This window comes from Pseudomonas sp. CK-NBRI-02 (genome assembly GCF_008124495.1).
GTDB classification, from domain to species: domain Bacteria; phylum Pseudomonadota; class Gammaproteobacteria; order Pseudomonadales; family Pseudomonadaceae; genus Aquipseudomonas; species Aquipseudomonas guariconensis.
On record NZ_VSJH01000010.1, the window covers coordinates 57,672 to 114,836 of the forward strand.

At 63.6% G+C, this 57,165-nt stretch carries 48 protein-coding genes and 1 pseudogene (1 of these 49 cut by a window edge); 21 read left to right on the top strand and 28 right to left on the bottom strand.

The window, feature by feature from the left end; genetic code table 11:
- From DQ397_RS10070 to DQ397_RS10085, 4 genes are all read right to left on the bottom strand, one after another.
- Positions 1–901, bottom strand: the 5' portion of a protein-coding gene (locus DQ397_RS10070; protein WP_167358122.1) for a TerC family protein. 149 nt of this gene lie to the left of the window's left edge; 901 of the gene's 1,050 nt are visible here — the first part of the coding sequence; its start codon is at positions 899–901; its stop codon lies beyond the left edge, outside the window.
- A 163-nt stretch (positions 902–1,064) separates the two neighbouring features.
- Positions 1,065–2,372, bottom strand: a complete 1,308-nt coding sequence (locus DQ397_RS10075) for a phosphate ABC transporter substrate-binding/OmpA family protein (protein ID WP_043211634.1) — start codon at positions 2,370–2,372, stop codon at positions 1,065–1,067.
- Between the two features lie 92 nt (positions 2,373–2,464).
- A complete protein-coding gene (locus DQ397_RS10080) occupies positions 2,465–3,070 on the bottom strand; it encodes a cupin domain-containing protein (protein WP_043211635.1) in 606 nt (201 codons plus the stop codon).
- 40 nt (positions 3,071–3,110) lie between these two features.
- A complete protein-coding gene (locus DQ397_RS10085) occupies positions 3,111–5,063 on the bottom strand; it encodes an FAD-dependent oxidoreductase (protein WP_043211636.1) in 1,953 nt (650 codons plus the stop codon).
- Between the two features lie 189 nt (positions 5,064–5,252).
- On the opposite strand from DQ397_RS10085, the gene DQ397_RS10090 reads away from it, so the two are divergent.
- Together DQ397_RS10090 and DQ397_RS10095 are read left to right on the top strand one after the other, a co-directional pair.
- Positions 5,253–6,296, top strand: coding sequence for an ABC transporter substrate-binding protein (locus DQ397_RS10090; protein WP_043211637.1), 1,044 nt, complete (start codon positions 5,253–5,255; stop codon positions 6,294–6,296).
- 44 nt (positions 6,297–6,340) lie between these two features.
- Positions 6,341–7,150 (top strand): class II aldolase/adducin family protein, encoded by an 810-nt coding sequence (locus tag DQ397_RS10095; protein ID WP_256664375.1) that lies wholly within the window; start codon positions 6,341–6,343, stop codon positions 7,148–7,150.
- Between the two features lie 92 nt (positions 7,151–7,242).
- On the opposite strand, the gene DQ397_RS10100 is transcribed toward DQ397_RS10095, so the two are convergent.
- Entirely contained in the window at positions 7,243–8,640 is a 1,398-nt protein-coding gene (locus DQ397_RS10100) for a cytosine permease (protein WP_043211638.1), read from the bottom strand.
- Positions 8,641–8,898: 258 nt separating this feature from the next.
- Between DQ397_RS10100 and DQ397_RS10105 the strand changes: the two genes are divergently transcribed.
- The gene (locus DQ397_RS10105) at positions 8,899–9,786 is read left to right on the top strand and encodes an EamA family transporter (RefSeq protein WP_043211640.1); all 888 of its coding nucleotides are present in this window, start codon (positions 8,899–8,901) and stop codon (positions 9,784–9,786) included.
- Positions 9,787–9,956: 170 nt separating this feature from the next.
- Complete coding sequence (locus tag DQ397_RS10110; protein ID WP_043211643.1) at positions 9,957–10,841, top strand: pirin family protein; 885 nt, start codon at positions 9,957–9,959, stop codon at positions 10,839–10,841.
- A gap of 27 nt (positions 10,842–10,868) precedes the next feature.
- Here DQ397_RS10110 and DQ397_RS10115 read toward each other — a convergent pair whose 3' ends face one another.
- Entirely contained in the window at positions 10,869–11,096 is a 228-nt protein-coding gene (locus DQ397_RS10115) for a DUF6555 family protein (RefSeq protein ID WP_043211645.1), read from the bottom strand.
- Positions 11,097–11,430: 334 nt separating this feature from the next.
- Here DQ397_RS10115 and DQ397_RS10120 point away from each other — a divergent pair, with 334 nt between their 5' ends.
- Entirely contained in the window at positions 11,431–11,694 is a 264-nt protein-coding gene (locus DQ397_RS10120) for a DUF1652 domain-containing protein (RefSeq protein ID WP_043211647.1), read from the top strand.
- Positions 11,695–11,712: 18 nt separating this feature from the next.
- On the opposite strand, the gene DQ397_RS10125 is transcribed toward DQ397_RS10120, so the two are convergent.
- The 6 genes from DQ397_RS10125 to DQ397_RS10150 form a co-directional block, all read right to left on the bottom strand.
- On the bottom strand, positions 11,713–12,327 hold the full coding sequence (locus DQ397_RS10125; RefSeq protein WP_043211649.1) for a Yip1 family protein: 615 nt from the start codon (positions 12,325–12,327) through the stop codon (positions 11,713–11,715).
- A gap of 88 nt (positions 12,328–12,415) precedes the next feature.
- Positions 12,416–12,703 carry a hypothetical protein gene (locus DQ397_RS10130; protein ID WP_043211651.1) on the bottom strand — a complete coding sequence of 96 codons (288 nt, stop codon included), beginning with the start codon at positions 12,701–12,703 and terminating at the stop codon, positions 12,416–12,418.
- 209 nt (positions 12,704–12,912) lie between these two features.
- Positions 12,913–13,512: an START domain-containing protein gene (locus DQ397_RS10135; RefSeq protein ID WP_043211670.1), complete on the bottom strand. Its 600-nt coding sequence runs from the start codon at positions 13,510–13,512 to the stop codon at positions 12,913–12,915.
- Between the two features lie 101 nt (positions 13,513–13,613).
- The gene (locus DQ397_RS10140; RefSeq protein WP_043211653.1) at positions 13,614–14,450 is read right to left on the bottom strand and encodes a bifunctional allantoicase/(S)-ureidoglycine aminohydrolase; all 837 of its coding nucleotides are present in this window, start codon (positions 14,448–14,450) and stop codon (positions 13,614–13,616) included.
- A gap of 134 nt (positions 14,451–14,584) precedes the next feature.
- Positions 14,585–15,949, bottom strand: a complete 1,365-nt coding sequence (locus tag DQ397_RS10145; protein ID WP_043211655.1) for an LLM class flavin-dependent oxidoreductase — start codon at positions 15,947–15,949, stop codon at positions 14,585–14,587.
- Positions 15,950–15,965: 16 nt separating this feature from the next.
- Positions 15,966–16,946, bottom strand: coding sequence for an aliphatic sulfonate ABC transporter substrate-binding protein (locus tag DQ397_RS10150; RefSeq protein ID WP_043211657.1), 981 nt, complete (start codon positions 16,944–16,946; stop codon positions 15,966–15,968).
- Between the two features lie 206 nt (positions 16,947–17,152).
- On the opposite strand from DQ397_RS10150, the gene DQ397_RS10155 reads away from it, so the two are divergent.
- Positions 17,153–18,064 carry a hypothetical protein gene (locus tag DQ397_RS10155; RefSeq protein ID WP_043211658.1) on the top strand — a complete coding sequence of 304 codons (912 nt, stop codon included), beginning with the start codon at positions 17,153–17,155 and terminating at the stop codon, positions 18,062–18,064.
- Here DQ397_RS10155 and DQ397_RS10160 read toward each other — a convergent pair whose 3' ends face one another.
- The gene (locus tag DQ397_RS10160; protein ID WP_043211660.1) at positions 18,065–18,949 is read right to left on the bottom strand and encodes a DMT family transporter; all 885 of its coding nucleotides are present in this window, start codon (positions 18,947–18,949) and stop codon (positions 18,065–18,067) included. It lies immediately after the preceding gene.
- A 169-nt stretch (positions 18,950–19,118) separates the two neighbouring features.
- The gene (locus tag DQ397_RS10165) at positions 19,119–19,793 is read right to left on the bottom strand and encodes a bifunctional 2-polyprenyl-6-hydroxyphenol methylase/3-demethylubiquinol 3-O-methyltransferase UbiG (protein WP_043214216.1); all 675 of its coding nucleotides are present in this window, start codon (positions 19,791–19,793) and stop codon (positions 19,119–19,121) included.
- A 114-nt stretch (positions 19,794–19,907) separates the two neighbouring features.
- Here DQ397_RS10165 and DQ397_RS10170 point away from each other — a divergent pair, with 114 nt between their 5' ends.
- Positions 19,908–20,795, top strand: a complete 888-nt coding sequence (locus DQ397_RS10170; protein ID WP_043214218.1) for a LysR substrate-binding domain-containing protein — start codon at positions 19,908–19,910, stop codon at positions 20,793–20,795.
- An 18-nt stretch (positions 20,796–20,813) separates the two neighbouring features.
- Here DQ397_RS10170 and DQ397_RS10175 read toward each other — a convergent pair whose 3' ends face one another.
- The gene (locus DQ397_RS10175) at positions 20,814–22,031 is read right to left on the bottom strand and encodes an amidohydrolase family protein (protein WP_043214220.1); all 1,218 of its coding nucleotides are present in this window, start codon (positions 22,029–22,031) and stop codon (positions 20,814–20,816) included.
- A 389-nt stretch (positions 22,032–22,420) separates the two neighbouring features.
- Between DQ397_RS10175 and DQ397_RS10180 the strand changes: the two genes are divergently transcribed.
- Positions 22,421–23,581 carry an MFS transporter gene (locus DQ397_RS10180; RefSeq protein ID WP_043214221.1) on the top strand — a complete coding sequence of 387 codons (1,161 nt, stop codon included), beginning with the start codon at positions 22,421–22,423 and terminating at the stop codon, positions 23,579–23,581.
- 103 nt (positions 23,582–23,684) lie between these two features.
- Here DQ397_RS10180 and DQ397_RS10185 read toward each other — a convergent pair whose 3' ends face one another.
- Together DQ397_RS10185 and DQ397_RS10190 are read right to left on the bottom strand one after the other, a co-directional pair.
- Entirely contained in the window at positions 23,685–24,014 is a 330-nt protein-coding gene (locus DQ397_RS10185; RefSeq protein ID WP_043214223.1) for a hypothetical protein, read from the bottom strand.
- 74 nt (positions 24,015–24,088) lie between these two features.
- Positions 24,089–24,904 carry a sulfite exporter TauE/SafE family protein gene (locus tag DQ397_RS10190; protein WP_043214225.1) on the bottom strand — a complete coding sequence of 272 codons (816 nt, stop codon included), beginning with the start codon at positions 24,902–24,904 and terminating at the stop codon, positions 24,089–24,091.
- A gap of 106 nt (positions 24,905–25,010) precedes the next feature.
- Here DQ397_RS10190 and DQ397_RS10195 point away from each other — a divergent pair, with 106 nt between their 5' ends.
- On the top strand, positions 25,011–25,781 hold the full coding sequence (locus DQ397_RS10195) for a helix-turn-helix domain-containing protein (RefSeq protein WP_043214257.1): 771 nt from the start codon (positions 25,011–25,013) through the stop codon (positions 25,779–25,781).
- Between the two features lie 135 nt (positions 25,782–25,916).
- Here DQ397_RS10195 and DQ397_RS10200 read toward each other — a convergent pair whose 3' ends face one another.
- The 7 genes from DQ397_RS10200 to DQ397_RS10230 form a co-directional block, all read right to left on the bottom strand.
- Entirely contained in the window at positions 25,917–26,726 is an 810-nt protein-coding gene (locus DQ397_RS10200) for a gamma-glutamyl-gamma-aminobutyrate hydrolase family protein (protein WP_043214227.1), read from the bottom strand.
- A 505-nt stretch (positions 26,727–27,231) separates the two neighbouring features.
- Complete coding sequence (locus DQ397_RS10205; RefSeq protein ID WP_043214230.1) at positions 27,232–28,017, bottom strand: amino acid ABC transporter ATP-binding protein; 786 nt, start codon at positions 28,015–28,017, stop codon at positions 27,232–27,234.
- Between the two features lie 24 nt (positions 28,018–28,041).
- Positions 28,042–29,286, bottom strand: a complete 1,245-nt coding sequence (locus DQ397_RS10210) for an FAD-binding oxidoreductase (protein ID WP_043214232.1) — start codon at positions 29,284–29,286, stop codon at positions 28,042–28,044.
- 16 nt (positions 29,287–29,302) lie between these two features.
- A complete protein-coding gene (locus DQ397_RS10215) occupies positions 29,303–30,013 on the bottom strand; it encodes an ABC transporter permease (protein WP_043214233.1) in 711 nt (236 codons plus the stop codon).
- On the bottom strand, positions 30,010–30,729 hold the full coding sequence (locus DQ397_RS10220) for an ABC transporter permease (protein ID WP_043214234.1): 720 nt from the start codon (positions 30,727–30,729) through the stop codon (positions 30,010–30,012). The genes DQ397_RS10215 and DQ397_RS10220 overlap by 4 nt, the downstream gene beginning before the upstream one ends.
- 128 nt (positions 30,730–30,857) lie before the next feature.
- Positions 30,858–31,610 (bottom strand): transporter substrate-binding domain-containing protein, encoded by a 753-nt coding sequence (locus DQ397_RS10225; protein ID WP_043214235.1) that lies wholly within the window; start codon positions 31,608–31,610, stop codon positions 30,858–30,860.
- 26 nt (positions 31,611–31,636) lie between these two features.
- Positions 31,637–32,509 (bottom strand): MurR/RpiR family transcriptional regulator, encoded by an 873-nt coding sequence (locus tag DQ397_RS10230; RefSeq protein WP_043214236.1) that lies wholly within the window; start codon positions 32,507–32,509, stop codon positions 31,637–31,639.
- Positions 32,510–32,666: 157 nt separating this feature from the next.
- Between DQ397_RS10230 and DQ397_RS10235 the strand changes: the two genes are divergently transcribed.
- Together DQ397_RS10235 and DQ397_RS10240 are read left to right on the top strand one after the other, a co-directional pair.
- The gene (locus DQ397_RS10235) at positions 32,667–33,692 is read left to right on the top strand and encodes an Ldh family oxidoreductase (RefSeq protein ID WP_043214238.1); all 1,026 of its coding nucleotides are present in this window, start codon (positions 32,667–32,669) and stop codon (positions 33,690–33,692) included.
- Between the two features lie 240 nt (positions 33,693–33,932).
- A complete protein-coding gene (locus tag DQ397_RS10240; RefSeq protein ID WP_043214240.1) occupies positions 33,933–35,132 on the top strand; it encodes an amino acid aminotransferase in 1,200 nt (399 codons plus the stop codon).
- A gap of 167 nt (positions 35,133–35,299) precedes the next feature.
- Here the strand turns inward: DQ397_RS10240 and DQ397_RS25000 are convergent, their stop codons facing one another.
- Complete coding sequence (locus tag DQ397_RS25000) at positions 35,300–35,389, bottom strand: hypothetical protein (protein WP_372240754.1); 90 nt, start codon at positions 35,387–35,389, stop codon at positions 35,300–35,302.
- A 318-nt stretch (positions 35,390–35,707) separates the two neighbouring features.
- On the opposite strand from DQ397_RS25000, the gene DQ397_RS10250 reads away from it, so the two are divergent.
- Complete coding sequence (locus DQ397_RS10250; RefSeq protein ID WP_148921537.1) at positions 35,708–35,938, top strand: hypothetical protein; 231 nt, start codon at positions 35,708–35,710, stop codon at positions 35,936–35,938.
- 164 nt (positions 35,939–36,102) lie between these two features.
- Positions 36,103–37,539: an MFS transporter gene (locus DQ397_RS10255; protein WP_148921538.1), complete on the top strand. Its 1,437-nt coding sequence runs from the start codon at positions 36,103–36,105 to the stop codon at positions 37,537–37,539.
- Position 37,540: 1 nt separating this feature from the next.
- On the opposite strand, the pseudogene DQ397_RS24720 reads toward DQ397_RS10255, so the two are convergent.
- Positions 37,541–37,680: pseudogene (locus DQ397_RS24720) on the bottom strand (precorrin-4 C(11)-methyltransferase); the annotation flags it as partial.
- 235 nt (positions 37,681–37,915) lie between these two features.
- On the opposite strand from DQ397_RS24720, the gene DQ397_RS10265 reads away from it, so the two are divergent.
- From DQ397_RS10265 to DQ397_RS10300, 8 genes are all read left to right on the top strand, one after another.
- A complete protein-coding gene (locus tag DQ397_RS10265; protein WP_043214245.1) occupies positions 37,916–39,208 on the top strand; it encodes a serine/threonine transporter in 1,293 nt (430 codons plus the stop codon).
- A 172-nt stretch (positions 39,209–39,380) separates the two neighbouring features.
- On the top strand, positions 39,381–39,881 hold the full coding sequence (gene tpx, locus DQ397_RS10270; RefSeq protein WP_043214248.1) for a thiol peroxidase: 501 nt from the start codon (positions 39,381–39,383) through the stop codon (positions 39,879–39,881).
- A 201-nt stretch (positions 39,882–40,082) separates the two neighbouring features.
- Entirely contained in the window at positions 40,083–41,369 is a 1,287-nt protein-coding gene (locus DQ397_RS10275) for an MdtA/MuxA family multidrug efflux RND transporter periplasmic adaptor subunit (RefSeq protein WP_043214250.1), read from the top strand.
- Positions 41,366–44,461, top strand: coding sequence for an MdtB/MuxB family multidrug efflux RND transporter permease subunit (locus DQ397_RS10280; RefSeq protein WP_043214252.1), 3,096 nt, complete (start codon positions 41,366–41,368; stop codon positions 44,459–44,461). Before DQ397_RS10275 ends, DQ397_RS10280 begins: the two co-directional genes overlap by 4 nt.
- Before the next feature lie 52 nt (positions 44,462–44,513).
- Entirely contained in the window at positions 44,514–47,621 is a 3,108-nt protein-coding gene (locus tag DQ397_RS10285; RefSeq protein WP_148921539.1) for an efflux RND transporter permease subunit, read from the top strand.
- Positions 47,618–49,105, top strand: a complete 1,488-nt coding sequence (locus DQ397_RS10290; protein WP_043212349.1) for an efflux transporter outer membrane subunit — start codon at positions 47,618–47,620, stop codon at positions 49,103–49,105. Before DQ397_RS10285 ends, DQ397_RS10290 begins: the two co-directional genes overlap by 4 nt.
- 260 nt (positions 49,106–49,365) lie before the next feature.
- On the top strand, positions 49,366–53,712 hold the full coding sequence (locus DQ397_RS10295) for a SpvB/TcaC N-terminal domain-containing protein (RefSeq protein ID WP_178113785.1): 4,347 nt from the start codon (positions 49,366–49,368) through the stop codon (positions 53,710–53,712).
- Positions 53,713–53,861: 149 nt separating this feature from the next.
- Positions 53,862–55,943: a bifunctional diguanylate cyclase/phosphodiesterase gene (locus DQ397_RS10300; RefSeq protein ID WP_043212351.1), complete on the top strand. Its 2,082-nt coding sequence runs from the start codon at positions 53,862–53,864 to the stop codon at positions 55,941–55,943.
- Here DQ397_RS10300 and DQ397_RS10305 read toward each other — a convergent pair whose 3' ends face one another.
- Together DQ397_RS10305 and DQ397_RS10310 are read right to left on the bottom strand one after the other, a co-directional pair.
- Positions 55,944–56,204: a DUF1652 domain-containing protein gene (locus DQ397_RS10305; protein ID WP_043212353.1), complete on the bottom strand. Its 261-nt coding sequence runs from the start codon at positions 56,202–56,204 to the stop codon at positions 55,944–55,946.
- Between the two features lie 264 nt (positions 56,205–56,468).
- Entirely contained in the window at positions 56,469–57,116 is a 648-nt protein-coding gene (locus DQ397_RS10310) for a DUF1345 domain-containing protein (RefSeq protein ID WP_043212355.1), read from the bottom strand.
- Positions 57,117–57,165 lie beyond the last annotated feature (49 nt).

The window sequence follows — 57,165 nt, forward strand, 5'->3', positions numbered from 1 at the left end:
GCAAGGCGGGCACCTTGCCCACCAGGCCGTGGTAGAAGATCTTGCAGCCGATGAACACCAGTACCAGCGCCAGGGCGTACTTGAGGTAGACGAAGCGGTGCATCAGCGCCGCCAGGGCGAAGTACAGCGAGCGCAGACCGAGGATGGCGAAGATGTTCGAGGTGTAGACGATGAACGGGTCTTGGGTGATGGCGAAGATCGCCGGGACGCTGTCGACGGCGAACACCAGGTCGGCCAACTCGATCAGTACCAGTGCCAGGAACAGCGGCGTCGCATGGCGCACGGCGGTGTGCTGCCCGGGCGGGGTGAGGTGCACGAAGAAGTGTGCGCCGTGGACCTGGTCGGTGACCCGCATGTGCCGACGTACGAAGCGTAGCACCGGGTTGTTGGCAAGGTCCGGGTGGCTTTCCTGCCGAGCCAAAGCCATCTTTACACCCGTGAACAGCAGGAAGGCGCCGAACAGGTAGAGCACCCAGGCAAAGTGCTGCACCAGCGCCGCACCTACGCCGATCATGATCGCCCTCAGGACCACCACGCCGAGAATGCCCCAGAACAGTACCCGGTGCTGGTAACGGCGGGGAATGGCGAAGAAACCGAAGATCATGGCCATGACGAACACGTTGTCCATCGATAGCGATTGCTCGACCAGGAACCCCGTGTAGAACTCCAGCGCCGACTGCGCGCCCAGCTCGTACCAGACCCACGCGCCGAACAACACGCCGACACTGAAATAGCCGGCGTACAGCAGCAGGCTCTCGCGCATTTCGATCTCGCGGTTCTTGCGGTGGAGCACGCCAAGGTCCAGGACCAGCAGGCCGATGACGATAGCGATGAAGACCAGCCACAGCCAGGCGCTGGTGCCGAGGAACGGGGTGGTGAGGAATGTGTGCAGAGCCATCATGAGCCCCTCCTTTAATGTCGACGTTGCATGGCAACAGTGATCCGACATGGCGGCTGGGTAGCCGTCAGAGGGGCCCGGTATCACATAGGCTTGAGCGTAGTCCCGATCGGTGAGCCTGCCGAATGGCGCGCTGTTACATTTCTTTGCGAGGCTGCCCAGTCCTTCAGTACACCCACACTTCCACCCGTCGATTGCGCAGCCGCCCTTGTTCCTGGTCGTTGTCGGCCACTGGCAGTTCGTCGCCCATGCCGGTCACTTCCTTGATTTCCACGCCATCGCGGGCGAGCTCGCGGCGCACCGCCATGGCCCGCAGGCGCGAGAGCAGGGCGGCGCGGCCCTGGGTTTCCTTGGGGTCGCCAAACCCCACCAGTACCACCTGGTGCTGCAGCTTGCCGGCCTGGCGCAGGTAGTCTGCGACCCGGCGTACGTCGCGCAGCGCCTTGTTGTCCAGGTTGGCGCTGCCGGGCTGGAAGCGAAAGTTCACGGTCAGGCGCCGGGCCTCAGCGGCCAGGGTCCGATAGCGTGGCGGCATGTCGGCCTGGGCGGGTACGGGCAGGGCTTTGACCTGCTGGGCCACGAAGCCTTGGCGGGCGACGATGGCCTGCCCGGCGGGGGTTTGGGTGTACTCGGCCAGGGCGACCGCCAAAGGGGCGGCGCGAGCAGGCAGGTAGAAGAACAAGCGGCGCGACAGCGGATAATCCTCGCTGGCGACCAGCGTTGGGGTAGGCAGCATGGCTGGCGCGTCGCCTTCGGCGATGGCCAGCACCTTGGCGCCATGCACGGCGGCCAGGCTGCTGAAACCGATGGCCTGGCGGTCAGCCTTGACCCGCTCGGCCAGCGCTTCGCTGGATTCGAAACGTTGCGCCTGACCGGCCAGCGTCTGCTGGCGTGGCTCCAGCACCAGAGCCTTGAAGGTTTCGAACGTGCCGGAGCGATCGTCACGGGCATACAGACGGATCTCCCCGCCGGGCACGCCGAGCTGTTCCCAGCGTCGTACCTGGCCGCAGAACACTTGGGCCAATTGCGCGGTGGTCAGTTGGGCCAGCGGATTGTCCGGGTGAACGATTACCGCCACTGCGTCCAGTCCGATGACCTGTTCGGCGCCTTTGCCGCGAAGATCGCCTAGTGCCCGAAGACGCCGAGCTTCGTCGTCGGTGATGGGGCGGGACGCGGCCGCCAGGTCCGCTTGGCCATCGCCCAGGGCTGTGAAGCCGGTGCTCGAGCCGTGGGCGGCGATGGTGATGCGCAAAGGCTGGCCCTGGGCATCGAGTGCGTTGATTTCGGTTTCGTTGGCTTGGCGGCTCGGGGTTTGGGTGACCGCAGTGGCACCTTGGGCCGCCAGCAGGCCTTGGATGAGCGCGGGTGTCAGGGCGGCGCCGATGGTATTGGAGCCCTGGATGCGCAGTTGCGCGGGCCCTGCGAGGGCCCACAAGGGGAACAGACAGCACAGCAAGGCGAACAGGCGAGGCATGCCGGAGACCTGTGGCATAAAGATGCGCTGCAGATTACGACAGTGGCGTGACCGGGAGATGACAGGGCGTGAGGTTGAGAAAAGGGGCCCGATCAGAATGTCGGCGGCGTGATCACCCAGATCACCACGGCATCCACTGCTCCAGGATTGCCATAACGATGGGGCTCTTGGCTCGAGAAACTGAAGCTGTCCCCTTCGTTGAGTTGGAAATACCGCTCGCCGACCCACAGCTCGAAGCTACCGGACAGCAAATAGCCGGCTTCCTCGCCCTCGTGGCTGTAACTCTGCTGGCTGTAGGTGCCCGGGGGAAAGCGCGAATGGAGGATTTCGAGCTGCCGGTTGGGCTGGGGGGTGAGCAACTGATCGACGATACCGTCCTCGTAATGCACGCTCAGGCGACTGTTGCGCCGCACCACGTAGCCTTGGTCCTCAGGGGCGGTGCTGGCCTCGCTGGCGAAGAACCACTGGATGGTCACGCCCAGGCTGCGGGCAATGTTGAACAGCGCCGGGATCGAGGGATAGGAGAGATTGCGCTCCAGTTGGCTGATGTAGCCGGCGGTCAGTTCGCTTTGCTTGGCCAGCTCGGCGAGGGTCATGCCGCGGCGCTTGCGCAGGCCGCGGATGCGGGTGCCGAGAAACTGCGGGGCCGCGCCGCCGTCTTCGGCGGCGGGCGGCGGCGTCTGGGGTTGCTGGCTCATGCGCGTCGGTCCATCGGGAAAGCCAGAAGTATGACCAGCCTCAGAGCGCCCAGGCAACCGTCAGGCCGTCGTGGATCGCTTCTTCGACGGTGCGCGGTGCCAGGCAGTCGCCGATGCGCCGCACCTGAACCAAACCGGCCAGTTCCTCGGCCAAGGTGTCCACCGGTTGATGGCCGAGGCACAGGACCAGGGTGTCGATCTCTTCGAAGATCATCGGTTCGCCACTGGCGGTGTGCAGCAGGTAGACGGTGTTGTCGTCGCAGCCGTACAGCCGGGCATAGGGGGTGATGGGGATGCCCAGGCGGTGCAGCTCGCCGGCCATCTGGTCGCGCACGTACAGCGGCAAGCTCTCGCCACAGTGGGTGCCATTGACTGCCAGCTGCACCTGATGGCCTTCGCGCACCAGGCGCTCGGCGATGCCGGGGCCGATCCAGTCGCTGCGCCAGTCCACCACCAGCACCGAGCGTCCCAGGGTGGCCTGGTTGCGCAGCACCTGCCAGGCATCGACCACCTGCAAGTCGCCACTGCGTTCGAATTCGGGCCAGTACGGGCGGGCGCCGGTGGCGGCGATCACCACATCGGGACGTTCGCGTTCGACCAAGGCCCGGTCGACGCGGGTGTTGCGCACCACGCGCACGCCGGCCAGTTCCATCTCCCGTTGCAGGTTGGTGCTGGCGCCGCCGAACTCGCTGCGACGCGGCAGCAGCTGGGCCAATTGCACCTGGCCACCCAACTGTGGGCCGGCCTCGTACAGGGTCACCTCATGACCGCGCGCCGCTGCGACCGCCGCGGCTTTCATGCCGGCCGGGCCGCCGCCTGCGATCATCACGCGCTTGGGCGCCTGGGTGGGGGTGAGCGTGCCGTATTGCAGTTCGCGGCCGGTCTCTGGACGCTGGATGCAAGAGATCGGCAGGCCGCGATGGAAATGGCCGATACAGGCCTGGTTGCAGGCGATGCAGGCGCGCACGTCCTCAACCTGACCACGTTCGGTCTTCGATGGCATCTGCGGGTCGCAGATCAGCGCGCGGGTCATGCCGCAGACGTCGGCCTGACCGCGGGCCAGGATCAACTCGGCCTCCTGGGGCTGGTTGATGCGTCCGGTGACGAACAGCGGGATGTCCAGGCGCGCCTTGAACGTGCCGGCTTCGCGGGCGAGATACGCAGGCTCGATGGCCATGGGCGGAACGATATGCACCGCACCGCCTTGTGAGGCGGAGGTGCCGGCGACGATGTGCAGGTAGTCGATCTCGCCCTGCAGGGCCTGGGCAGCCACCAGGGATTCGTCCTCGGTCAGGCCTTCGGGGTCGCGCTCGTCGGCGCTGATGCGCAGGCCTACGATGAATTGCTCGTCGGTGGCTGCGCGCACGGCGCTCAGCACTTCACGCACAAAGCGCAGGCGTTGCTCGAGGCCGCCGTTGTAGCCGTCGGTGCGGCGATTGACCCGCGGATTGAGGAACTGCGCCGGCAGGTAGCCATGACTGGCTACCACTTCCACGCCGTCGAGCCCGGCCTGATGCAGGCGGCGGGCGGCACTGGCGTAGCCCTGGATGATCTCGTCGATCATCGCCTGGTCCAGCGCCCGAGGCATCACCCGAAAACGCTCGTTGGGCACCGCCGAGGCCGAGTAGGCCACTGCCAGCAGGCCATCGGCGGTTTCCATGATCTCGCGCCCGGGGTGGAACAACTGTGACAGCACGACGGTGCCGTGGGCGTGGCAGGCCTCGGCCAGACGGCGATAGCCGTCGATGCAGGCATCGTCGGTGGCCATCAGCACATGGGAGGTGTAGCGGGCGCTGTCGTGAACCCCCGCCACCTGCAGCACGATCAGGCCGGCGCCGCCTTCGGCGCGGGCGCGCTGGTAGGCAATGAGCTTGTCGTTGACCAAGTTGTCGGTGGGCAGGCAGGTGTCATGTCCGGTGGACATGATGCGGTTCTTAAGGCGTTTGCCACGGATCTGCAGCGGTTCGAACAGGTGGGGGAAGGCGGTCGACATGCGCGCAGCTCCGGTCGGTTGTCGTTCTTGTTTTTTCCATGAAAGTGTAGCGCCAGTAAAAAATCAACTTGTTTTTTTACTGGCTGGCGTCTAGCGTTCCCTCGACCCCTCGCTCAGGGGCATCCCTCACAACAACAAGAAAGCGGAGCCTGCGCTGCACCGGCCAGGCACCGGCAGGAGGAACCACCGATGCAAGCATTTCCCCGCAGGACCGGATTGTGCGCAGTGCTTCTGGCCTTGGGCCTGGGCAGTGCGCAGGCGGCGCCGCAGATGGTCGTGGTCGGCTATGGCGGCGCGGGCCAGAAAGCCCAGGACGTGGCGATCTTCCAGCCTTTCAGCGCCCAGGATGGCAGCAAGCTGATCCAGAGCGAGTACAACGGCGAGATGGCCCGGATCCAGGTGATGGCCGATACCGGGAATGTCGATTGGGACGTGGTGCAGATCGAAGGCCCGGACCTCATGCGCGGCTGTGACGAAGGCATCTACGAGCGCCTGGATTGGCAACAGATTGGCCATGCCGCCGAGCTGATCCCGGACGCGGCCCAGGCGTGCGGTTCGGCGGCGCTGGTGTGGAGCGTGGCGATTGCCTATGACCGCGACAAGCTGGCCAAGGCGCCCACGTCCTGGGCGGATTTCTGGGATGTGAAGACGTTTCCCGGCAAGCGCGGGCTGCGCAAACGTGCGGTGTACAACCTGGAGTTCGCGCTGCTGGCCGACGGCGTGAAGGTCGAGGACGTCTACAAGATGCTTTCTACTCCGGCAGGTGTCGAGCGCGCCTTCGCCAAGCTCACCGAACTCAAGCCTTACATCCAATGGTGGGATGCCGGCGCCCAGCCCGCGCAGTGGCTGACAGCAGGCGATGTGGTGATGACCTCCACCTACAGCGGCCGCATCGCCGTCGCTGCCCAGCAGGGCAGTCCGCTGGCGGTGGTGTGGCCGGGTAGTCTGTATGGCATGGATTACTGGGCGATTATCAAGGGCTCCCAGCATGTCGATCAGGCACGGCGTCTGATTGCCTATGCCAACCAGCCAGACACCCAAGTGCGGTATGTGCAGCAGATCCCCTATGGCCCGACCAACACTCAGGCCGCAGCCAGGCTCGATCCTGCGTTGGCCAGCTGGGTGCCGACTTCACCGGAAAACCTAAAGGGCGCGCTGGCGATGAATGTCGAGTTCTGGGTTGACCATGGCGAGGAGCTGGAGCAGCGCTTCAACGCATGGGCCAGCAAGTGAGGTAGATTCAATCCCCAAGGCCGCTTCGCGGCCTTCGTGGGTAAATCGGAGCGCCGAACAGACCTCGGCCTCTCACATTCTCGAACCAGGACAACAACATGACCCCCTCCGAACGGACCCTGCGCCAGGAACTGGCCGCCTGCTACCGGCTGATCGCGCACTTTCGCATGACCGATCTGATCTTCACCCACATCTCCGTGCGCTTGCCGGGGCCTGAGCATCATTTTCTGATCAACCCCTACGGCCTGCTGTTCGATGAGATCACGGCCTCGAAACTGGTGAAGATCGATTTGCAGGGCAATCCGGTGGAGCCGACGCCCTACCCGGTGAACCCGGCCGGTTTCGTCATCCACAGCGCCATTCACGGCGCCCGCGAGGACGCCCAGTGCGTGTTGCACACCCACACCCGGGCTGGCTGCGCAGTGGCGGCGCTCGAATGCGGCTTGCTGCCGCTCAACCAGATTTCCATGGAGTTCTACGGCCGGGTTGGCTACCACGCCTATGAAGGCATCGCCCTGGACATGGACGAGCAGCAGCGCCTGGTGGCGGACCTGGGCGAGCACTCGGTGATGATCCTGCGCAACCATGGTTTGTTGACCGTCGGCAGCAGCGTGGCCGAGGCCTTCATGCGCATGTACTACCTGGAGAAAGCCTGCGAGATCCAGTTGGCGGCCTTGCAGGCCGGGCAGGTGATCGTGCCGCCGCACGAGGTGTGCGCGCATACCGAGCGCCAGTTCAATTCCCCGGCGCGGCCGTTGAAAGCCGGGGAGTTGTCGGACCCAGACGGCAATGCGTTGGCCTGGCAGGCCTTGCTGCGGTTGCTGGAGCGGGTGGCGCCGGATTATCGCGACTGAGACGCCAGCGCCGGCTCCCAGGGTAGCGCGTCGTTGAGCCGGCGAAGCCTGCAATGGGCTGCACAGCAGCCCAAGGGGCGAAGGCGCCGGTGTCAGCGAGCGTCCGGCACGATGATGTGGGCCGGCGCCTGCGCCGCGCGGCCACGGGCGACCCAGTAGTACAGCACGCTCGGCACGACCAGGCCGATCAGCCAGGAGACATCCACGCCGCCTAGGTGGGCGACCATGGGGCCGGTGTACAGCTTGGTGTCGATGAACGGCATCTGCACCAGCACACCGAAGGTGTAGACGATGATCCCAGGCCAGTTCCAGCGGCCATAGCGCCCTTCAGGGTCGGCCAGGGCGGGGATGTCGTAGCGCTCTTTGGTGATGAAGTAGTAGTCCACCAGGTTCACCGCGCTCCAGGGCACGAAGAAGGTCAGCAGGAACAGGATGAATGACTTGAACGCGCTCAGGAACGAATGCTGGCCGAGCAGCGCGACCAAGGTCGCGGCACCGACGATAGCCAGGACGAACACCAGGCGCTGCGCTCGGCTGATCTGCAGATGGCCACGGAACCTGCTGATGATGGTGGCGATGCACATGAAGCTGCCATAGGAGTTCAGCGTCGAAATGGTCACCTTGCCGAAGGCGATGCTGAAGTACAGCAGGGCCGCGGTAGTGCCTGCGCCGCCCAGGCCGACGATATAGGCCACTTCGTGCCCGGTGAACTGGCCGCCGGCGATGGCGGCGGCGAACACACCGAGGATCATCGAGGCTTGAGCGCCGATCACCGAACCCAGGCCGGCGGCGAGGAAGGTCTTGACCGGCGAAGTGCTGCTGGGCAGGTAGCGCGAGTAATCCGCCACATACGGGCCGAAGGCGATCTGCCAGGAGGCGGCGAGCGAAACGGCCAGCAGGAACGAGGCCCAGGAGAAATGGCGGTTGTCCATCAACTGGCCGATGTCGGCCAGCATCAGGATGCGGCTGAAGAGGTAGATGAAGGCGATGATCCCCAACACGCTGGCCACGCGCCCGATCCAATGGATCACCCGGTAGCCGGCGAGGGTGGCCAGCACGATCACGCTGGCGAAGATCAGGATGCCGGTGCTGTCGCTGACGCTCATCAATTGGCCGATGGCCTGGCCGGAGAGCACCGTGCCGGTGGCGGTGAAGCCCAGGTACATCAGGCACACCAGCACCATGGGGATGGCCGCGCCATAGACCCCGAACTGTACACGACTGGAAATCATCTGCGGCAGGCCCAGGCGCGGGCCTTGGGCGGCGTGCAACGCCATCACCGTGCCACCGACCAATTGCCCGATCAACAGGCCGATAAGCGACCAGAACACATCACCGCCGAGCACCACGGCCAGGGCGCCGGTCACGATAGCGGTAATCTGCAGGTTGGCTCCCAGCCAGAGGGTGAACTGGCTGTACACGCGTCCATGGCGTTCAGCTTCGGGGATGTAGTCGATCGAGCGCCGTTCGATCACGGGTTTGTTGGACATGGGCACTCCGCGTACTTGTTTTTGTGGGGGGCGGGCGAGCCATCGGCAAAGACTGGCTGTGTCGAGATATGAGCATGTATAGACAAGTTCGGTCAAGTGAAGCTTGACAGGTAACGAGTGGCGGTTCACACGCTTGCCAGACGCTTCGCTTGAACGACTGTTGCGCAAGGTCGGTGCCCAACTGTGCTGGTCGGTGAAAAAAGAATGGCCTTATGCTGTAACGAAATATGTCTAGAACGCCTGAAGAAGGAAGCCGCAATGCCGCTCAAGGACCTGCTGATCGCCCTGGTGGTGATCATCGCCTGGGGAGTCAACTTCGTTGTCATCAAGGTCGGCCTTGATGGCTTGCCGCCCATGTTGCTCGGTGCGTTGCGTTTCGCCCTGGTGGCGTTCCCGGCGATCCTGCTGGTCAAGCGACCGAAGCTTCCCTGGCGCTGGTTGATCGCCTACGGCGCGACCATTTCCCTGGGGCAGTTCGCGTTCCTGTTCCAGGCCATGTACAGCGGCATGCCACCGGGGCTGGCCTCGTTGGTGCTGCAATCTCAGGCGTTCTTCACCTTGGGTTTTGCCGCGCTGTTTTTGGGTGAGCGCCTGCGCTTGGCGAGTGTGCTGGGGTTGCTGGTGGCAGCGGGCGGGTTGGTGCTGATCGGCAGCGAAGATGGCAGCCACGTGCCGTTGCTGGCGCTGCTGTTGACCCTGTGCGCGGGGGCCATGTGGGGGATGGGCAATATCATTACCCGGCGCTTTGGCTCGGTGGACCTAGTGGCCTTGGTGATCTGGGGCGGGCTGATCCCGCCGCTGCCGTTTCTGGCGTTGTCCTGGTGGCTCGAAGGTCCGGAGCGCATTGGCCATGCATTGGCCAACCTCGGCTTGAATTCGGTGTTGGCGCTGGCGTATTTGGCCTTCGTCGCCACCATGCTGGGCTATAGCCTCTGGAGCACGCTGTTGTCGCGCCATCCGGCGGGCAAGGTGGCGCCGTTCTCGTTGCTGGTGCCGGTGATTGGCTTGAGTTCGTCGGCCTGGCTGCTGGATGAGCGCTTGAGCGCGGTGCAGGGTTGGGGCGCGTTGCTGGTGATGGCGGGGCTGCTGATCAATGTGTTCGGGCCGCGGCTGGGACAGCGGTTGCGGGCGGCCACGGCACAATGAGTGAGGTCGGCGGTGGCGTGTTGGCGGGTAAGCCCGCTCCGACAACGATGACCGCCAACCCGGTTGCGATTGTTCTGCTGTTGGGACGATCATGGCCGTTTTTGCTATCTACCGAAGTATTGTTCTCATAGGTAGTGTTATACCCAGCTATCTGAGAGAGGAGACTTCTCATGAAAAAGATTCTGGGTGTTCATCGTAGCCCTCACGGCCATTGGGTCGGGGATGGCTTTCCGGTTCGCAGTCTGTTCACCTATGACAATCTGGCCCGTCATATAAGCCCGTTCCTGCTGCTGGACTACGCCGGCCCGCACGACTTCACCCCGACCACCGCGCGCCGCGGTGTCGGCCAGCATCCGCATCGCGGCTTCGAGACGGTGACCATCGTCTACCAGGGCGAGCTGGAGCATCGCGACTCCACCGGCGCCGGTGGCCTGATCGGCCCCGGGGACGTGCAGTGGATGACCGCTGCCAACGGCATCCTGCACGAGGAGTTCCACTCGCCGGCTTTCGCCCGCACTGGCGGCACCCTTGAAATGGTGCAGCTGTGGGTGAACCTTCCTGCCCGGGACAAGCGCGCTGCAGCGGGCTACCAGACGCTGCTGGCCAGTGATATCCCGGTGGTGAAGCTGCTAGACGATGCCGGTACCCTGCGCGTGATTGCCGGTGACTATCAAGGCCACAAAGGCCCGGCTCGGACCTTCACGCCCATGGATGTCTGGGACCTGCGCCTTGCGGCCGGTGCCAGCCTGCAACTGCCCATCGCCCAAGGGCGCAACGCTGCGCTGGTGGTCTTGCGGGGCAATGTGCAGGTCAATGGCGAGCGTGAGACCGGGCCGGCCAGCCTGGTGCTGCTCGAGCGCGATGGTGAGCACGTGCAGGTGCAGGCCTTGGAAGACGTGAGCCTGCTGCTGCTCAGCGGCGAACCAATCGATGAGCCTATCGTCGGCTATGGCCCGTTCGTGATGAACAGCCAAGCGGAGATCGCCGAGTCGTTCGAAGACTTCCAGGCCGGGCGGTTCGGCCAGATGGCGGGGGAGCAGGGCCCCCAGCATTGAGTCGATGGGCCACAGCGCGGCAGCCGTTCAACCGGTCTGCCGCCACTGTACATCACTGATCCCGTAACGCTCGGCCACCGGCTTGCTGACTTTCTTGATCTTCTCGCGCCCGTAGCGTCCGATGCGGGCCACTCCCGCATCGCAACTGGCCCAGTGCCAGGCCTCGGCGTTGTCCATCCGCTCGGCGCGGATCACGAACGACTTGTGCTGCCCGTGCAGTTCGTAGTCGATCACGAAAAGTTTGGCGTCGATCATCGGTCCCCATCCCTTGCGCAGCCGCGCAGGCTGGCCACGTGCAAGACGTTCCGTGGCCTATCCGTGGGAAACTGTGACTTACTCAAAAGTTTGAAAAAATTCCCCCTTGCCCGACCAGCGGCACAGGCAAGACCGCTCGTCGTAAGCCTGCTTCATTGGATCGAACAGCCAGCGTCAAGCCGGACTCTTCTTCTAAGGTGCTAGAGGATTCACCGGGCACTCATTGCTCCAGCAAATGAGTGACCGCTTGGACATGCGCAATATCAATTGGCACTGCGCCAGTTCAGGGCGTACTCACACACAACAGGCCATCCAGTACAGAGAGGGTCGAACCATGTCGTTGATAGGAGTTTCGCTATTGGAAATGCGCCAGCTGATCGAGCAGGCCTGTCTGCCCGACCGCTGCGAGGTCAGTTGCCCGGACGGCGTCAGCCTGACCATTCGTCTGGGCAACGAACAGGGGCTTGACGATTGCCTGACCGTCACCGGCATTCCCCTGGACAGCCTCAATAGCTGTCGTGATGTCCATGAACTGGTGAACCAGTTGCGCAAGGATCAGCGCCTGGGTCATCCGCACGTGGCCAGGGCCATCGCCTGAAACGCTCGGCAGACCCGGTCAGCCAAGGCTGGCCGGGCGCACATACTCAGGCATCAGGCCGTTGAACCAGAACAGGATCATCGACACCAGGATGGTCACCAGCAACAGCAGTCCCACACCCCAGACACAGGTTGCGAACAGCAGGGCCTGTTCCTTGCGAAGCCGCAGAAACGTCTGCAAGCCGCCATAGAGCAATACCGTGGCATAGGCCGAGGCTGCCAGCAGGGCCAGCACGGCCAGCCAGCGCATCGGCACCAGGCCCACCACGCCCGCGACGAACCAGGGCGTGGCGCAATAGGCGGCAAAGCCGATGCACTGGTTGAGGGTGGGTTGGGCGTCGAAACCTCGTGACATCCAGCGGATCATCACGCCCATCAACATGACGCCGACCACGGTCGTGGCGTACAGAAGGCCCGCCAACTGCGCAGCGCTGACCAGGCTCAGGCGTACGCGATCCTCCGCGGCCAGGCTCCAGCCGAACGTGGTGGTGCCGATGAACAGGCACACGGCCGGGATCAGCGCCAGTGCCAGCAGGCGTGGCAGGTATTGTTGCGGGTGGGCTTCCTCGGCACGGCGGATGTCCAGCCAGGCGGCACCCGGTTGTGTGAAGAGCTTGAGCAAGGGGCTGTTCATGGCAATCTCCTCGAGGGCAAGCGTGTCCTCTTTTTATGGAGAAGCCCCAGCGCCCAGGGTTCAGGTTATCTGTCGCCCGTTGATCGCTTCACTGCAGCTCAAGCACCAGGTTCATGCCGCCATCGCCGCATTTGGCATGGTCACGCACCACGCCGTGATAGCTGCGTCCGTCCCAGACGAACGCCACGCTGTGGGCGCGGTCGAGTTTTTCCGGCAGCGGTGGGTCGATGTGCAGGCGCAGCGCCGGGCAGCCTTGCAAGTTGAGCGCGGCTAGCTGGACCTGGCATTCCACGCGATGAGCCACCGGGCCGAACAGCGTATCGCGGACGAAGTCCAGCTCCAGGCTGGCGCAGGGAGCGCGGTAGTGGGCCTTCATGGCTGACACAGCGGACGTAGGGACATGACGGGCTCCTGGGAGGATCGCGGAGGTATCTATCATTCGAAACCTCTCCCGGGGTGTTGTTCAAATTATTTCTATTTCATCGAGCGTTTATTTTTGCGCTGTCAGGACGGGGCCTGGTTTGGCGGTGAACCCGCTCCTCAGGGGTTAGAGTGATCCTTGCGGGAGCGGGGTTACCCGCGAATTTAGGGCTGACGCTCGGCCACGGCCTTCAATGTGCGCAAGGTGACCAGCGGCGCATCCACCACGAACTGATTGGCCAGCCATCCCGGCACGTCGCCCGCCGGGTCGGCCTGCAGTTGATAACTCACTTCGGTTTCCTTTTCCCCCAACGGGCGCATGGTCCATTCCCCGCGCAGTCGGCGTACGCGGATCAACCCTGGCGCTGCGGGCACCCTACCAGGTTCGGCGCTCAGGTAGCGCATCAGGGTCCCATCGTTCAGGCGCTCGGTGCGCACGCGCAGCACGATGTCCCTGGGGTGGGCCGGCCAGGGCAGGTCGGTGACCAAGTAGACCCAGGTACTGTCGCCCTCGACTTCCAGCAAGCGCATCTCAGCGCAGGCATATAGCCATTTGCAGGCCACCCGCAGGTTCTCCTGCAGGTCAGTGAGGGTACGCACGCTTGCCTTGATGCGGGTCACGCCGCGAAACGCCTGGTAGGGCGAGCCTTCCACAGCGCTCAGATAAACGTCGACGCCATCCTCCTGATGCGCCAGGCGCCAGTCGGCCGCCACCAGCAAGGGGGCTGGCAACAGGAGCAGCAGGGCGAGCAACAGACGATACACCAGGGGCATGGACACAGGTCCGCAAGCAGTGGGGTGCAAAAAGTATGGACACAAACGACAAGCCCGCCATGAAGGCGGGCTTGTGAGACATCAGCCTGGACTCAACGCTGTGGGTTGAGCGTCAGGTGCACGTGGCGGTTGACGTCCTTGTACAGCAGGTAGCTGAACGGGCCAGGGCCGCCGGCATAGCAGGCTTGCGGGCAGAAGGCACGCAGCCACATGAAGTCACCGGCTTCGACTTCGACCCAGTCCTGGTTCAGGCGATACACCGCCTTGCCTTCCAGCACGTACAGGCCGTGTTCCATGACGTGGGTTTCAGCGAACGGAATCACGCCGCCTGGCTGGAAGGTCACGATGTTGACGTGCATGTCGTGGCGCATGTCGGCCATGTCGACGAAGCGGGTGGTGACCCAGCGGCCTTCGGTGCCCGGCATTTCGATGACGGTGGCGTCCTTGCGGTGGGTGACGAAGGATTCCGGAACAGCCAGGCCTTCGACCTTCTGGTAGTGCTTGCGCAGCCAGTGGAAGGTGACGTTGGACTTGCTGTTGTTGCGCAGGCTCCAGTCGGCGCCCGGGGCCAGGAAGGCGTAGCCGCCAGGGACCAGGGTGTGGTGCTTGCCTTCGACGGTGATGTCGATCTCGCCTTCGACCACGAACAGGACCGCTTCGGCGTTCGGGTCCAGCTCAGGACGCTCGCTGCCGCCTTCCGGGGCAACTTCGACGATGTACTGGGAGAAGGTTTCGGCGAAGCCGGTCAGCGGGCGGGCGATGACCCACATGCGCATCTTGTCCCAGAACGGCAGGTGGCTGGTGACGATGTCACGCATCACGCCCTTGGGGATGACGGCATAGGCTTCGGTGAACATGGCACGGTCAGTCAGCAGCTCGGTTTGGCCTGGGTGCCCACCGTGAGGGGCGAAGTACGAATGATTCGACATGGAGAGTCTCGACTTGTTGTTCTTTCCCCGTGCCGTTGAACCGCACCGGCCGGTGCGCCGCAGGGGATGCACGGACAGGATATGAGCCTTTCCGTGGCATCCACAAATTAAATGTTGAAATGTCCGGTATTTATTCAGTGAATGTCGACCAGGCGCCCGGCATGGGCTTCTGGCAGACGATCGCCCTGGCCGAACAGCTTGTGACGCAGGGTTCCCTTTTCATAGGCCAAGGGATAGCGACCGCGGCGTTGCAGCTCGGGTATCAAGAGCTCGACCACATTGGCCAGATCGTCCGGTTGAACCGCGTAGGTGAGGTTGAAACCGTCGATGCCGGTCTGGTCGAGCCAGGTTTCCAGCTGGTCGGCGACTTCTTGCGCCGAGCCCACCAGCACCGGTCCCCGACCGCCCAGCCCCACGAACTGCGCCGCCTCGCGTACTGTCCAGCGCCGGTCGGGGTCCGCGGCGGTGAAGGCGGCCAGGGCCGCGCGGCCGGCGTCGTTCTCCACATATTCGATGGGCGCGTCGGGCTCCAGGCCTGCGAAGTCTATGCCGGTCCAGCCCGACAGCAGGGCCAGGGCCGCCTCCAGATCGACATGGCGGCGGTAGTCGGCAAAGCGTGCCTGGGCTTGTTCGTGCGTCTGGCCGACGATCAGCAGGGCCTGGGCATAGATGAGCACTTCATCGCGGCCACGCCCGGCGACCTCGCTGGCCTGGCGGATGCCGTCGGCATAGCGGCGCAACACGGTGGGTGTCGGGCCACTGATGAATACGCATTCGGCATGCCGCGCGGCGAACTGCTGGCCGCGCGCCGACGCTCCTGCCTGGAACAGCACCGGGGTACGTTGGGGCGAGGGCTGGCACAGGTGCATGCCAGGCACCTGGAAGTGCTCGCCAGCGTGGCCGATGGGGTGTACGCGCGACGGGTCGATGTAGCGGCCGGTCTCGCGCTCGAGCACCACGGCATCGTCGTCCCAGCTCTTTTCCCAGAGTTTGTAGAGCACCTCGAGGTATTCCTCGGCCAGGTCGTAGCGCTGGTCATGACCCAGTTGCCGGGCCAGGCCCAGGTTGCGTGCGGCGCTGTCCAGGTAACCGGTGACGATGTTCCAGCCGACTCGGCCGTTGCTCAGGTGATCGAGCGTCGACATGCGTCGGGCGAAGGGGTAGGGGTGTTCGTAGGTCAGCGAGAAGGTCACGCCGAAGCCCAGGTGTTCGGTCACCCCGGCCATGGCTGGCACCAGCAGCAAGGGGTCGTTGACCGGGACCTGCACGCCGCCACGCAGGGCTGCGTCCGGCCCGCCTTGGTAGACATCGTAGATGCCCAGCACATCGGCAATGAACAGGGCATCGAACAATCCGCGTTCGAGCAGGCGAGCCAGGTCCGTCCAGTATTCAAGGCGGTTGAAATCCACGCTGGTGTTGCGCGGATGACGCCAGAGGCCCGGTGACTGGTGGCTGGCGGCGTTCATGCTGAAGGCGTTGAAACGAATCGGGCGCGGCATGCGGAGCTCCTTGGCGTCAGGGCAGGACGGAAGCCGGGTAGACCGCGTCGGCCACCTGTAGCTTGCGCGGAATCAGGCCCAGGCTCTGGAAGGTGTCGGCCAGCTTCTGCTGCTCGGCGACAATCTGTGGGGTAATGGCCACGGCGTTGTAGTTGCGCCGTTCACTGGCCACCTCCAGTACGTCGGCACCGATGCCCAACTGCGGCGCCAGCAGGTTGGCGACCTCGGCAGGCTTGGCATTGGCCCACTGGCTGACCTTGGCCAGTTCGTTGAAGAAGGTCTTGAGCAGGTCGCGATGCTGGTCGGCGAAGGCGGCCGTGGAGAGGTAGAACGTCCGGTTGTTGGAAAGCCCGCTGCCATCACGCAGGTTTTTCAGGCCCGGTTGCCGTTCGGCTGCGGCCAGGAACGGGTCCCACAGGGTGACAGCCTGCACGCTGCCCGACTGCAGGGCGGCCACGGCGTCGGCGGCGTTGTTGACGTAGGCGGGGGTGATGTCCTTGTAGCTCAGGCCTGCCTGCTCCAAGGCCACGGCCAGCAGGTACTGGGCGTTCCAGCCACGGCCGGTGGCCACGCGCTTGCCCTTGAGGTCTTCGACACGGGCAATGTGGTCTTGCTCGCGCACCACCAGCCCGATGCCGCGGGGGTAGGGTTGTTCGGCTGCCAGGTACACCACCGGTTTGCCGGCCGCCTGGGCGAACACCGACGGTGCGTCGGCAGCGTGGCCCAGGTCGATGGCGCCTGTACTCAGGGCTTCGAGCAACTGTGGCCCGGCGGCGAATTCGTGCCAGGTGACTTTCACGCCTTGCGGCGCCAGCGCTTTTTCCAGGGCGCCGCTGCCTTTGAGGATGTTGATGCTGTTGAACTTCTGGTAGCCGATGCGCAAGGTCTTGGCGTCTTCAGCCAAGGCGTTGGACCAAGGCAGCAAGGCACTGGCGACACTGGCCAGCAGGCCGCCAAGCAGCAGGCGGCGAAGGGGAGAGAAGGCACGGGCGGGCACGGGAAGATCTCCTGGAAAGGCTTGGGTGGGATGTTCTCCAGCCTAAGGAGGCGCGCGAGGGCTTTCAATTTTTTAATTCCATTTAGTTAGAATGTTTTGTTCTTTATATATCGTTTTGTTTTTCATAGACGGCCGGCCGCGTAGGGCTGACAACATTTTTTTCACATCCTCTTGCTAGGATTTCGCCTCTTCCAAGGAGACGATCAATGGCACGAGCCCTACGCGTACGCGCTGTGAAAGTGTTGCTGGCCGGCACCGCCGGCGTGCTTGCCAGCGCGCTGGGGTTCTTTGCCTGGCAGAGTTTTTACCCCGTCCAGGCCGCCGATGGCTGGGGTGTTCAGGTACTTCACCGCTCGGTGGACAAGGCCGCCTCGCTGCTGCCCCAGGCCGACGGCAGTCTGTTGGTGAGCCGCGAGCTGGACGATGGCCGTGGCAGCATCCTGAAGATCACCGCCGAAGGCGATCGGGTCGTCATGATCGAGGGCTTGTCCAAGCCTGATGGCATGGTGGCTGCACAAGGCGGTTGGGTGTTCAGCCAGGAGGGCGGCAGAGCACCGGTCAGCCTTGCTCGGGATGGCCAGGTGACCCATCTGTTCGATGGCGAAAGCGTGCAGGGTTTGTGGAACGACGGCGATTACCTCTATGCCATCGAAGACCGCAAGGGCAATGGCCGCTTGATGCGCTACGACTGGCACAGCGGTCAGCTCGACATCCTGCGTTCAGGCCTGACCGAAACCGAGGGCCTGACCCGCTGCAGTGATGGCCGCCTGCTTTACACCGAAAAGGGCGCCGGGCAAATCCGTGCGCTGAGCGAGGATGGCCAGGACCCGGTGGTGGCCAGCGGCCTGCGCAACCCCACCTTCCTGCTCTGCGACCAGCGTGGCCTGTGGATCAGCGAAGATTCCACCCACCGCGCACGGTTGTTGCGCATCGACGCCCAGGGGCAGCGTCACACGGTGCTGACCTTCCTCAAGGCGCCCCAGGCCATCGTTCCCGACGGCAAGGGTGGCTACCTGCTCGCCGAAGGCGGGCGAGACCGGGTGCTGCGCCTGACGCCACCGATCGATACCAACACCGCCCAGGCGCAGGATGTGGCACCGGACGTGCCAGAGGCCTGATCAGCTGGGCAGGCGCTTGCCGCGCCCCGGCAGCAAGCCGAGCACCAGCATGCAGCCCAGCAGGATCACCCCACCGCCCACGATCTGCAGAAGGCTCAGGGCTTCGCCGAGGAACAGCGCGCCGATCAGCACGGCCACCAAGGTCACCACGAACTCCACGCTGATGGTACGGGTGGCACCGATGCGCGCGACCAGGCCGAAGTACAGCACGTAAGTAGTGGCGCTCATCACCGCGCCGCTGATGGCCAGCAGCAGCCAGTCGCTGGCCTGGGGCACGGTGGGTACAGGCACCACCCACAACAAGGGCAATGTCAACAGGCCGCCAGCGAGAAAAGCGCCGCCGGTGACCGTCCACGGGTCCTGGCCGCGCAGGCGCAGGCTCGCATAGTTGCTGCCGAACGCAGCGCACAGACAGCCAAAGACCGAAGCGATGCAGCCGTGGATGAAGTCTTCGGTCACGGCCTGCGCCGGGAACCCCACCAGCATGACGATGCCAAGTACGCCCAACAGCAGGCCAGCCAGGCCCTGGGGGGTGATTTTCTCGAGGCCCCAGACGCGACCGATGATCATCGAGAACAGCGGAATGGTCGCCACCAGAATCGCCGACATGGCGGTGCCGATTCGCGGTGTAGCGTAGGAAAGACCGATCAGTTGCCCGGCCACCGTGGTGGCGCCCACGACTAGCAGCGGCCTGAGCAAGGGACGCAGGCGCAGCGCCCGCCCCAGCAGCGCCGCCAGTACGGCCAGCGTGCCGCCGGCGATCAGCGAGCGCAGGCTGACCGCGCCGACCCAACCGAAGGCATGCACGACCTTGAGCACCACCAGAAAGGACAGCCCCCAGGTGATGGCCAGGAACGAATAGGCGGCAAGGTCGCGCGGTTGCATGGGGCAGGGTCCGTCCGGGAGAGGAAGGCAGGCTAGCGGGTGGGCGCGAAGGGGAGCAAGGGGGCGGGGTGTGGTTGGCGCGTCTGGTGTGAATCCTGTCGCAACCAAGCGGATGTTCAGGGATCCAGTTGGGGGCGGGACAGGCCCAGGTTTACTCGCGAAAAGGGCACTACAAGACTTGGCGTTGGGCAACCAGCAACAGCGACTGCGGTACCGGGCTTTGCGGGTGCTGCGGCTCCTGCAGGCTGACCAGGCGCAACCCGGCCATGTCCAGAGCATTCAACCAACTGGCGAGGGTGCGGAAGTACCAAGGCATCGGGGCCCACTGCCCGGCAAATCCGGCGAACGTTTCTTCGCGCCATCCATCCTGGTAATCGCCATTGGCCATCGTCCAGGGATGCAGGGTCTGGATCACCATTGCGCCGTCTGGGGCGAGCAGGGCGCGCATGGCGTCGAGCAGCGGAATGATGTCCTGATGCAGCAAGGCGAAGTTGGCGCACACCAGGTCGTACTCCTGGCCGACGTCCACCTGCCTTTGCGCCAACTGCTCGTAGGTCGCCTGGTATACACGGCTCGCCCCGGCAGCCTGCGCGGCCTGAACCAGCGTCTCGTCACCATCCACGCCCGTCACCTCGATCCCGCGCTCGGCCAAGGCGCGCAACAACCAGCCCTCGCCACAGCCCAGGTCCAGCACGCGCTCAGGCTGGCGGCCCAGCACCGCGAGCAGGATGGCCTGGTCGGTGACTTGCCGCCGGCTTTCGATGGCACCGCTGCGCACGGCGGCTATCCAGGCTTGGGCGTTGTGCTGCCAGCTTTGCAGCAGTGAAGCGTCAGGTGTGGGCATCGGGCGTGTCCGCTGAGGGGTCAAGCACAAGGATAGGCCGGATCGCGCCACCCAAGGCGCAGGGCTTCTGGCATGATGCTCGGACTGCGTGTATTCGAAAGATGAATCTTGCCTATGACAGACAGTGCGAAACCCAATAGATCGATCTATGATCTGGATCTGCTACGGGCCGTGGTGATGGTGGCCGATTGCGGCAGTTTCACCACAGCCGCTGCCAGGCTTCACTCTACCCAGTCGACAGTCAGCCAGAAGGTGCGGCGGTTGGAGGAAATGGTCGGGCATCAGTTGCTCGATCGCAGCAACCGGGAAGTGCATCCGACCGATGCCGGCGAGATGCTGTTGGGTTATGCGCGGCATTTGCTGGCCGTGAGCAACCAGCTGAGCGAGGCGCTATCCGGCGGCGTGACGGTGACCGTGCGCATCGGCTTGCCGGACGATTTTGTCGCCGGCAAGACGATGGCGTCGCTGGCGGCGTTCAATCGCAAGCATCCCAAAGTGAAGCTCGAGATCACCGGCGGCCTGAGCCGAGACCTGATGGGCAGCTACGACCGTGGCGAGCTGGACCTGGTGCTGGTCAAGCAACGCCGTCACAGCCGCGAGGCCAATGCCTGCCAGCCGGAACGCATCGAATGGATCGACAGCGCGCAGTACCCGTGCTTTGCCCAGGACCCGATCCCCTTGGTGACCTTCCCGCCGCGGGGCCTGTATCGAGACGACATGATCAGCGCGGTCGAGGCCATGGGGCGTAGCTGGCGCATCGGGTTTACCAGCTCGAGCCTGGCCGGTATCCAGGCGGCGGTGGCCAATGGGCTGGGGGTCAGTCTGCTGCCGTCCCGGGTGGTCACGCCTGGGCATCGGGTCTTGGGCGCCGAGGAGGGTTTCAAGCCGATCAAGGTGTTCGAGGCGGCGATCTTCTACCGGCCCACGGCCGACCCGATGGTCAAGGCGCTGGCGGACATCCTGATCGGCATCCTGCGTGACGAAGCACCTGAACCGGCCTGATTCCGTCCAGGGGCCGACTCAGCGGCGCATCTCACGACTGAACTGAGCAGCCTTGAGCTGCAAGATGGCGGGCCCGCCCCAGAACGCCCCATGGCGCACGATCAATCGCTCGTGCAGCGCCGCCGCCACCGCTGCCGCCGCGTTCGGTGCCTTGAACAACAAGAAGCTCGCCTCGTTGCCCACCTTCAGGCCGTAGTCGGTCTTGCCCATCACGGCGGCGCTGGCCTCGGTGGCCATGTCCAGCGCAACCCGCAACTCCTCGTCGGTATTGAACCCAGAGCGATAGCTGACCAGCATCGCGCGCTGCAGCATGTCGCCGTTGCCATAGGGCCACCAGGCATCCTGGATGTTGTCGTTGCCGGTGAACACCCGCACCCCCCCTGCACGCAGGCGCAAGACCGGCGGAAAGGCATGCTCGCCAGGCGCATTGGTCATGATCGAGACACCTGCGTGGGCCAGTACCTGCGCGGTTCGGTCAACCACCTGCTCGGACACATCTCCCAACCCATACGCATGGCTGACCGCAACCAGGCCCTGCATGCCCAGGGCGCGGGTGCGTGCAGCGATGCGTTCGAGCTGGGCAATGCAAATCTCGCCCGGTTCATGGAGGTGGATATCGGCCTTCACCCCATGGCGCTCCGCGATGCCGAAGATTATGTCCAGCTGTGCTTCGGCATCGCCGTCCAGCGTCGTCGGGTCGATGCCGCCGACCACTTGCACACCCTCACGCACGGCAGCTTCCAGGATTTCGGCGGTACCGGGGCAGGACACCACGCCCGCCTGGGGAAAGGCCACCAGTTCGATGTCGATCAGGTCCTTCCAGTTATCCCGTGCTTGGAGAATGGCGTTCAGATGGCTCAGCCCAGTCGTGGCATCCACGTCCACGTGGCAGCGCATGGCGAGCGTGCCATAGGTGGCGGCCTGGCGGATCAGGGCATCGGCGCGGTCGAGGATTGGTGGGGCGCTGGCCAGTTCGCGTTTTTCCACCGCCAGGCGCTCGCGCAGGGTGGCGACGTTCTGGTGCGGTCGCCAGCGGTCGCCAACGAAGCTCTTGTCCAGGTGGATGTGGCCATCGACGAAGCCGGGCAGGGCCAGCAGGCCTTCCAGGTCGATGGTCTCGGCTGCGGCGACGGCGGCGCGCTGTGGACCGATGTGGGTGATACGTCCGTTCTTCACGGCGATGTTCAGGGGCAGGCCATCTGCGTCGATGGCGTTGATGAACTCACGGTCGTTCATGGCTGGCCTTTTATCATCGGGGCCGGTTCGACGAAGCGCACGGTGGCGGGCGATGGCCCCTGGGTTGGATGTAGCGACACACGGTAGGGAATCTCCAGGGGCCTCACAAATTAAATATCGGCATCGATTGCAGTGCGTTTCTGGATACAGGCAAGCGGTATCGGCGTGCATTAAAAAGCCCACTGGAGTCGATTCCGATATTTAACTTTCAAAGGCCTCAGGCAAGGCCCAGGATTGCATCCCAGAGCGGTCAAGCCACCGCTCACCTGGGTCTGCGGGGCGTCTATCGCGGCGTATTGGGCCCAGTCACCCAAACAATAAAAACAAACGCTGTGGGCAGGGTCACCTGATCTAGCAGGTGATGCTGTGCAGCGTGTCAGGGTCCATTCATGATCAAAGACTCCAAGCTACTGCGTGCTTCCCTCATCTTCATCGCCTGCACTTCATTCATCGTCTGCGGTGTACAACCAATCTTCATGGGGTTGGTCACCGAACAACTGAACTTGTCGCTCGATCAACAGGGCTGGGTCGTCTCGGTGGAGATGATCGGCATGACCCTGGGCACATTGCTGTGCCCGATCGTGATGAAACGCCAGGGTGGGCGCAGCCTCTGTCTGTGGGTGGGGTTGCTGTGCGTGGCGCTGAGCATGGCCACCGCCTTTGCGCCGAGCAACGGCACGCTGCTGCTGGTACGCCTGGCGGCGGGCACGTGCGCCGGGTTGATCTATGCCTATGCGGTGTCCACGTTGGGTCGTTTGCCCTACCAGGACCGCTCGTTCGGCTTGATGCTGTTGCTGCAGACGCCTGAGTACTCGTTGTTTTCCGCCGCCTTGCCCCTGCTTGCGGCCCAGAGCGGCACGGTGACGGCGCTGTGTTCCTTTGGCCTGTGGTACCTGCTGATTTGCGGCGCGAGCCTTGCGCTGCCACGCAAGCCCGCGGCGCTGATCGGTAGCGGCGAGGGGACGTGCGCCCAAGGCGGTTCGTCGCGCATGGGGCGCAGCGCGCTGGTGGGCATGCTGTTCATGCAGATCGCCATTTATTGCGTGTGGGGCTTCATCGACCAATTGGCGCGTGACCAGGGCATCGACGGTGTCGATATCGGCTGGGCGTTTGGCCTTTCTGCGATCGGCGGCTTGCCGGGGGCGGGGCTGCCTAGCCTGTTGGGCGCGCGGGTCAACCGGCAGCTGATGATCGCCGTGGGCCTGGTGGCGATCTTCGTGTCGATCGCCATGCTGACGGGACACACCCGCACCCCGATGCAGTTATTCGTGGCGCTGCTGTTGATTAACTTCGGCTGGGTATTGTCGTTGTCGTACTACATGGCGTTGATCACTACCAATGACCCGACCGGAAAACTCACGCCCCTGGTGAGCATCACCCTGATGGGCGCGGCGGCGGTGACCCCAGCCCTGATCGCCTTGCTGGTGGAGGGATCGAATCAGCAGTTGATCTTCCTGTTGGGCACCAGCGCGCTGGTGATCGCGTTTGCGGTGACGTGCCTGGGTGGCCGCTCGAAGAGGGCTGGGGAGCGGTTGTCGGCTTCAGCTTGAGCCGCTCCCACAGGGACTGCGCCTCGATCTCAAGTCTGCTCAGTCCCTATATATGTAAACAAAGACGTTAAATTATTCGCATAACCTGCTGATATATAACGTATTAACGTTTTGCAATCGCATGCTGTACGCATTGCTCGTAGTACGTCTGCCTGATCGCTGCGGGCTTGAGCCGGGACTGGCTGTTGTAGGTCTGCTCGGTGATGCCGAAGGCGGTCATGCGCATCCAGGGCTTGGGGAATTTGCGCGTCTGCAACTTCTTACGCGTGGCATACAGCGTGACGCCGGAAAGCTTGGCCTGCTGCGCATCGGCGGCGATTTGCGAACCCCAGTGGCATACCTGACGATCGTTCTGGTTCAGGGCCTTGGCTTGGGCTGCGAAGGCGGCCGTGGCCATCACACAGCCGGCGATCGTTGCTAGAAATACCCGCATGATGCTGTCCTAAGCTTATGAAGGAAAAGGGAGTTTGCCTTCACTTCTCAGGGCTGGGGGCCAGCAATTTGCCGTCAGCTGCGCACCAGGAGCATCGTCAGCAACACGCCGCCCAGCAATAGCAGGTAGGCGCGGGCATGGAGCGTATCGTTGATGCGTCCGACCAACGGTGCAGCCAGTGCCATCCCCAGCCAGGCGCCCGCCACCAAGGCTGTCGCGGCATACAGATTGACCAGGCCCAGATAGCCCACCCCCAGCGTCAGTTGCGCCTGAGGCAACAGGGCGTAGGTCAGCGTGGCCACCAATGCCATGGGCAACGACAGCGGATTGGCCATGGCCGTGGCGGTCAGCATGCTCGCGCCGCGTCGGCGCATCAACGGTACGGTCATGACGCTGCCACCAACACCCAACAACGCCGCCAGCGCACCAATCGGCACGCCGATCAGGGTCGAGTGCCCTGGGCCCAACGGGGGGCGCTGCGAGCGGGTCTTCGCGACGAAGCCTGGGCGAAACCAGCCATCGAGCAGGCTTGCCAGCACGTAGGCGACGAACAGCCAGCGCAGCCAGTCGCTGTCCAGCCAGAGCGCGGCGATGGCGCCGAGCAGGGCGCCAAGACCGATGCCCGGCACCAGCAGGCGCACCAGTGCCCAGTCCAGGCTCCCGGCGCGATGATGACGCCAGCTGGCCAGGGCACTGCTGACGATCATCACCGCGGCGGAAGTGGCTACGGCGATCTGCATCGCATGCTGACTGACCACGGAGCCCGCCTCATGACTGGCCAGCAGCAGCGCATAGAGCAAGGGCACCGCGAAGAACCCGCCGCCAAAGCCGAACAACAACGTGGTGACGCCTGCGCACAGGCCGAACGCGACGAGCAACGCGTAGAACATGCAACGCCCTCCAGAGCGGATTGAAGGCTGCACGATAATGGGCCTCGGCCTGGCCGGCTTACGCGCGTTGGCCAATAATCGTTGTTTTTCGGCCAAGGCGATCGGCATGCGCAACATTCCTTTGCACACCATGGACGCAACGCCCCGCCCCGTGCTTGCCATCGGCACCGACTACCCGCCTGGCACGCTGCTGGCGGCGCACAGCCATCGACGGGCGCAGTTTCTCTACGGTATGAGCGGTTTGATGGATGTGCTCACCGATGACGGCGCCTGGGTGGTTCCGCCCTACAACGGCGTCTGGATACCGCCCGGTAAGCGCCATCAGGTGCGTATGCGGGGTGTCAGCACACGCAGCCTCTACATCGAACCCGAAGCGGTGCCCAGGCCGGGTGAGCAATGCGAGGCCTTGCTGGTCAGCCCCTTGCTCCACGAACTGCTGCTGGCCAGTGCCGATGTCCCGGCGTTGTACGACGCCCAGGGGCGCGATGGCTTGCTGGTCGCCTTGATGCTTGCTGAACTGAGCCGTGCCCGGCCATTGCCACTGTTTGCGCCGATTCCGCAGGAGCCACGCGTTGCGCAGTTGTGCCTGGCGTTTCTGGCTCAACCGGATATCCGCGTCACGCCACAGGATTGGGCGCATCGGCTCAATTGGAGCCTTCGTACCTTCACCCGGCGCTTTCGAACGCTCACGGGGTTGTCGTTCGCCCAGTGGCGACAGCAGGCATGCCTGATGGCGGCGGTGACGCGTCTGGCGGCGGGGGAGTCGGTGACACGGGTGGCGCTGGATTTGGGCTACGAGAGCCCGAGTGCGTTTTCCAGCATGTATAGACGGATGATGGGGGAGGCACCGTCGGCACTACGGCACACGGCGGTGTGAGGCAAAAAACGATCGCGGAGACAGGCACAAGCCAGCCGCCCGCTTCCACGGGAAGTGTTCTGGGACCAGCAGAGGGTGACCGGGGAAGCGGGGGCGACATTGCGCCGCCCCGCGATCAAAACTAACGAAGAAGAATCAGGCAGCCTGGTTGCGCTTGCCCTGGGATTTGCGCACCTGGGTGCGGCAGGCGTCGCCGAAGGCTTCGAAGATCTTGATCGAGTCAGGGTTCTTCGCGGCTTGCCATTCCGGGTGCCACTGCACGGCGAACAGGAACGGCGAGATGCTCGGGGCGTGGATCGCTTCGACCAGGCCGTCTTCAGCGTGGGCGATCGGCTCGATGCCTTTGCCCAGCTTGTTCAGGCCTTGACCATGCAGGGAGTTAACGCGGATCTCGTCGGTGCCGAGCTTCTCGCGCAGCCAGCTGCCTGGTTGGACCTTGACGCTGTGCACGGCCTGGTACTGGACCTCGACCGGATCTTCCGGATTCTCCCGGTGATCGTTGAAGCCTGGCTCGGCGTAGACCTTCTGGTAGATGTCACCGCCCAGGGCCACGTTGATTTCCTGCATCCCACGGCAGATACCGAAGATCGGCAGGCCACGGGCGATGGCCATTTTCACCAAAGGAATGTCGAACAGGTCGCGATCTTTGTCCTGGGCCTTGCCCGGGGTCTGGTTTTCCTGGCCGTAGAGGGCCGGGTCGATGTTGCTGCCCGCGCCGGTCAGGTAGACGCCGTCGGCCATGTCCAGGTAGGTCTCGAGGTCTTCGACGCCACAGCAGGTGGGCACGAGGACCGGGACGCAACCGGCGAATTCGACCAGCGGAGTGATGTATTTGTGGGTCATGACCTGATAGTCATGGCCTTTGCGCTCTTGGCTGCCCATGGTCATCAGGACGACGGGTTTGCGCAGGGAGGGTTGCTTGTTGCCAATGTTGCTGTTGGACATATGTCACCTTGGGACAGGTTCATCCTGTCGTTGTTGTGCAGGCGCACGGGCTCGGCCTTGAGTACGTCCTGAAACCCCGAGCACTGCCGGCTCGCCTGGCAGGCGATTCCGGTCGGGGCTTGTTCATAGCTTGCCAGAGCCGTTCGATATGTCAAACGAGTGGCGAGGGGTGAAGGCGCCGTTTTTCGGGGGGTTGAGGGCTTGGAGCCCTGCGGTGACAAGGGTTTGGCGGGGGGTTAGGTCAATAATATTTAACGATGCAGTTGGGTCTTTGCATGGGTGCAATGAGTGCCGGCGGGTACAGGGGTTTGGTGGTTTGCAATACCCGCACGAGGGGGCCTTCCCGTTCCCATCTCACTAAAAACCAGCCAGCTCCATCCGGACGCCAAAAACGCGGTGGGAGCAGGTTTACCCACGAATACGACGGTGCATTCACTATCGCATTGGCGGGTGAACCCGCTCCCACAGGGGCGGTGCTTATCCAGAGAGGGAGCGCTGATGCGCGCTAGTGCAGGATTTGTTTGAGGAACGCTTGTGCCCGCTGGGTTTTCGGGTGGTTGAAGAACACCTCCGGTGGGCTGTCCTCGATGATCTGCCCGCCTTCCAGGAACAGTACGCGCTCGGCCACCTGACGGGCGAAGCCCATTTCATGGGTGACGCAGAGCATGGTCATGCCGGTCCCGGCCAGTTGCACCAGCACATCCAGCACTTCGGCGACCATCTCCGGGTCCAGCGCCGAGGTGGGTTCGTCGAACAGCATGATGCGCGGCTTCATGCACAGCGCCCGTGCGATGGCCACCCGCTGCTGCTGGCCGCCGGACAGCTGGCTGGGGTACTTGTGCGCCTGGCTCTCGATGCCGACCTTGCTCAGGTACATGCGCGCCCGTTCCTCGGCGTCCTTGCGCGACAGACCGCGTACGCTGGTGGGGGCGAGCAGGCAGTTGTCCAGCACGCTCATGTGCGGGAACAGATTGAAGTGCTGGAACACCATGCCGATCTCGCTGCGCACCTGGGCGGCCTGGCGGCTGGTGGCGGCCAGGTCCGTGCCGGCTACGTGGATGCTGCCCTGTTCGGCGATCTCCAGACGGTTGATGCAGCGAATCAAAGTCGACTTGCCCGAGCCTGAGGGACCGCAGAGTACGATGCGCTCGCCTTCGCGGACCTGCAGGTTGATGTCGTGCAGCACATGGAAGGCGCCGTAGTGCTTGTTCAGGCCCTCGATGCGGATCAGCACTGGGCGCGCGTCGGGTTCGGGGGTGACACTGGCAAGGCTCAGAGAGGCGGCGGTCATCTTGTTGTTCTCCCGCGTGGATGTTTAGTCGAAGCGTGCGGCGCTGTAAGGCGACGGGTCGGTGAAAGGCGCCTGGCCTGTGACCAGTTCGGCCAGCAGGCGGCCAGTGACCGGGCCCAGGGTCAGGCCGTGGTGGGCATGGCCGAAGTTGAACCACAGGTTCTTATGCCGTGGCGCCGGGCCAATCACCGGACGCATGTCCGGCAGGCAGGGGCGCCGGCCGAGCCACGGACGGTCGTCCAGGCGCTCGCCCAAGGCCGGGAACAGCTTGCGGGCCAGGGCTTCGCAGCGCCCCAGCTGGATCTCGTTGCCGGGGGCATCGTGGGCGGCGAACTCGATCCCGGTGGTCAGGCGTACGCCACGCGCCATCGGAGCCAGAACGTAGCCACCTTGGGTGTCGCAGACCGCGTGGGCCAGTTCGGCGCCGTCCCGGGTGCTGTAGTGCATGTGATAACCGCGCTTGATCGCCAGCGGGAAGCGATAGCCCAGGGGCTCGAACAGGTCGGCCGACTGCGGACCCAGGCAGGCCACCACCTCGTCGGCAATGACCGGGCCGCGGCGGCTGTTCACCTGCCACTGGGTGCCGACCTGACGCAGGCTGCGGGCATCGCCATGGATGAACTGCCCGCCGCGCTGGATGAACAGGGCGGCATAGCCGCGCGTCAGGCCGCCGGGGTTGTTGACGGTCTTCGGGTCCAGCCAGTGAATGCCGCCAATCACATCACCCTCGAGCTGATGCTCCCGGGCTTGCAGTTGGTCGCGTTCGAGAATCTCGTACTTCAGGTTGTAGCGGGCAAGGCCCTGCAGGTCGGCCTTGGCCTGGGCGAACAGGGCAGGGTCGCGGTAGACCTCGATCCAGCCCTTGGCCTGCACCAGTGCGCCAAGGCCTGCGGCGTCGATCAGGGCGTCGTGCTCTTCGACGCAGCGTTGCACCAGCGGCAGCATGTCGGCGGCGGCACTGGCCAGGCGGCCCGGCGCGGACTGCTGCCAATAGCGCAGCAGCCAGGGGGCGGCCTTGGGCAGGTGCAGGAAGCTGTAGCGCACGTCGGGTTGGCGGTTAAGTCCGTAGCGCAGCAAGGCGCCCAGGTTGCGAGGAAACGCGTAGGGGATGACGCTGGAGCGTTCGATCAATCCGGCGTTGCCATGGCTGGTGCCGCTGCCCGGCTCGTCGCGGTCGATCAGGATGACCTGGCGGCCTCGGGCCTGAAGGTGCAGGGCGGTACTGACGCCGACGATACCGGCGCCCAGAACGATGGTTTGGCAATGCATGGAGCGTATCCTTCGGTCAGTTCAGGTGGCGGCCCAGGCGGGCTTCCAGGTGTTTCAGGGCGCGGCGGACGATCTCCACGATCACCAGGTAGAGCACTGCGGCCCACAGGTAGATCTGGAAGTCGAAGCTGCGCGAGAACGCCAGCTTGGTCACGCCCATCAAGTCGTAGATGGTCACCAGCGAGGCGATGGCGCTGGCCTTGATCATCAGGATCAGTTCGTTGCCCAACGGGCCGATGGCCACCAGTAGCGATTGCGGCAGGATGACCTTGAAGAAGGTGGTCGAGCGCTTGAGGCTCAAGGCCCGCGCCGCTTCGTATTGGCCGGGGGCCACGGCCATCAGGCTGCCGCGGAAGATCTCCGCCTGATAGGCGGCGGTGTTCAAGGTGAAGGCCAGCAGCGTGCAGTACCAGGCTTCGCGGAAGAACCACCACAGGCCCATGTCCTGCCAGAAGCCCTTGAGCGAGCCCAGGCCGTAGTACAGCAAGAACAGCTGCGCGAGCAGGGGCGAGCCGCGGAAGAAGTACACGTAGCCCGCCGACAGGCGCTGCAGCACGCGGCTTTGGGACATGCGCGCCAGCGCCAGTAGCAGCCCGAGCACCGCGCCCAGGCTGAAGGAGATCGCCACCAGCTTGGCGGTCACCAGCAAGCCGTCGATGAAGCGCGCGCCGTAGCGTTCGAGCAGGTCGGGGTCGAGCACCATGGCCAGCAGTTGTTCGAGGCTCATGCCCGGGCTCCTTGCAGGTGACGGTTGCAGCGTCGTTCGATGAAGGCAAAGACCCGCCCCGACAGTGCCGAGAACAGCAGGTAGCCCAGGCAGGCGACGCCATAGAAGAACATCGGTTCCTTGGTGACACTGACCGCCAGGTTGGTCTGGCGCATCAGGTCGACCAGCGAGATGGTCGACACCAGCGAGGTGTCCTTGAGCAGGGATAGCCAGTTGTTCGACAGCCCAGGCAGGGCGATGCGGGTCAGTTGTGGCAGCACCACCTTGAAGAATCCGGTGCGTTTGCTCAGGCCCAGGGCCGAACAGGCCTCCAGCTGGCCTTTGGGCAGCGTCTTGAAGGCGGCCAGCCAGATTTCGCTGGAAAACGCGGCGAACACCAGGCTGAACGCGATCATCGCGGCGAGGAAGGTGTTGATCAGCACCTCGCCTTCATAGCCCATCGCCGCCAGCAGCTTCTGTGCGGCGATCTGGCAGCCGTAATAGATGATCAGCAGTGTCAACAGCTCCGGCAGGCCGCGAAACACCGTGGAGAAACTGGTGGCCCAGGCGCGTGCAGCGCGCTTGCGCGAGCGCGCGGCGAGGGCCACGAGCAGGCCCAGGGGCAGACCGATGGGCAGGCAGGCCAGGGCCAGCGACAGGGTCACCAGGGCGCCGGCGAGCAGCGCCTGACCCCAGCCACCGCTGGCGAACGACAGCAAAGACAGTTGATCGAGCATGGAGGAGACTCCTCAGCGACATCGATATCGAAAGGCAACAGCGATCCTGTGGGAGCGGGCTTGCCCGCCAATACGTCGGTGAGTCCACTGCCGTATCCGCAGATAAACCCGCTCCCGCAGGCGTCAGGTCAGTTGTAGATGTCGAAGGCGAAGTACTTGCTGGCGATCTTTTGGTAGGTGCCGTTGGCGACGATTTCGGCCAGCGCCTTGTTCAGACGCTCGCGCAGGGCGTCGTCGTCCTTGCGTACGGCGATGGCGGCGTCAGCCTTGGTGCCGTTGACGTCACCCAGGACCTTGCAGCAGTCCTGGCCGTTCTTGTTCATCCACTCGTGCAGCGGGAACTTGTCGGCGATTACCCCGTCCAGGCGGCCGGCGGCCAAGTCGGCGTTGGCTTCGTCCATGGTCGGGTAGAGCTTCACGTCGGCGCCGGCCTTGGCGTAGACGTCTTCGGCGTAGATGGCCTGGGTGGAGGACGACTGGGCCCCGACGGTGTAGCCCTTGAAGTCGGCCTGGGCGTCCTTGATCGGGCTGTCCTTGGCCACGGCGACGGTCAACGGGGTGCGGTAGTAGTGGTTGGTGAAGGCGATCTTCTTGCGACGCTCCTCGGTGTCGATCATCGAGGCGACCACAGCATCGTATTTGCGGGCCATCAGGGCCGGGATGATGCCTTCCCAGTCCTGCGCCACCAGGGTGCATTCGACTTTCATCTGCGCGCACAGGGCGTTGGTGATGTCGATGTCGAAGCCATGCAGCTTGTTATCGGCATCGACATAGTTGAAGGGCGGATAGGCGCCCTCGGTCGCGAAGCGCAGGGTCTCGGCGCTGGCCGCGCCAGTCAGCAACAGGGCGCACACACCCACCACGGACAGGGTCTTTTTCATCTAACACCTCTGGACTTTCACTCTTGCTATTGTTGTTTTCCCGTTGGCCACGAGGTGTAGCCGACGAATGCGTTATGTAGAGCGGCAGTTGCTTCCAAGCGTCTTTCAACATCAGGTCCCAGCTTCCTGCAGACCTCGTTGACCATCAGGTGCACCCACGACAGCATTGCCGAGGTGGACTCCCAGAAGAGGTTGAATTCGGTGGGGATGCGGAACACCTCGTCGGCGTTGGCATCGGCCCAATCACAGAAGGTGTCGGTCACCAGGGTGACCGGAATGCCCGCTTCGCGTGCTTTGCTGCACAGCAGCAGGGCATGGCGGGAGTAACGGCGCGCCTCGAACACCACCAGGGCACTGTCCTGGGCAGGGCCCAGCAGCACGTCGCCGAAATGCCCGGCGCTGCCATCGACCAGCTGTACGCCATCACGCAGGTATTGCAGCAAATGGCTCATGCACATGGCCACGCCGCGCTCGGTCTGGAAACCTGCGATGAACACGCGGCGCTTGCTCGCCAGGCGCTGGGCGACCTGTTGCCAGGCCTGGCTGCGGCGGTACTCATGCACGCGCACCAATGCAGCGATTTCAAGGTCAAGACTGCCGGAGCTCTCGCTGTCGTCCTCGCCTTGGCGATACTCTTGCAGGCGATCTCCCACTAGCCAAGGGCCGTCCCCCAGGTCGTTCTGCAGGTCTTGCTTGAGCGCCTTGAGGTGGGCATAACCCAGGGAGCGACAGAAACGCCCGACACTGGATTCGCTGACGCCAAGCTTGGTCGCGATGCTGGCCGACGTCTGGAACGGCAACTCGTGCAGGTTGGCGAGCATGTAGCTGGCGATCTTGCGGCCCGAGGCTGCGGCGCTTTGCAGGCTGCTCTCGAGGCGTTGCTTGATCGGTTGGCTCATGGTCGACTCCGGGATGGGTGAGGCTTGCGATAGAAAATGGATGTTTTCTGTCATCAAGTCAACAATTGACAGATAGCTGTCATTCGCGGGATAAGTTTTGCCATTGCTTGCGCTGTAGCCATTCCACGTCCAAGAAGTACAAGAACAGGAGCTCCAGATGTCCGCACCTTCCGTAAGCCCCGTCGTGCGCGTGCCTTTCGCCGAGCTGCAGGCGTTGTTGCAACGCATCCTGCAGCGTCATGGTTGTGCCGAGCCGGTCGCCGCGGCGCTGGCTTACAACTGCGCCAGCGCCCAGCGCGATGGCGCCCACAGCCACGGGGTATTTCGTATTCCCGGTTATGTCTCGACCTTGGCCAGTGGCTGGGTCAACGGGCGCGCCGAGCCGCAGGTGAGCGATGTGGCCCCTGGCTATGTGCGGGTCGACGCCGGTGGCGGTTTCGCCCAGCCGGCCCTGGCCGCAGCGCGGCCTTTGCTGGTGGAAAAGGCGCGCAAGGCTGGCATCGCGGTACTGGCGATCCACAACTCGCATCACTTCGCAGCGCTCTGGCCGGACGTGGAACCGTTCGCCGACGAGGGGCTGGTGGCCTTGAGCGTGGTCAACAGCATGACTTGCGTGGTGCCCCATGGCGCACGCAAGCCTCTGTTTGGCACCAACCCGATCGCCTTTGCCGCGCCTTGCGCCGGGCACGATCCGATCGTCTTCGACATGGCCACCAGCGCCATGGCCCATGGTGATGTACAGATCGCCGCGCGGGCCGGCGAGCAACTGCCGCCGGGCATGGGTGTGGATGCCCAGGGGCAGCCGACCTGCGACCCCAAGGCGATTCTCGAAGGTGGCGCACTGCTGCCGTTTGGCGGGCATAAGGGCTCGGCGCTGTCGATGATGGTCGAATTGCTGGCAGCGGCCTTGACCGGTGGGCATTTCTCCTGGGAGTTCGACTGGTCCGGGCATCCGGGGGCGAAGACGCCTTGGACTGGGCAATTGATCATCGTCATCGACCCGACCAAGGCCGAAGGGCAACGCTTTGCCCAGCGCAGCCGAGCGCTGGTCGATCACATGCAGGAAGCGGGGCTGACCCGCATGCCAGGGGAGCGGCGCTACCGTGAGCGCGAGGTGGCGCAGCGTGAAGGGGTGGCGCTGACCGAGCAGGAGCTACAGGGGCTCAAGGCTTTGGCGGACTGAACGCGCCCGGGCCGGCCTTCGCGGATACAACCGCTGCTTTCACAGGGCTTGCGCAAGCCCCTGTGGGAGCGGGTTTACCCGCGAAACGGGCAGCGCTGATGCCGAGTCAAAGGTGCGGGCCAGGGCTCCGTGCAAGGCTGCATTGAACACCTTGCACATCAGTGATGTTCCTCCAGCCTCACTGAGGGTATTCTCGGGGCAGCATTTCCCGAACTGTCCTGATCCAAGGAGCTGTGCGCTGTGTTCAAACATGTCGATGCCTATGCCGGCGACCCGATTCTCTCGCTGATGGAGACCTTCAAGGCCGACCCCCGTGCCGACAAGGTCAACCTGAGTATCGGCCTGTACTACGATGAAGCCGGCGTGGTGCCGCAACTGGCGGCAGTGGGCGAGGTGGAAAAGCGCCTGGCCGACCAGCCCCACGAAGCCTCGCTGTACCTGCCGATGGAAGGCTTGGGCAGCTATCGCCAGGAGATTCAGGCGCTGCTGTTCGGTGCCGATCATCCGGCCGTGACCGGCGGGCGCGTGGCCACCGTGCAGACCGTCGGCGGCTCCGGCGCCCTGAAAGTCGGCGCCGACTTCCTCAAGCGCTACTTCCCGCAGTCCGAGGTCTGGGTGAGCAACCCGACCTGGGATAACCACCGCGCGATCTTCGAAGGTGCGGGCTTCAAGGTCCACACCTACCCGTACTTCGACCCGACCACCCGTGGCGTGGACTTCGCCGGCATGCTGGCGTGCCTGCAAGGCCTGGCGCCCAACAGCATCGTCCTGCTGCACCCGTGCTGCCACAACCCCACCGGCGTCGACCTGAACCAGAACCAGTGGCAGCAAGTGGTGGAAGTGGTCAAGGCGCGTCAGCTGATTCCGTTCCTCGACATCGCCTACCAGGGCTTCGGCGAAGGCTTGGTGGAAGACGCCTACGCGATCCGCGAAATGGCCCGTGCCGGCGTGCCGTGCCTGGTCAGCAACTCCTTCTCCAAGATCTTCTCGCTGTACGGCGAGCGGGTAGGGGGGCTGTCGGTGGTCTGCGATGACGAAGCCACCACCGCAAGCGTGCTGGGCCAGCTCAAGGCCACCGTGCGCCGCAACTACTCCAGCCCGCCCTGCCATGGCGCGCAACTGGTGGCCGGCGTGCTGGGCGATGCCGAGCTCAACGCCCAATGGGTGGCTGAGGTCGAGGTGATGCGCAAGCGTATCCTCGACATGCGCCAGGGTCTGGTCGACCTGCTGGGCGAATTGCTGCCGGGCCAGGACTTCCAATTCTTCCTGCGCCAGCGCGGCATGTTCAGCTACACCGGTTTCAGCGTCGCCCAAGTGCGTCGCCTGCGTGACGAGTTCGGCGTCTACCTCATCGACAGTGGTCGGGTGTGCATGTCCGGCCTGCGTCCGGCTAACCTGCGTCGGGTGGCCGAGGCGTTTGCGGCTGTGCAGCAGGGTTGAGACCCTGAAGGGCACCTGCTTGGTGTCCGGTAGGCTGTTCGCCTGAAACAAGGGGCCTTCACGTCAGGCCCCTAGTTCATTCACCTCACCGTCGTTGTTCCGATGGAACCTACTCAGCCGGGCAGCTCCCGCTCGTTGCTCCTGCTCATATAGGGCTCGTCGTTTTACTACACGGTGCGGTCGGTGGTGATGCTCACGGCGAAGTCCTCGTTGAAGCGGCTGCCGTTGGACGAGAACCAAGGGACGCGCCAGCCCATACGCCGGCGAACATAGGATGCCCGATACCGCCGCCATCGACACATCGCGGTGCGCCCAGTGCAGGTTGGCACAATCTCATAAGGTTAATTTGCGTTGTTAGCAATGCAGCCCACGCTTCCAATTCATGGGGGCGGAAGATTTTTAAGTTTTCTATTTTTAGAAAAGTATTTTGAATTTTATTGAATGTGGCGCAAGTGCTTTTCAAGTATTTTGAGCGTTATTGCACGTAATGTTTAGTTAGTAATTCGATGTGTGGGATGTCGCCTGCTAGGTAATGGGAAGATTCGCTAGTTGCGCTCCGGTGTCTGGCGCCTATCATGAAATGGCGTAACTCACCGGAGGTGTACTGGGACATACAGCTGGAAAATGATCAAGCCTGTCGCCATCGCGAGGCACTGGTTCAAGGCGTGGAGCGCTTGATGAACAATGTCGGAAGTCGAGACTACGAATGTTTCAAAGGTGATTTGCAAGTTATTTCTAACGCTTTGGGCAAACGTCTTGATACCGGGGCCGTGGACTGTCAACAGATTTTTTCTCTGCTGAGCTGAAACGTCGCGTCCGAAACTAATGGGACGTCGCTTTAAGTGAACATCACAGCGAGTGTGCGTGTCTGTGATTTCTGCCTGATTACGGAACTCTTTAAATGTCATCGATAACTGAAGTAAGGCAGCCAGGGCCTCGGTCCAATCGCTGGCTGGGTCTGGCGGTATTGATGTTGCCGGTATTACTGGTGACGGTGGATAACACCGTCCTGGGTTTCGCGCTGCCGAAGATTGCCGAGGCGCTTCACCCCACTGCCAGCCAGCAATTATGGATGATTGATGCCTACTCGTTGGTGCTGGCCGGGTTGCTGGTATCCATGGGCAGCCTGGGAGACCGGATAGGTCATCGTAAACTGCTGCTGGTCGGGTCCCTGGGTTTTGCCATCACGTCCATCATGACCGCCTACTCCAGCAGTGCCGTGCAGTTGATTGGCGGGCGGGCTTGTATGGGGATCTTTGGCGCCATGCTGATGCCTTCGACACTGGCATTGATCCGGTCGGTCTTCGAGGACCGGGAAGAGCGGCGCCTGGCTGTCGCCATCTGGGCAACCACCTTGACGGTGGGTTCGGCGCTCGGCCCTTTGATTGGTGGCGTGCTGCTGGAGTTTTTCAGTTGGGGGGCGATCTTCCTGCTGGCGGTGCCGATACTGATGCCGCTGCTGATCCTCGGGCCATGGTTGTTGCCCGAGTCAGAACCTGATGCGTCCGGTCCCCTTGATCCTTTGAGTATCCTGCAGTCAATGGTTGCCCTGGGGGCGCTGGTCTATGGCATCAAGCACGTAGCCGGCGAAGGCGTGAACAGTCTGGCTATGACAGCCTTTGTCGTCGGCGCGGCAAGTGGCTGGCTATTTGTGCGGCGTCAACTGCGGCTGCCGGTTCCCGTGATGGACCTGGCGCTATTTCGCAACAAGACGTTCAGCGGTTCTGTCGTCATCAACCTGATGAGTTTGGCCTTCCTGATCGGCTTTGTCTTTTTCGCCACGCAGTTCTTGCAAATCGTTTTGCGTATGTCTGCGCTCAATGCCAGCTTGGCATTGGTGCCTGGACAAGTCTTGGCGATTATCGTAGGGATGCTGGTGGTACCCGTTGTTCAACGGGTACCGGTGCCTGTGTTGGTGCCCGTACTGCTAGCGTTTACCGGTGCCGCGTTTTTACTGGTTGCCAGTCTTGGCGCTAGCCTGACGGTCGTGGTAGTCGCCTTTGCCTTATTGAATATTGGCGTGGGAGCAATTGCCACGGTGTCCAATGACGTGATTCTGTCGGCTGCCCCGCCCGCCAAGGCGGGAGCGGCATCGGCGATCAGCGAAACGGCCTATGAAGTGGGGGTGGTGCTGGGGACGGCGGTATTGGGAGGTTTGGTTACCGCCCACTATCGCGGAGCTCTAGATTTGCCGGCGTTTCTCACGCCGATACAAGAGCACCTCGCCAGCGAAACATTGGCCGGCGCCCATGCCGTAGCGGCGGCACTGACAGGCGATCAGGCCAGCGAGTTGATGAGCATCGCCGTGAATGCCTTTGAAGGAGGCATTGGCTTGATGTCATGGGTGACATTCGCCCTGGCTGTGATGGCCATTGTCATTGCTCGCTGGACGCTGAGAGTGAGTTAGGATCCTGGCCTTGGTCGTGCGCCTGCTTGAGCGCCGCGATGTGCGCTATCGAATGCAGCTCGGCGCTGTTGATGAGCGCCTCGGCGCAATGCCTTTCGAGCAGGCCGGTACCAGAGAATCGGCATGGATGATAACCGGACAGCGATGGGCCGTATTCCCGCGATTGTTTTTCGACGTGCAACCGTCGACGTTTGGCGGGTGATGCCGCGTTTCGGAGAATTCCTACCTGATAGGTGCAACCGTCTGTAGGGCGGGGCTATGCAAGTGCAACCCAATCAGCGCACAATCGCGCCCCTCTTTTCGGTTGAGGTGTGCGAAGCCTTCTGTTTCGCCGCTCTCAGCCTGTTGCAGTCTTGCGAGTGGAGTTGCACCCGGAATGAATGAGCAGGCCCCAAGCGTTGAACAACGCTTCGAAGAATCGACCCCAGCCACCCTCGGCAGCTGGTCGCGACAAGACACCACCTGGATGCTGGGCCTGTTCGGCACGGCAATCGGCGCCGGAACCTTGTTCCTGCCGATCAACGCCGGCCTTGGCGGCTTCTGGCCGCTGCTTATCCTGGCCGTACTGGCCTTCCCGATGACCTATTACGCTCACCGCGGACTGACCCGTTTCGTGCTCTCCGGGCGCAGCGGCGGCGACATCACCGAGGTGGTCGAAGAGCACTTCGGCATCAAAGCCGGCGCGCTGATCACCGTTCTGTACTTCTTCGCCATCTTCCCGATCCTGCTCATCTACAGCGTCGCTCTGACCAACACCGTCAGCAGCTTCATGGAGCACCAGCTGCACATGACTCCGCCACCGCGGGCGCTGCTGTCGTTCCTGCTGATCTTCGGCTTGCTGCTGATCGTGCGCTGCGGCGAACAGGCGACGGTCAAGGTCATGAGCCTGCTGGTCTACCCATTCATCGTCGCCCTGGCGCTGCTGGCCCTGTACCTGGTACCGCACTGGAATGGCGGCATCCTCGACAGCGCAGGCCAACTGCCGTCGGGTTCGGCCTTCCTGCATACGATGTGGTTGGCGATCCCGGTGATGGTGTTCTCTTTCAACCACTCGCCGATCATTTCAGCCTTTGCGGTCGACCAGAAACGCCGCTACGGCGAGCACGCCGACGAGCGCAGCGGGCAGATCCTGGCGCGCGCTCACCTGCTGATGGTGGCGATGGTGCTGTTCTTCGTCTTCAGCTGCGTGCTGACCCTCAGCAGTGCCCAGCTCGCCGAGGCCAAGGCACAGAACCTGTCGATCCTGTCGTACCTGGCCAACCATTTCAGTAACCCGGCCATTGCCTTCGCCGCGCCGTTGATCGCTTTCATCGCCATCGCCAAATCCTTCCTGGGCCACTACATCGGCGCCAGCGAGGGCCTCAAGGGCATCATCGGCAAGGCTGGCCTGCGCCCAGGTGCCAAGGCCATGGACCGTGTGGTCGCTGCGCTGATGCTGGTGGTGTGCTGGGTCGTCGCGACCCTCAACCCAAGCATCCTGGGCATGATCGAGTCCCTTGGCGGCCCGATCATCGCTGCGCTGCTGTTCCTGATGCCGATGTACGCCATCCGCCGTGTGCCGGCGATGCGCAAGTACAGTGGAGCAATGTCCAACGTCTTCGTCGTGGTGCTGGGCCTGGTGGCCATGTCCTCGGTGGTCTATTCGGTGGTCGATAGCCTGCTGGGCTGACCTGCCGACACTGTATAAAGAGAAAGGCCCGGATGGTTTGTCGCCATTTGGGTCTTTTTATTGTCCACAAAAAAATCCTGGAATTAGAACAATTTAACTTTTCCGATAGGCACTTGCGCGCCTTCATGCTTAACTCAGTGTCCTTTTCAAAACCCCGCATAAGGATCTCGTCATGGCTCAAGTGACTCTCAAAGGCAACCCGGTACAGGTCAAAGGCAATCTGCCGCAGGTCGGCGCCCAGGCACCGGCGTTTTCCCTGGTCGGTGAAGGCCTGGCCGACACCTCGCTGCAGAACTTCGCTGGCAAGCGCAAGGTGCTGAACATCTTCCCGAGCGTCGACACCCCGACTTGCGCCACCTCCGTGCGCAAATTCAATGCCCAGGCCAACGACGTGGCCAACACCGTGGTGCTGTGCATTTCTGCCGACCTGCCGTTCGCCCAGGCGCGTTTCTGCGGTGCCGAAGGCCTGGAGAACGTGAAGAACCTGTCGACCCTGCGTGGTCGCGAGTTCCTCGAAAACTACGGCGTGGCCATCGCCGACGGCCCGCTGGCCGGCCTGGCTGCCCGTGCAGTGGTGGTGCTGGATGAAAACGACAAGGTCCTGCACAGCGAATTGGTTGGCGAAATCGCTGACGAGCCGAACTACGACGCGGCGCTGGCCGTGCTGAAGTAAACAGGCCGGGGGCTGTGTGCCCCAGCGGTCACACGTTGTAACGGCCTGGAGCGATCTCCAGGCCGTTTTCATTTAAAGTTCAGCATCTTGGCAACGTAAGCCGAAGGTAAATGCCTGGTAAAGGTCCTTTGCTAATACGGTGTCAGTGCTTATCGTTCATCCTCCCCAGTCGTCATTTCCTGAACAAGGTTCGTTCAACCCATGCAATCTTCCGTTTCTCGTTCCCCGCGTCGCTGGCTCGTCGGCCTGCTGATCCTGCTGCTGGTGGCCCTCCTGGCCTGGTGGCTGTGGCCTGCAGCTACGCCTGATACGGCGAAGCCGGGCGGACGGCCCGGCAAAGGCATGGGCATGGGCATGGGGCGTCCGGGCTTCGGTGGTTCCACCGATCCGGTACCGGTGCGTGTGGAGCCCGTGCATGTCGGCGATTTCCCGCTGTACTACAAGGCTTTGGGCACTGTGACGGCAACCAATACCGTCAACGTCCGTAGCCGGGTGGCCGGTGAGCTGGTCAAGATTCACTTCAAGGAAGGCCAGCAGGTCAAGGCCGGCGATCTGCTCGCTGAAATCGACCCGCGTCCTTACCGCATCGCCCTGCAGCAGGCAGAAGGCACCCTGGCGCAGAACCAGGCCCAGCTGAAGAACGCCCAGGTCGATCTGGCCCGTTATAAAGGCCTGTATGCCGAAGACAGCATCGCAAAGCAGACCTTGGACACTGCCCAGGCCCAGGTCGCGCAGTTCCAGGGTTTGGTCAAGACCAACCAGGCGCAGGTCAACGATGCTCGCTTAAACCTGGACTTCACCCAGATCCGCGCCCCCATCAGTGGCCGGGTAGGCCTGCGCCAGCTGGACTTGGGTAACCTGGTGGCCGCCAACGACACCACCGCCCTGGTGGTGATCACCCAGACCGAGCCGATCAGCGTGGCCTTTACCTTGCCCGAGACCGAGCTTTCCACCGTGCTCGAGCGCTACCGCAGCGGCGCGACCCTGCCAGTCGAGGCCTGGGACCGCAGCGACAGCAAGCTGCAGTCCACCGGTGTGCTGGGCAGTCTGGACAACCAGATAGACACCACCACTGGCACCCTGAAGTTCAAGGCCCGCTTCGATAACAAGGACCAGGCCCTGTTCCCCAATCAGTTCGTCAACGTGCGCCTGTTGGCCGATACCCTCAAACAGGTGCTGCTGGCCCCATCCGCAGCCATCCAGTTTGGCAATGACGGCACCTTCGCCTATGTGGTCAACGCCCAGAGCACGGTCAATATCCGCAAGCTCAAGGTCGGCCCCAGCGACGGTGAGCAGAGCGTAGTGCTCGAAGGCCTGGCCGCCGGTGATCGCCTGGTGCTCGAGGGCACCGACCGTCTGCGCGAAGGCAGCAAGGTGGAGGTCGTCCAAGACAGCTCTCAGGTGCCGACCACTCCCGGGCAGCATCTGCAAGGCCAGGACGCCAAGGGCTCGGCCCAGGCTGGTGAGTCGAGCAAGGCGGGCGCATGAACCTCTCGCGCCTGTTCATCCTCCGCCCGGTCGCCACCACGCTGAGCATGCTGGCCATCGTCCTGGCCGGCCTGATCGCCTACAAGCTGTTGCCGGTCTCGGCTTTGCCCCAGGTCGATTACCCGACCATCCGGGTCATGACCCTGTATCCCGGCGCCAGCCCCCAGGTCATGACCAGCGCAGTCACGGCCCCCCTGGAGCGTCAGTTCGGTCAGATGCCAGGCCTGACGCAAATGGCCTCCACCAGCTCCGGCGGGGCCTCGGTGCTGACCCTGCGCTTCAACCTCGACATGAACATGGATGTCGCCGAGCAACAGGTCCAGGCGGCGATCAACGCGGCCAACAACCTGTTGCCCAGCGATCTGCCGGCGCCACCGGTGTACAACAAGGTCAACCCGGCCGATACCCCGGTGCTGACCCTGGCCATTTCCTCCAAGACCATGCCACTGCCCAAGCTCAACGACCTGGTCGATACCCGGGTGGCGCAGAAGATCGCCCAGATCAGCGGGGTGGGCATGGTCAGCATCGCCGGCGGTCAGCGTCAGGCGGTGCGTATCAAGGTCAATGTCGATGCCTTGGCGGCCAACGGCCTGAACCTGGACGACGTGCGCACTCTGATCGGCGCCTCCAACGTCAACCAGCCCAAGGGCAACTTCGACGGCCCGACGCGGGTGTCGATGCTCGACGCCAACGACCAACTGCGCTCACCCGAGGAGTACGCCAACCTCATCCTGGCCTACAACAACGGCGCGCCCTTGCGTCTGAAAGATGTCGCCGAGATCGTCGACGGCGCCGAGAACGAGCGCCTCGCAGCCTGGGCCAACGAGAACCAGGCGGTGCTGCTGAACATCCAGCGTCAGCCGGGTGCCAACGTCATCGAAGTGGTCGACCTGATCAAGGAAATGCTGCCCTCGATCACCGATAACTTGCCGGCCGGCTTGGATGTCACCGTTCTCACCGACCGTACCCAGACCATTCGTGCCGCCGTCAAGGACGTGCAGCACGAACTGTTGATCGCCATTGCACTCGTGGTGATGGTCACGTTCGTGTTCCTGCGCCGTTTCAGCGCCACCCTTATCCCCTCGATTGCCGTGCCGCTGTCTTTGATCGGTACCTTCGGCGTGATGTACCTGGCCGGTTTTTCGGTCAACAACCTCACATTGATGGCCCTGACCATTGCCACCGGCTTTGTTGTGGACGATGCGATCGTGATGCTGGAGAACATCTCCCGGCATATCGAAGAGGGTGAGACGCCAATGCAGGCGGCGCTCAAAGGTGCCCGTCAGATCGGTTTCACCTTGGTCTCGCTGACGTTCTCGCTGATCGCGGTGCTGATCCCGCTGCTGTTCATGGCTGACGTGGTCGGCCGGCTGTTCCGCGAGTTCGCCATCACCTTGGCGGTGGCGATCCTGATTTCCCTGGTGGTGTCCCTGACCCTGACCCCGATGATGTGCGCTCGGCTGCTCAAGCGTGAGCCCAAGGATGAAGAGCAGGGGCGCTTCTACCGTGCCAGTGGCGCCTGGATCGACTGGCTGATCGAACGCTACGGCCGAGGCCTGCAATGGGTGCTCAGGCATCAGCCGCTGACCTTGCTAGTGGCGGTGGCAAGCCTGGTGCTGACGGTGTTGCTGTACGTCATCGTGCCCAAAGGGTTCTTCCCGGCGCAGGATACCGGCGTGATCCAGGGGATCTCCGAAGCGCCCCAGTCCACCTCGTTCGCCGCCATGAGCGAGCGCCAGCAGGCGCTGAGCCAGGTGATCCTCAAGGACCCGGCGGTCCAGAGCCTCTCGTCCTACATCGGCGTGGATGGGGACAACGCCACGCTCAACAGCGGTCGCTTGCTGATCAACCTCAAGCCACACGGCGAGCGGGATGTCACTGCCAGCGAGGTCATCGACCGCCTGCAGCCGCAGGTCGACAAGCTGGTGGGGATCCGCCTGTTCATGCAGCCCGTGCAGGACCTGAGCATCGAAGACCGGGTCAGCCGTACGCAATACCAGTTCAGCCTCTCTTCGCCCGACGCCGACCTGCTCGCCGAGTGGAGTGGCAAGTTGGTCCAGGCCCTGCAGCAGCGGCCGGAGCTACAGGATGTGGCCAGCGACCTGCAGGACAAGGGCCTGCAGGTGTACCTGGTGATCGATCGCGACATGGCCAGCCGCCTGGGCATCAGCGTGTCGCAGATCACCAACGCTCTGTACGACGCTTTCGGTCAGCGGCAGATTTCCACCATCTATACCCAGGCCAGTCAGTACCGCGTCGTGCTGCAGTCGCAGACCGCCTCGACCATTGGCCCGCAGGCACTGGAGTCGATCCACGTCAAGGCCACCGATGGCGGCCAGGTACGTCTGTCGGCCCTGGCAAGGATCGAGCAGCGTCAGGCGCAGCTGGCGATCTCCCATATCGGTCAGTTCCCGGCCGTGATGATGTCGTTCAACCTGGCCCATGGCGCGTCCCTGGGCGAAGCGGTCAAGGTCATCGAGCAGGTACAGCAGGAAATCGGCATGCCCCTGGGCGTACAGACTCGCTTCCAGGGTGCCGCCGAAGCTTTCCAGGCGTCGTTGTCGAGCACATTGCTGCTGATTCTTGCAGCGGTGGTCACCATGTATATCGTGTTGGGCGTGCTCTATGAGAGTTACATCCACCCGGTGACGATTCTCTCGACCCTGCCGTCGGCGGCGGTCGGTGCCTTGCTGGCCTTGATCCTGAGCGGCAACGACCTGGGGATGATCGCCATCATCGGCATCATCCTGCTGATCGGTATCGTCAAGAAGAACGCCATCATGATGATCGACTTCGCCCTGGAGGCCGAGCGCAACCAGGGCATGGCCCCGCGCGATGCCATCTACCAGGCGGCGCTGTTGCGTTTCCGGCCGATCCTCATGACCACCCTGGCAGCGCTGTTCGGTGCCGTGCCCTTGATGCTTGCCACCGGTTCCGGCGCCGAGCTGCGCCAGCCCCTGGGCCTGGTGATGGTGGGTGGGCTGCTGGTCAGCCAGGTGCTGACGCTGTTCACCACGCCGGTCATCTACCTGTATTTCGACCGTCTGGCCCGCCGCTTTGGCAAGCAGGGTTTGACGCAGGAGGCAGCATGATCGGCGGCGACGCTCTTCCTCCTAGCGTGCAGCTCGTGGCTTGGAGCTTCCAATGAACCTGTCCGGCCCGTTCATTCGCCGGCCTGTGGCGACCATGCTACTGAGCCTGGCGATCATGCTCTTGGGGGGCGTGAGCTTCGGCCTGCTGCCGGTGTCTCCATTGCCGCAGATGGACTTTCCCGTGATCGTGGTGCAGGCCAACTTGCCGGGGGCCAGCCCCGAGGTGATGGCGGCCACCGTGGCCACGCCGCTGGAGCGCAAGCTTGGCAGCATCGCCGGGGTCACTACGCTGACCAGCAGCTCCAACCAGGGCTCGACCCGGGTGATCATCGGTTTTGACATGGGACGCGACATCGACGGTGCGGCGCGCGAGGTGCAGGCTGCGATCAACGCCACCCGCAACCTGCTGCCCAGCGGTATGCGCAGCATGCCCACCTACAAGAAGATCAACCCCTCCCAGGCACCGATCATGGTGCTGTCGCTGACCTCCGAGGTCCTGTCCAAAGGCCAGCTCTACGACATGGCCGACACCATCCTGGCCCAGAGCCTGGCCCAGGTCAGCGGGGTAGGGGAAGTGCAGATCGGCGGCAGCTCGCTGCCGGCGGTGCGCATCTCGGTGGAACCCCAGTTGCTCAACCAGTACGGCTTGTCCCTCGATGAAGTGCGCACCGCGGTGGCCAATGCCAACCAGCGCCGGCCCATGGGCTTCGTCGAAGATGCCGAGCGCAACTGGCAGGTGCGTGCCAACGACCAGCTGGAAACAGCCAAGGACTACGAGCCGCTGGTGATCCGCCAGCAGGACGGCGCAATCCTGCGCTTGTCCGATGTGGCGAGCATCACCGACGGCGTCGAGAACCGCTACAACAGTGGTTTCTTCAATGATCAGGCCGCGGTGCTGCTGGTGGTCAACCGCCAGACCGGCGCCAACATCATCCAGACCGTCGACGAGATCAAGGCGCAGTTGCCAGCCTTGCAGTCGTTGCTGCCGGCAAGCGTCAAGCTCAACGTGGCCATGGACCGGTCGCCGGTGATCAAGGCCACCTTGAAGGAAGCCGAGCACACCCTGCTGATCGCGGTGGTGCTGGTGATCCTGGTGGTGTATCTGTTCCTGGGCAATGTCCGTGCGTCGTTGATTCCCAGTCTGGCCGTGCCGGTCTCGCTGGTGGGCACCTTCGCGATCATGTACCTGTGCGGGTTCTCTTTGAACAACCTGTCGTTGATGGCGTTGATCCTTGCCACGGGGTTGGTGGTGGACGATGCCATCGTGGTGCTGGAGAACATCTCCCGCCATGTCGAGGATGGCCAGCCGCCCATGCGCGCGGCCTACCTCGGCGCCAAGGAGGTGGGCTTCACCCTGCTGTCGATGAACGTCTCGCTGGTGGCGGTGTTCGTTTCCATCCTGTTCATGGGCGGCATCGTGCGGGGGCTGTTCCAGGAGTTTTCCATCACCCTGGCCGCGGCGATCCTGGTGTCGCTGCTGGTGTCGCTGACCCTCACCCCCATGCTTTGCTCGCGCTGGCTCAAACCCCACGCCCAGGAACAGAACCGCCTGCAGCGCTGGAGTGACCAAGTGCACCGGCGCATGGTGGCGGCCTACGACCACAGCCTGGGTTGGGCGCTGCGTCACAAGCGGCTCACGCTGATCAGCCTGCTGGTGACCATCGGTGTCAACATCGCCCTGTACGTGGTGGTGCCCAAGACGCTCATGCCCCAGCAGGACACCGGGCAGTTGCAGGGCTTCATCCGTGGCGACGATGGCCTGTCGTTCAGCGTGATGCAGCCGAAGATGGAAATCTACCGCCGCGCCTTGCTGGCCGACCCGGCGGTAGAGAGCGTGGCAGGCTTCATTGGCGGCAACAGTGGGACCAACAATGCCTTCGTGCTGGTGCGCCTCAAGCCCATCGGCGAGCGCAAGCTGTCGGCCCAGCAGGTGATCGAACGCCTGCGCAAGGAAATGCCCAAGGTGCCCGGTGGCCGGTTGTTCCTGATGGCCGACCAGGATTTGCAGCTGGGCGGAGGCGGGCGTGACCAATCCACCTCGCAGTACCTCTATACCCTGCAAAGTGGCGACTTGAGCGCCTTGCGCGAGTGGTTTCCGAAGGTGGTCGCAGCCCTGCGCGCCTTGCCCGAGCTGACGGCCATCGATGCCCGTGACGGCGCCGGTACCCAGCAGGTGACGCTGGTGGTGGATCGCGACCAGGCCAAGCGCTTGGGGATCGACATGGAGATGGTCACCACGGTGCTGAACAACGCCTACAGCCAGCGGCAGATCTCGACCATCTACGACAGCCTCAACCAGTACCAAGTGGTGCTGGAGATCAACCCAAAGTACGCCTGGGACCCGAGCACCCTGGAACAGGTCCAGGTGATCACCGCCGACGGTGCGCGTGTGCCGTTGTCGAGTTTCGCCCGATACGAGAACAGTCTGGCCAATGACCGTGTCAGCCACGAAGGGCAGTTCGCTTCCGAAGCCATCGCCTTCGACGTCGCCGAAGGCTACAGCCCCGACCAGGCCATGGCCGCGGTGGAGCGCACGGTGGCCAAGCTCGGCCTGCCGGAGGAAGTGATCGCCAAGCTTGGCGGTACTGCCGATGCCTTCGCCAAGACCACCCAGGGCCAGCCGCTGATGATCCTCGGCGCCCTGGTGCTGGTGTATCTGGTGCTGGGTATCCTCTATGAAAGCTACATCCATCCGCTGACCATTCTTTCCACCTTGCCTTCGGCCGGGGTGGGCGCCTTGCTGGCGCTGTACGCCACCGGGGGCGAGTTCAGCCTGATCTCGCTGTTGGGCTTGTTCCTGCTGATCGGGGTGGTGAAGAAGAACGCCATCCTGATGATCGACCTGGCCCTGCAACTGGAGCGCAACGATGGCCTGAGCCCGGAGGAGTCCATCCGCCGAGCGTGCCTGCTGCGCCTGCGCCCGATCCTAATGACCACGCTGGCCGCCATCCTCGGCGCGCTGCCGCTGCTGCTCAGCCGTGCCGAGGGCGCCGAAATGCGCCAGCCCCTGGGCCTGACGATCATCGGTGGCCTGGTGTTCAGCCAGGTTCTGACCCTCTACACCACGCCTGTGGTCTACCTGTACCTCGACCGCCTGCGCCATCGGTTCAACCGCTGGCGTGGCGTGCGCACCGACGCCGCACTGGATACCCCGCTATGAACTTTGCCCAGACCCCACTTCACCACGCCCTGAAGCTGCTCACCCGTGGGCGCGGCTCGCGCCTGGTCGGCGCCGGGCTTTGCGTGGCGCTGCTCAGCGCCTGTACCCTGAGCCCGGACTATCACCGCCCGGAAACCGCCACGTCAGCGCAGTTCAAGCAGGCCGAGGGCTGGACCCAGGCCAACCCCTCCGATGCGATTGCCCGCGGCGCGTGGTGGGAGATTTACGGCGATGCAGAGCTCAATGCCCTGGTCGAGGAACTCAACCGCAACAACCAGACCGTTGCCCAATACGAGGCCCAGTACCGTCAGGCCCAGGCCTTGGTGCGTAGCAGCCGGGGCGCGTTGTTCCCAAGCCTGGACCTTTCCGTGGGCAAGACCCGCTCGGCCCAGGGCACCGGTAGTAGCAGTTCGAGCCTGTCGAACAACAGCAGCGGCATCCGCAACACCTATAACGCCCAGCTTGGCGTGAGCTGGGAGATCGACCTTTGGGGCAAGTTGCGCGAGACGCTCAATGCCAATGAGGCCAGTGCCCAGGCCAGTCTGGCGGACCTGGCGGCGATCCGCCTTAGCCTGCAGTCGGAGCTGGTGCAGAACTACCTGCAGCTGCGTGTGATCGATGAGCAGAAGCGCTTGCTGGAGGCCACCGTGGCCGCCTATGCACGTTCGCTGCGAATGAACGAAAACCAGTACCGCGCTGGGGTTGCCGGGCCCGATGCCGTGGCGCAGGCGCGCACCCAGCTCAAGAGCACCGAGGCTGACCTGATCGATCTGGCCTGGCAGCGCGCGCAGTACGAAAATGCCATCGCTGTGCTGCTGGGCAAGGCGCCGGCGGACTTCGCCCTGGCCGATAGCAAACGCATCCCGGCCTTGCCGCAGATCCCTGTGTCGCTGCCTTCGCAACTGCTCGAGCGCCGCCCCGACATCGCCTCGGCCGAGCGCAACGTGATGGCCGCCAACGCCAACATCGGCGTGGCGCGCTCGGCGTACTTCCCGGATTTGAGCCTGAGCATGAGCGGTGGGTACTCCAGCAGCAGCTTCAGCAACTGGATCGAGCTGCCCAACCGCTACTGGTCGGTGGGGCCTTCGCTGGCCATGACCCTGTTCGACGCCGGTCGGCGCAGTGCCGAGGTGGATCGCACCGTGGCGGTATACGACCAGACCGTGGCCCAGTACCGGCAAACCGTGCTCGATGGCTTCAAAGAGGTCGAGAACTATCTGGTTCAGCTCAAGGTGTATGGGGACGAAGCCGTGGTACGCCAGGAAGCGCTGGATGCTGCCCGTGAATCGCTGCGCCTGACCGAAAACCAGTACCGTGCCGGACTGATCGGCTACCTGGATGTCGTCAACGTCCAAACCACCGCGCTCAGCAACGAACGCAGTGTGTTGACCTTGCTTCAGGGCAGGCTGCTCGCCAGCGTGCAGTTGATTGCCGCGTTGGGCGGTGGCTGGGATGCCCAGCAAGCGTTTGCCGAGGCGGATTAGTTTCGCTAGCGGTCGGTAAAGCTGCGCAGGCTGGCAGGTGCAGCGCAAGCATCTTTTCCTGCCGGGCGCCACCTAGTGTTTCGGGCAGTTCTGCCCCGTTGGGCCGATGGATAAGCTTTTTCGAAGCTTGAGCGATCTCGCCCTGCATGCGCGTCAGAGCGCCCGCCAACAGCGGGCGGGCATGCAGGCACGCTCCTTCCATGCCATCCAGTAGTCTGCGCCGTTCCCGCGACATGCGGGAGGGCGCGCAGGAGCCCAACATGCCTGATTCATCCTCTACGTCCGTGGACTCTCGCCGCGACCCCTTGTTTACCCCGCCGTCGCTACCCAAAGGCGGCGGTACCGTCTCCATCGGTGGCGGCATGCTGTCCGTCGGCAGCGCCGATGGTGCGGCCGGCTGGTCGTTGCCGTTGCCCCTGCCCACCGGGCGCGAGCTGTCGCCGTCGTTGACGCTGAGCTACAGCTCAGGTGGCGGTAACGATGCGTTCGGCGCCGGCTGGCATTGCCCGCTGCCTGCGGTATCGCGCATGAGCCGTTTCGGCATCCCACGGTATAACGACGACGATCGTTTGGCCGGCCCAGACGGCGAGGAAATCCTGCGCGACAAAGCAGGTGTGCGTATCGAGCGCAGCTTGCCGTTCTCCACAGTCATCGCTGAGTACACGGTCACGCCCTGGGTGTCGCGCAGCGGCGGCCGCGGGGAGCGTCTCGAACACTGGCGGCCCAACGCAAGCCCCGATTCACCAGGCTTCTGGCTCAACTACCATGCCGACGGCAGCATCACCTTGTTCGGCTGGTCGGCCAGCGCCCGATTGAGCGATCCGCAGGACCCTTCGCGGGTGGCTGGCTGGTACGCCGAAGAAACGGTCAGCGCCAAGGGCGAGCACTTGGTCTACACCTATCGCCGTGAGGATGACGCTGGCTGCGACGTCCAGGAACTGGCTGCCCACCGGCAGGTGACGAATCTGTATTTGGTCGGCGTGCATGCGCTGAACGCGACCCCGTCGGACGCTTTGCTGGTGCCTGAAGGCGCTTTCGACGCCGAGGACTTCATGAGCGTAATGCTGTTCGATTATGGCGAGCGCAATACGCCCCTGGATGTTCCCCCGCCGTTCGAGACGGACGCGCCTTGGCCGGTTCGCCAGGACCGCTACAGTTTCTGGCGCTGGGGCTTCAACACGCGCGTACGGCGTCTGTGCCGGGACGTCATGCTCTGGCACCGTACCCAGATGATGGCCGCAAAGGCCGATACGACCCCGGTGCTGGTCTCGCGCCTGCACCTTGTCCACGAACATTCAGCCGTGGCGACACTGCTGATGTCGGCCCAGCTGGTGGCCTATGAACCAGACGGTACGCCGGTGACTCTGCCACCGACGGAGTTCGAGCTGAGCCGGCCGGGGCGCAAGGCACCGGCCTGGGACGCGCTGCCTGAACTGGACGGCTTCAGCCCGCCTCGCTGGCAGATGGCCGATCTGCATGGCGAAGGCGTGCCAGGGCTGCTTTACCAGCACGAAGGTGCCTGGCACTACCGCGCACCGCAGCGCGATGCCACGCAAGGAGCGGATGCCGTGACGTGGGGCGGGCCACAGGTACTACCCCAGGTTCCAGCCATGGCGGCAGGCGTCTTGACCGACCTGAACGGTGATGGCCGGCCCGAGTGGCTGATCGCCCAGCCGGGCATGCATGGCAGCTTCACCCTTGGCCCGGACGGCCAGTGGAGTCGGTTCATTCCCCTCCAGGCGCTGCCCTCGGAATGGTTGAACCCCAGCGCCCAGCGGGTCGACCTGACGGGCGCAGGACTGCTGGATGTCGCCATGATCGGCCCGCGCAGTGTCCGGTTGTGGGCCAGTGCTGCCGGCGAAGGCTGGCAGCGGGCGAGTGATACGCCATACCTGGGGACGACGCCATTACCCTTGGAGGGCGGTGAGCATCGGCTGGTGGCATTCGCTGATCCGGCCGGCAGCGGCCAGCAGCATCTGATGGAAATTACTGGGCAGGGCGTCACCTATTGGCCGTCGCTCGGCCATGGCCGCTTCGGTGAGCCAATCGACATCGGCGGCTTCGCCGTGGAGAACTTCAGCGCCTCGCGGGTGTTTCTCGGGGATACGGATGGCAGCGGCACCACCGACATCCTGTACCGCGAGGCCGACCGTGTGAGGGTGTTCATCAGCCAGGCCGGCAACCGCTTCGTGGAGGCTGCGCCAGTGCCGGCGCCGAAGGGAGTGGTGCTGGATGACACCTGCCTGCTGCAGGTGACGGACCTGCGCGGACAGGGCACGGCAGAGCTGGTGCTGACCGTGCCGCACATGGCGCCACGGACCTGGACATACCGTTTCAACGACCGGCGGCCGTGGTTGCTGGCCCAGGTCTGCACCAACACCGGAAGCCGTACCCAGTTCGACTACCGCAGCTCAGCCCAGGGCTGGCTGGATGAAAAAGCCGCCTTGACCGCACAAGGCAAGGCGGCGGTGAGCCTGCTGCCGTTTCCGGTACACATGCTCAGCCGAGTGACCACGGTCGATGACATCAGCGGGCTGCGTACCGTCAGCGGCATGACATACCTGCGCGGCATCTGGGACGGTATCGAACGAGAGTTTCGCGGGTTTACCCGCCTGATCCAGACCGACACGCTGATCGAGGCCCAGGGCACTGCGCCAGAGCGTTCGCCACCTGCACAGATCCGCACCTGGTTCCTCAGTGGAATCGAAGCTTATGACACGACTTTGGAGGGCATATTTGCGGCGCCGGGCTCGGCGGAGTCTGACTTTGCCGTCAGCCCGCTGCGCATCACCCGGCTGGAAACCGACCAGCAGGAGGTGCCCTACGCGCCGGAGGGCGAGACACGGCGTTGGCTGTTGCGCGCGCTGAAGGGAATGCCGGTGCGTACGGAAACCTACGGTCTGGACGGCAGCGATCGGGCGGGCGTGCCCTACAGCATCACCCGCCAGCGTTTTCAGATACGGGCCTATGAGACCGGCATTCCGACGAAGCCTGCGGCGCTGGTAACCGCGGTGGAGCATTTGACGTTGGCTACGGAGCGGATCGCTGAGGACCCGGTGGTTTCGCAGGCGGTCATCCTGGAGCAAGACCTTTATGGCAGCGTCCTGCAAAGCGTGGACATCCGCTATCCGCGCAGGGATGCCCTCACGCCATCGCCTTACCCGGACACGTTGCCTGAAGGGCTTGAGGCCGCTTCTCGCGACGCGCAACAGAACGTGGTGTGGCTGACGTTATCGCGTCAGCGAGTGCGCAACCTGCATGACGGGCATGTTCATCTGACCGGTCTGAGCGAAGGGGAGCGTACTGACGTGCTGCAACTGGAGTCGGCACAGGTACCCGAGGGGGGCTTCACCGTGGAAAGCCTGCAGGCAGAGCAGGGGCCTCTTGCGCGACTGGACGATGCCGCGTTGAGTCAATACAGGCGTGTGCAGTGGTGCGACACCTCGGGCGAACTGACTGAAGTGCCGGTGCGTCAGGCGCTGGTGGCTCACACCGAGACGGCCATGCTGGAGCAGGCGTCGCTGGTCGCTTTCGAAGACCACATCCCCCAAGCGGAGCTGGAGCGTCTGTTGAATCAGGGCGGCTACCGTATCGGTGAGCTACCGGAGGACGGCAAGTGCGTCTATCTGGGACGCCATGGCCTGGCGCGCTACTGCGGCGCCGAAGGTTTCTACCGGCTGGTCGGTGCGCGGGACAGCGAACTGACGGGAGAGGTGGTTGTGCAATGGACGGCTCATGGACTGGCCGTGCAGCAGGTGACCGACGCAGCAGGTTTGTGCACGCGCTTTAGCCATGACTGGCGTTTCATGACGGTAATGTCGTTCATCGATCCGAACGACAATGTGCGGTCGGTGATGTTCGATGCACTGGGACGGGTGGTCCAGAGCCGATTCCACGGCACGGAAAATGGCGAAAAGGCGGGTTACCACCCCACGCGGGCATTCGAAGTGCCGACATCGATGGAGGCCATGCTGTCGCTCGAAGGCGGCGACGTGCCGGTCCACACGGCGCACCTGCTGGTGACCGACAGCTGGATGCTCCCGGCCCGTGACGAGCAAGGCAGGTTTCAACCTGGGCGCGTCGGCGAACTGGCGCTCAGGCGTTTTGCCCAGACGCATGGGCTCGAGATTGACCTGGACCAAGGGCGCGAGCCGCCGCACATCATCAGCCTGTTGACCGATCGCTACGACGGTGACCCGCAGCAGCAGGTGCGCTTGAACGTGACCTACAGCGACGGGGGCGGGCGTGCATTGCAGACCTCGGTCTTGCATGAGCCGGGAGAGGCACTGGTCCGCACCTCCAAGGGCGAGCTGGAGATGGATGAGCATGGCAAGGCTGTCACGGCCCATGCCGCCATACGTTGGGCCGTGAGCGGAAAGACTGAGTACGACAACAAGGGACAACCGGTGCGAACCTGGCTGCCGTTCTACCTGAACGATTGGCGCCCGGTGAGCGATCAGCGCACGGGCGAGGGACTCTATGCCGATACTCATCTGTACGATGCCACAGGGCGTGTGTGCCGCGTGATCACTGCCGCGGGCTACGAGCGACGCACGCAGTACTACCCCTGGTTCACGGTCTCGGAGGACGAAAACGATACGGCATGACCGAACCCGCCGCGCAGGCCCCGGGCGGGGTCTGCGCGGTGACTTGGCAGGCCCGTTGTCACCCCTAAAAAGCCCGTGCGTTTCCCTAACGCTTGAGTACAATAATCAACTTTTCGGGCCCCTTGCTCAGCCCCTTTGCTGGAATCTAAATGCTGATCGGTAGCTACTCCTCCGCGCTGGTGTTGATCTCGCTGTGCGTTGCCATCCTTGCCTCCTATACCGCCCTGGACCTCACTGGCCGGATCGCCACGGCGCAGGGACGTGCGGCTCACCTGTGGATGGGGGGCGGGGCCTTTGCCCTGGGTATCGGTATCTGGTCGATGCATTTCATCGGCATGCTCGCCTTCAGCCTGCCGATCGAGCTGGGGTATGACTGGACGCTCACCGGGCTATCGCTGCTGATCGCGGTCCTGTCGTCGGGCTTCGCCCTGTGGCTGGTCAGCCAGCCGAGCCTGCCGATGCTGCAGTTGGGGCTGGGGGCACTGATCATGGGCGGTGGCATCGCCAGTATGCATTACACCGGCATGGCTGCACTGCAGATGGTGCCGGGCATCGATTATGACCCGACCCTCTTCGGCGCCTCGTTGGCCATCGCCGTAGGGGCATCGGCGGCGGCCCTGTGGATCGCGTTCCGTCTGCGTCGTCATACCCCCTATGTGCGGCACATCCGCGGAGCCGCGGCGGTGGTGATGGGGATGGCCATCGTCGGCATGCACTACACCGGCATGGCGGCGGCCAATTTCCCAGAAGGCAGCTTCTGCGGTGCCCTGGCCAACGGCCTGCGTGGCGACGGCCTGGATTCGGTCGTGTTGATCACCACCTTGGCGGTGCTCGCCGTGGCGTTGGTCACGTCGGTGCTCGATGCGCGCCTGGAGGCGCGCACCTCGGACCTCGCACGCTCCCTGACCCTGGCCAACCAGGAACTGACCCAGTTGGCCCTGCATGACACCCTTACAGGCCTGCCCAATCGCACCCTACTGGCCGAGCGCATCGACCAGGCCATCAGCAAGGTGGCGGAGCAGGGCGGCTGCTTTGCCCTGATGTTCATTGACCTGGATGGTTTCAAGCCGGTCAACGATGCCTTCGGTCATCATGTGGGCGACCTGCTGCTCAAAGCGGTGGCGGCCCGTTTGCGCGGGCACCTGCACAGCCAGGACACCCTGGCACGCATCGGTGGTGACGAGTTCGTGCTGCTGGTGGAGTTGCAGGAGCCAGCCGATGCCATGGAAGTAGCTGTGAAGCAGGTCAACCTGGTGGCCCGGCCCTACCGGGTGGCCGATCACGACCTGCAGCTCTCGGCGAGCGTGGGGATCGTGCTTTATCCGGGCAATGGGCTGGATCAGCACGAACTGCTGCGCAACGCCGATGCGGCCATGTATCACGCGAAAAGTGCCGGCAAAAACGGCTACAGCTTCTTCGACGTGTCGATGAACAGCAACGCGCGCCAGCAACTGCAACTGCTCCAGGACCTGCGTGCGGCGCTTGAGCATGGCCAGTTCCGCCTGCATTACCAGCCAAAGTTCGATGCGCTCGCCCGTCAGCCGATCGGTGCCGAGGCATTGCTGCGCTGGGAGCATCCGCAGCACGGGCTGCTGTTGCCGGACCGGTTCATCGGCCTTGCCGAGAAGACCGGCCTGATCATTCCAATCGGTGAATGGGTGCTCGGCGAAGCCTGCCGGCAGATGCGCGAGTGGCTCGAGCAGGGGCATGACGACTGGCGTATCGCGGTGAATCTGTCGGCCATCCAGTTCTGTCATGCCGGTCTGGTGGACAGCGTGGCCCGGGCCTTGGCGAGCAACCGGCTGCCGGCCAACCGCCTGACGCTCGAGATCACCGAGACCACGGCCATGCGCGACGCCGACGCGAGCTTGACCGTGCTGCAGAAGCTTTCCGATATGGGGGTGGACCTGTCCATCGATGATTTCGGCACCGGCTATTCAAGCCTGATGTACTTGAAACGGCTGCCGGCCAATGAGCTGAAGATCGACCGAGGTTTTGTTCGCGATCTGGAGCAGGACAGCGACGATGCGGCAATCGTCTCGGCCATCGTCGCCCTGGGCCAGGCCCTTGGGCTGCGCATCGTGGCAGAAGGGGTGGAGACCAGCCGCCAGCAGGAGTTTTTGACCCGCCTGGGGTGTGATTCGCTGCAAGGCTACCTGCTCGGCCAGCCCATGCCCGCCGAGCAGTTCATGAAGGCTCTCAAAACGGTGAGGCAGACCGAGACGCTCTGACTACACCGCGTCGCGCAGAGCGCATGAGGGTTCGAATGCGTCCATCTCGGCCTCCACCGCCTCGATGATCCGCTCTACATCCGCGGCCGCCATGATGGCCGCGCAGGGGATGCCGGCAATAGCCAGCAATGTTTCGCCGGTGGCGCGGTCGAACAGCCGGGCGACCATGCTGCGCGGTGCATCCATGCTGGCTTCGAAGCCCAATGGATGGAAATGCCAGCGCATCACCTGGCAGGCGTTGGGGAACGTCATCTTGTTCATGCCAGCCTCCTTGTCCTGATCCTTGACGCGGTGATCGGCCGCTCATTCGGCCGGTAGGAACCTAACCATAGCACCTGTGACGACAGTGTCTCGCGCCTAGCATGACAAATATGCGGTTGCTTGATCTGAATCAGTGCCGCGGTCCGGGCAGCAAATCCCGGCAAAAGGCCAGGGCAAACGTTTTTCCGGAACAAAAGCGGCTGGTCAGGATGGTTCCGCGCGGCTGTCGGAGCATGGTGCTTTTCTGACCAGTGGTGCGGTGCATCAGCCCAACAGGCCGGCGGCAATGTTGATGGTGAAGCCAAGGATTGCCGTGTTGTAGACGAAGCACACCAGCGAATGGGCCAGCACCACTCGACGCATGCCGCGTCCGGCCACACCGATGTCGGAGGTCTGCACGGCCACGCTCAGGGTGAAAGAGAAATGGAGAAAGTCCCAGTAGTCCGGTGCTCGTTCACCGTCGGGAAAGCGCAGCGGCAGCGCGTGGGGATCACTGGTATAGAACAGGCGGGCGTAATGCAGGCTGAAGATGCAGCCGATCAGCAGCCAGGAACCGGCCACCGTCAGACCCGTGTACAAATAATGAAGGGCCTGGTCGTTCCCCTGCAGGCCACGGCTGGCGGCCAGTTGCAATGTAACTGCCGCGAGGCTGGCGATGGCCGCGAAGCAGACGGTGAACAGCACCAGGCCTGCGTTCTCATCTTCCACGCAGGCAACCTTGCGCACGGTGTCGGCATTGGCGCGCCAGGTCAGCCAGAACACCAGCACCAGATACAGCCAGACGCCCAGGTTCCATCCGGCGAGGATGCGCTGCACGGTATCGTCGGTAGGAATCAGCCAGGCGCCGACCAGGCCCGCCAGGATGGCGATGCTCAGGCGAGGGTGGGTGCGGGTGAGGCGGTGGAAAGCCATGCGGTCTCGTCAGTGACAGGAGCATGGCTAACACTCTAGTTCAGCCTGG

Bases quoted from the DNA above. Each gene is read 5' to 3' on its own strand.
- DQ397_RS10075 (WP_043211634.1), bottom strand. From the start codon at position 2,372: ATGCCTCGCCTGTTCGCCTTGCTGTGCTGTCTGTTCCCCTTGTGGGCC.
- DQ397_RS10080 (WP_043211635.1), bottom strand. From the start codon at position 3,070: ATGAGCCAGCAACCCCAGACGCCGCCGCCCGCCGCCGAAGACGGCGGC.
- DQ397_RS10085 (WP_043211636.1), bottom strand. From the start codon at position 5,063: ATGTCGACCGCCTTCCCCCACCTGTTCGAACCGCTGCAGATCCGTGGC.
- DQ397_RS10090 (WP_043211637.1), top strand. From the start codon at position 5,253: ATGCAAGCATTTCCCCGCAGGACCGGATTGTGCGCAGTGCTTCTGGCC.
- DQ397_RS10100 (WP_043211638.1), bottom strand. From the start codon at position 8,640: ATGTCCAACAAACCCGTGATCGAACGGCGCTCGATCGACTACATCCCC.
- DQ397_RS10105 (WP_043211640.1), top strand. From the start codon at position 8,899: ATGCCGCTCAAGGACCTGCTGATCGCCCTGGTGGTGATCATCGCCTGG.
- DQ397_RS10110 (WP_043211643.1), top strand. From the start codon at position 9,957: ATGAAAAAGATTCTGGGTGTTCATCGTAGCCCTCACGGCCATTGGGTC.
- DQ397_RS10115 (WP_043211645.1), bottom strand. From the start codon at position 11,096: ATGATCGACGCCAAACTTTTCGTGATCGACTACGAACTGCACGGGCAG.
- DQ397_RS10120 (WP_043211647.1), top strand. From the start codon at position 11,431: ATGTCGTTGATAGGAGTTTCGCTATTGGAAATGCGCCAGCTGATCGAG.
- DQ397_RS10125 (WP_043211649.1), bottom strand. From the start codon at position 12,327: ATGAACAGCCCCTTGCTCAAGCTCTTCACACAACCGGGTGCCGCCTGG.
- DQ397_RS10130 (WP_043211651.1), bottom strand. From the start codon at position 12,703: ATGAAGGCCCACTACCGCGCTCCCTGCGCCAGCCTGGAGCTGGACTTC.
- DQ397_RS10140 (WP_043211653.1), bottom strand. From the start codon at position 14,450: ATGTCGAATCATTCGTACTTCGCCCCTCACGGTGGGCACCCAGGCCAA.
- DQ397_RS10145 (WP_043211655.1), bottom strand. From the start codon at position 15,949: ATGCCGCGCCCGATTCGTTTCAACGCCTTCAGCATGAACGCCGCCAGC.
- DQ397_RS10155 (WP_043211658.1), top strand. From the start codon at position 17,153: ATGGCACGAGCCCTACGCGTACGCGCTGTGAAAGTGTTGCTGGCCGGC.
- DQ397_RS10160 (WP_043211660.1), bottom strand. From the start codon at position 18,949: ATGCAACCGCGCGACCTTGCCGCCTATTCGTTCCTGGCCATCACCTGG.
- DQ397_RS10165 (WP_043214216.1), bottom strand. From the start codon at position 19,793: ATGCCCACACCTGACGCTTCACTGCTGCAAAGCTGGCAGCACAACGCC.
- DQ397_RS10170 (WP_043214218.1), top strand. From the start codon at position 19,908: ATGACAGACAGTGCGAAACCCAATAGATCGATCTATGATCTGGATCTG.
- DQ397_RS10175 (WP_043214220.1), bottom strand. From the start codon at position 22,031: ATGAACGACCGTGAGTTCATCAACGCCATCGACGCAGATGGCCTGCCC.
- DQ397_RS10180 (WP_043214221.1), top strand. From the start codon at position 22,421: ATGATCAAAGACTCCAAGCTACTGCGTGCTTCCCTCATCTTCATCGCC.
- DQ397_RS10185 (WP_043214223.1), bottom strand. From the start codon at position 24,014: ATGCGGGTATTTCTAGCAACGATCGCCGGCTGTGTGATGGCCACGGCC.
- DQ397_RS10190 (WP_043214225.1), bottom strand. From the start codon at position 24,904: ATGTTCTACGCGTTGCTCGTCGCGTTCGGCCTGTGCGCAGGCGTCACC.
- DQ397_RS10195 (WP_043214257.1), top strand. From the start codon at position 25,011: ATGCGCAACATTCCTTTGCACACCATGGACGCAACGCCCCGCCCCGTG.
- DQ397_RS10200 (WP_043214227.1), bottom strand. From the start codon at position 26,726: ATGTCCAACAGCAACATTGGCAACAAGCAACCCTCCCTGCGCAAACCC.
- DQ397_RS10205 (WP_043214230.1), bottom strand. From the start codon at position 28,017: ATGACCGCCGCCTCTCTGAGCCTTGCCAGTGTCACCCCCGAACCCGAC.
- DQ397_RS10210 (WP_043214232.1), bottom strand. From the start codon at position 29,286: ATGCATTGCCAAACCATCGTTCTGGGCGCCGGTATCGTCGGCGTCAGT.
- DQ397_RS10215 (WP_043214233.1), bottom strand. From the start codon at position 30,013: ATGAGCCTCGAACAACTGCTGGCCATGGTGCTCGACCCCGACCTGCTC.
- DQ397_RS10220 (WP_043214234.1), bottom strand. From the start codon at position 30,729: ATGCTCGATCAACTGTCTTTGCTGTCGTTCGCCAGCGGTGGCTGGGGT.
- DQ397_RS10225 (WP_043214235.1), bottom strand. From the start codon at position 31,610: ATGAAAAAGACCCTGTCCGTGGTGGGTGTGTGCGCCCTGTTGCTGACT.
- DQ397_RS10230 (WP_043214236.1), bottom strand. From the start codon at position 32,509: ATGAGCCAACCGATCAAGCAACGCCTCGAGAGCAGCCTGCAAAGCGCC.
- DQ397_RS10235 (WP_043214238.1), top strand. From the start codon at position 32,667: ATGTCCGCACCTTCCGTAAGCCCCGTCGTGCGCGTGCCTTTCGCCGAG.
- DQ397_RS25000 (WP_372240754.1), bottom strand. From the start codon at position 35,389: ATGGGCTGGCGCGTCCCTTGGTTCTCGTCCAACGGCAGCCGCTTCAAC.
- DQ397_RS10250 (WP_148921537.1), top strand. From the start codon at position 35,708: ATGAAATGGCGTAACTCACCGGAGGTGTACTGGGACATACAGCTGGAA.
- DQ397_RS10255 (WP_148921538.1), top strand. From the start codon at position 36,103: ATGTTGCCGGTATTACTGGTGACGGTGGATAACACCGTCCTGGGTTTC.
- DQ397_RS10265 (WP_043214245.1), top strand. From the start codon at position 37,916: ATGAATGAGCAGGCCCCAAGCGTTGAACAACGCTTCGAAGAATCGACC.
- tpx (WP_043214248.1), top strand. From the start codon at position 39,381: ATGGCTCAAGTGACTCTCAAAGGCAACCCGGTACAGGTCAAAGGCAAT.
- DQ397_RS10275 (WP_043214250.1), top strand. From the start codon at position 40,083: ATGCAATCTTCCGTTTCTCGTTCCCCGCGTCGCTGGCTCGTCGGCCTG.
- DQ397_RS10280 (WP_043214252.1), top strand. From the start codon at position 41,366: ATGAACCTCTCGCGCCTGTTCATCCTCCGCCCGGTCGCCACCACGCTG.
- DQ397_RS10285 (WP_148921539.1), top strand. From the start codon at position 44,514: ATGAACCTGTCCGGCCCGTTCATTCGCCGGCCTGTGGCGACCATGCTA.
- DQ397_RS10290 (WP_043212349.1), top strand. From the start codon at position 47,618: ATGAACTTTGCCCAGACCCCACTTCACCACGCCCTGAAGCTGCTCACC.
- DQ397_RS10295 (WP_178113785.1), top strand. From the start codon at position 49,366: ATGCCTGATTCATCCTCTACGTCCGTGGACTCTCGCCGCGACCCCTTG.
- DQ397_RS10300 (WP_043212351.1), top strand. From the start codon at position 53,862: ATGCTGATCGGTAGCTACTCCTCCGCGCTGGTGTTGATCTCGCTGTGC.
- DQ397_RS10305 (WP_043212353.1), bottom strand. From the start codon at position 56,204: ATGAACAAGATGACGTTCCCCAACGCCTGCCAGGTGATGCGCTGGCAT.
- DQ397_RS10310 (WP_043212355.1), bottom strand. From the start codon at position 57,116: ATGGCTTTCCACCGCCTCACCCGCACCCACCCTCGCCTGAGCATCGCC.